The 52,743-nt window shown below is 70.5% G+C and carries 57 protein-coding genes, 1 tRNA gene and 1 rRNA gene (1 of these 59 only partly in view); 33 read left to right on the top strand and 26 right to left on the bottom strand.

Annotation, left to right across the window (positions count from 1 at the left end):
• Together polA and BLT43_RS04035 are read right to left on the bottom strand one after the other, a co-directional pair.
• Nucleotides 1-2,515, bottom strand: partial view of a DNA polymerase I gene (gene polA / locus BLT43_RS04040; protein ID WP_090110337.1) — the 5' portion only. The gene continues 281 nt to the left of window position 1, outside the view; the window shows 2,515 of its 2,796 coding nt (coding positions 1-2,515); it begins with the start codon at nucleotides 2,513-2,515; its stop codon lies off the left edge, out of view.
• Nucleotides 2,516-2,620: 105 nt separating this feature from the next.
• Complete coding sequence (locus BLT43_RS04035) at nucleotides 2,621-2,866, bottom strand: zinc-finger domain-containing protein (protein ID WP_090110335.1); 246 nt, start codon at nucleotides 2,864-2,866, stop codon at nucleotides 2,621-2,623.
• 107 nt (nucleotides 2,867-2,973) lie between these two features.
• Here BLT43_RS04035 and BLT43_RS04030 point away from each other — a divergent pair, with 107 nt between their 5' ends.
• Nucleotides 2,974-3,930 carry an ABC transporter ATP-binding protein gene (locus tag BLT43_RS04030; RefSeq protein WP_090110334.1) on the top strand — a complete coding sequence of 319 codons (957 nt, stop codon included), beginning with the start codon at nucleotides 2,974-2,976 and terminating at the stop codon, nucleotides 3,928-3,930.
• Nucleotides 3,931-3,951: 21 nt separating this feature from the next.
• On the opposite strand, the gene BLT43_RS04025 is transcribed toward BLT43_RS04030, so the two are convergent.
• Both BLT43_RS04025 and BLT43_RS04020 read right to left on the bottom strand, forming a co-directional pair.
• Nucleotides 3,952-4,317, bottom strand: a complete 366-nt coding sequence (locus BLT43_RS04025) for an HIT domain-containing protein (RefSeq protein WP_090110332.1) — start codon at nucleotides 4,315-4,317, stop codon at nucleotides 3,952-3,954.
• A 12-nt stretch (nucleotides 4,318-4,329) separates the two neighbouring features.
• The gene (locus BLT43_RS04020) at nucleotides 4,330-5,916 is read right to left on the bottom strand and encodes a DUF5928 domain-containing protein (RefSeq protein WP_090110330.1); all 1,587 of its coding nucleotides are present in this window, start codon (nucleotides 5,914-5,916) and stop codon (nucleotides 4,330-4,332) included.
• A 133-nt stretch (nucleotides 5,917-6,049) separates the two neighbouring features.
• On the opposite strand from BLT43_RS04020, the gene BLT43_RS04015 reads away from it, so the two are divergent.
• Both BLT43_RS04015 and BLT43_RS04010 read left to right on the top strand, forming a co-directional pair.
• Nucleotides 6,050-6,865, top strand: a complete 816-nt coding sequence (locus BLT43_RS04015; protein ID WP_090110328.1) for a sulfotransferase family protein — start codon at nucleotides 6,050-6,052, stop codon at nucleotides 6,863-6,865.
• 40 nt (nucleotides 6,866-6,905) lie between these two features.
• On the top strand, nucleotides 6,906-7,631 hold the full coding sequence (locus BLT43_RS04010) for a phosphatase PAP2 family protein (RefSeq protein WP_090110326.1): 726 nt from the start codon (nucleotides 6,906-6,908) through the stop codon (nucleotides 7,629-7,631).
• Here the strand turns inward: BLT43_RS04010 and BLT43_RS04005 are convergent.
• A complete protein-coding gene (locus tag BLT43_RS04005) occupies nucleotides 7,628-8,611 on the bottom strand; it encodes an adenosine kinase (protein WP_090110325.1) in 984 nt (327 codons plus the stop codon). The two genes, BLT43_RS04010 and BLT43_RS04005, sit on opposite strands and share 4 nt — an antisense overlap.
• Nucleotides 8,608-9,252, bottom strand: coding sequence for an endonuclease III (nth, locus tag BLT43_RS04000; RefSeq protein ID WP_090110323.1), 645 nt, complete (start codon nucleotides 9,250-9,252; stop codon nucleotides 8,608-8,610). Before nth ends, BLT43_RS04005 begins: the two co-directional genes overlap by 4 nt.
• Nucleotides 9,253-9,473: 221 nt before the next feature.
• Here nth and BLT43_RS03995 point away from each other — a divergent pair, with 221 nt between their 5' ends.
• From BLT43_RS03995 to BLT43_RS03985, 3 genes are all read left to right on the top strand, one after another.
• Nucleotides 9,474-10,316 carry a methylated-DNA--[protein]-cysteine S-methyltransferase gene (locus tag BLT43_RS03995; protein ID WP_090110321.1) on the top strand — a complete coding sequence of 281 codons (843 nt, stop codon included), beginning with the start codon at nucleotides 9,474-9,476 and terminating at the stop codon, nucleotides 10,314-10,316.
• 151 nt (nucleotides 10,317-10,467) lie between these two features.
• Nucleotides 10,468-11,127 carry a YiaD family glycine zipper/OmpA-like lipoprotein gene (locus BLT43_RS03990; protein ID WP_090110319.1) on the top strand — a complete coding sequence of 220 codons (660 nt, stop codon included), beginning with the start codon at nucleotides 10,468-10,470 and terminating at the stop codon, nucleotides 11,125-11,127.
• A 106-nt stretch (nucleotides 11,128-11,233) separates the two neighbouring features.
• On the top strand, nucleotides 11,234-12,007 hold the full coding sequence (locus tag BLT43_RS03985) for a FadR/GntR family transcriptional regulator (RefSeq protein ID WP_090110317.1): 774 nt from the start codon (nucleotides 11,234-11,236) through the stop codon (nucleotides 12,005-12,007).
• A 9-nt stretch (nucleotides 12,008-12,016) separates the two neighbouring features.
• Here BLT43_RS03985 and BLT43_RS03980 read toward each other — a convergent pair whose 3' ends face one another.
• The 7 genes from BLT43_RS03980 to BLT43_RS03950 form a co-directional block, all read right to left on the bottom strand.
• Nucleotides 12,017-12,454, bottom strand: coding sequence for a YybH family protein (locus BLT43_RS03980; protein ID WP_090110315.1), 438 nt, complete (start codon nucleotides 12,452-12,454; stop codon nucleotides 12,017-12,019).
• 165 nt (nucleotides 12,455-12,619) lie between these two features.
• Nucleotides 12,620-13,054: a GNAT family N-acetyltransferase gene (locus tag BLT43_RS03975; RefSeq protein WP_090110313.1), complete on the bottom strand. Its 435-nt coding sequence runs from the start codon at nucleotides 13,052-13,054 to the stop codon at nucleotides 12,620-12,622.
• 82 nt (nucleotides 13,055-13,136) lie between these two features.
• Nucleotides 13,137-13,697: a F0F1 ATP synthase subunit B gene (locus BLT43_RS03970; RefSeq protein ID WP_090110312.1), complete on the bottom strand. Its 561-nt coding sequence runs from the start codon at nucleotides 13,695-13,697 to the stop codon at nucleotides 13,137-13,139.
• Nucleotides 13,694-14,242, bottom strand: a complete 549-nt coding sequence (locus BLT43_RS03965; RefSeq protein WP_090110310.1) for a F0F1 ATP synthase subunit B' — start codon at nucleotides 14,240-14,242, stop codon at nucleotides 13,694-13,696. Before BLT43_RS03965 ends, BLT43_RS03970 begins: the two co-directional genes overlap by 4 nt.
• A 75-nt stretch (nucleotides 14,243-14,317) precedes the next feature.
• On the bottom strand, nucleotides 14,318-14,554 hold the full coding sequence (locus BLT43_RS03960; RefSeq protein ID WP_090110308.1) for a F0F1 ATP synthase subunit C: 237 nt from the start codon (nucleotides 14,552-14,554) through the stop codon (nucleotides 14,318-14,320).
• Between the two features lie 70 nt (nucleotides 14,555-14,624).
• Nucleotides 14,625-15,392: a F0F1 ATP synthase subunit A gene (locus BLT43_RS03955; protein ID WP_090110306.1), complete on the bottom strand. Its 768-nt coding sequence runs from the start codon at nucleotides 15,390-15,392 to the stop codon at nucleotides 14,625-14,627.
• A 5-nt stretch (nucleotides 15,393-15,397) separates the two neighbouring features.
• Nucleotides 15,398-15,736 (bottom strand): AtpZ/AtpI family protein, encoded by a 339-nt coding sequence (locus tag BLT43_RS03950; RefSeq protein WP_242652212.1) that lies wholly within the window; start codon nucleotides 15,734-15,736, stop codon nucleotides 15,398-15,400.
• A gap of 219 nt (nucleotides 15,737-15,955) precedes the next feature.
• On the opposite strand from BLT43_RS03950, the gene BLT43_RS03945 reads away from it, so the two are divergent.
• The gene (locus BLT43_RS03945) at nucleotides 15,956-16,318 is read left to right on the top strand and encodes an ArsR/SmtB family transcription factor (RefSeq protein WP_090110305.1); all 363 of its coding nucleotides are present in this window, start codon (nucleotides 15,956-15,958) and stop codon (nucleotides 16,316-16,318) included.
• Nucleotides 16,319-16,456: 138 nt separating this feature from the next.
• Here BLT43_RS03945 and BLT43_RS03940 read toward each other — a convergent pair whose 3' ends face one another.
• On the bottom strand, nucleotides 16,457-17,332 hold the full coding sequence (locus BLT43_RS03940; RefSeq protein ID WP_090110302.1) for a LysR family transcriptional regulator: 876 nt from the start codon (nucleotides 17,330-17,332) through the stop codon (nucleotides 16,457-16,459).
• Between the two features lie 268 nt (nucleotides 17,333-17,600).
• Here BLT43_RS03940 and ffh point away from each other — a divergent pair, with 268 nt between their 5' ends.
• From ffh to BLT43_RS03885, 11 genes are all read left to right on the top strand, one after another.
• Complete coding sequence (ffh, locus tag BLT43_RS03935; RefSeq protein WP_090110301.1) at nucleotides 17,601-19,094, top strand: signal recognition particle protein; 1,494 nt, start codon at nucleotides 17,601-17,603, stop codon at nucleotides 19,092-19,094.
• Nucleotides 19,091-19,612 carry a GNAT family N-acetyltransferase gene (locus tag BLT43_RS03930; RefSeq protein WP_090110299.1) on the top strand — a complete coding sequence of 174 codons (522 nt, stop codon included), beginning with the start codon at nucleotides 19,091-19,093 and terminating at the stop codon, nucleotides 19,610-19,612. Before ffh ends, BLT43_RS03930 begins: the two co-directional genes overlap by 4 nt.
• Nucleotides 19,609-19,905, top strand: a complete 297-nt coding sequence (locus BLT43_RS03925) for a chorismate mutase (RefSeq protein WP_090110297.1) — start codon at nucleotides 19,609-19,611, stop codon at nucleotides 19,903-19,905. Before BLT43_RS03930 ends, BLT43_RS03925 begins: the two co-directional genes overlap by 4 nt.
• A 48-nt stretch (nucleotides 19,906-19,953) precedes the next feature.
• The gene (gene rpsP / locus BLT43_RS03920; RefSeq protein WP_090110296.1) at nucleotides 19,954-20,316 is read left to right on the top strand and encodes a 30S ribosomal protein S16; all 363 of its coding nucleotides are present in this window, start codon (nucleotides 19,954-19,956) and stop codon (nucleotides 20,314-20,316) included.
• Nucleotides 20,313-20,966: a 5,6-dimethylbenzimidazole synthase gene (gene bluB, locus BLT43_RS03915; protein WP_090110294.1), complete on the top strand. Its 654-nt coding sequence runs from the start codon at nucleotides 20,313-20,315 to the stop codon at nucleotides 20,964-20,966. The genes rpsP and bluB overlap by 4 nt, the downstream gene beginning before the upstream one ends.
• A gap of 60 nt (nucleotides 20,967-21,026) precedes the next feature.
• The gene (gene rimM / locus BLT43_RS03910; protein ID WP_090110292.1) at nucleotides 21,027-21,536 is read left to right on the top strand and encodes a ribosome maturation factor RimM; all 510 of its coding nucleotides are present in this window, start codon (nucleotides 21,027-21,029) and stop codon (nucleotides 21,534-21,536) included.
• A gap of 127 nt (nucleotides 21,537-21,663) precedes the next feature.
• A complete protein-coding gene (locus BLT43_RS03905) occupies nucleotides 21,664-21,828 on the top strand; it encodes a DUF1328 family protein (protein ID WP_090110290.1) in 165 nt (54 codons plus the stop codon).
• 73 nt (nucleotides 21,829-21,901) lie between these two features.
• Entirely contained in the window at nucleotides 21,902-22,732 is an 831-nt protein-coding gene (trmD, locus tag BLT43_RS03900; protein WP_090110289.1) for a tRNA (guanosine(37)-N1)-methyltransferase TrmD, read from the top strand.
• A 51-nt stretch (nucleotides 22,733-22,783) separates the two neighbouring features.
• Nucleotides 22,784-23,176 (top strand): 50S ribosomal protein L19, encoded by a 393-nt coding sequence (gene rplS, locus BLT43_RS03895; RefSeq protein ID WP_090110287.1) that lies wholly within the window; start codon nucleotides 22,784-22,786, stop codon nucleotides 23,174-23,176.
• Nucleotides 23,177-23,187: 11 nt separating this feature from the next.
• Nucleotides 23,188-23,409 (top strand): 50S ribosomal protein L31, encoded by a 222-nt coding sequence (rpmE, locus tag BLT43_RS03890; protein WP_090110285.1) that lies wholly within the window; start codon nucleotides 23,188-23,190, stop codon nucleotides 23,407-23,409.
• A 311-nt stretch (nucleotides 23,410-23,720) separates the two neighbouring features.
• A complete protein-coding gene (locus BLT43_RS03885; RefSeq protein WP_090110283.1) occupies nucleotides 23,721-24,254 on the top strand; it encodes a hypothetical protein in 534 nt (177 codons plus the stop codon).
• Between the two features lie 75 nt (nucleotides 24,255-24,329).
• On the opposite strand, the gene BLT43_RS03880 is transcribed toward BLT43_RS03885, so the two are convergent.
• The gene (locus BLT43_RS03880; RefSeq protein ID WP_090110282.1) at nucleotides 24,330-25,595 is read right to left on the bottom strand and encodes a DEAD/DEAH box helicase; all 1,266 of its coding nucleotides are present in this window, start codon (nucleotides 25,593-25,595) and stop codon (nucleotides 24,330-24,332) included.
• A 378-nt stretch (nucleotides 25,596-25,973) separates the two neighbouring features.
• Between BLT43_RS03880 and BLT43_RS03875 the strand changes: the two genes are divergently transcribed.
• From BLT43_RS03875 to BLT43_RS03865, 3 genes are read left to right on the top strand one after another with little or no spacing between them, the layout of a single operon-like run.
• Complete coding sequence (locus BLT43_RS03875) at nucleotides 25,974-26,783, top strand: division plane positioning ATPase MipZ (RefSeq protein ID WP_090110281.1); 810 nt, start codon at nucleotides 25,974-25,976, stop codon at nucleotides 26,781-26,783.
• A 2-nt stretch (nucleotides 26,784-26,785) separates the two neighbouring features.
• On the top strand, nucleotides 26,786-27,277 hold the full coding sequence (locus BLT43_RS03870) for a GNAT family N-acetyltransferase (RefSeq protein WP_090110280.1): 492 nt from the start codon (nucleotides 26,786-26,788) through the stop codon (nucleotides 27,275-27,277).
• A 28-nt stretch (nucleotides 27,278-27,305) separates the two neighbouring features.
• Nucleotides 27,306-27,791 (top strand): YbaK/EbsC family protein, encoded by a 486-nt coding sequence (locus BLT43_RS03865; RefSeq protein WP_090110279.1) that lies wholly within the window; start codon nucleotides 27,306-27,308, stop codon nucleotides 27,789-27,791.
• Between the two features lie 29 nt (nucleotides 27,792-27,820).
• Here BLT43_RS03865 and BLT43_RS03860 read toward each other — a convergent pair whose 3' ends face one another.
• Nucleotides 27,821-28,675 carry an SDR family oxidoreductase gene (locus tag BLT43_RS03860; protein WP_090110278.1) on the bottom strand — a complete coding sequence of 285 codons (855 nt, stop codon included), beginning with the start codon at nucleotides 28,673-28,675 and terminating at the stop codon, nucleotides 27,821-27,823.
• A 177-nt stretch (nucleotides 28,676-28,852) separates the two neighbouring features.
• Here BLT43_RS03860 and BLT43_RS03855 point away from each other — a divergent pair, with 177 nt between their 5' ends.
• Nucleotides 28,853-30,157, top strand: a complete 1,305-nt coding sequence (locus BLT43_RS03855) for a dihydrolipoyl dehydrogenase family protein (protein WP_090110277.1) — start codon at nucleotides 28,853-28,855, stop codon at nucleotides 30,155-30,157.
• An 81-nt stretch (nucleotides 30,158-30,238) separates the two neighbouring features.
• On the opposite strand, the gene glgX is transcribed toward BLT43_RS03855, so the two are convergent.
• The 3 genes from glgX to treZ all read right to left on the bottom strand — a co-directional run bounded on the left by glgX (nucleotide 30,239) and on the right by treZ (nucleotide 36,762).
• On the bottom strand, nucleotides 30,239-32,428 hold the full coding sequence (gene glgX / locus BLT43_RS03850) for a glycogen debranching protein GlgX (protein ID WP_090110276.1): 2,190 nt from the start codon (nucleotides 32,426-32,428) through the stop codon (nucleotides 30,239-30,241).
• A gap of 180 nt (nucleotides 32,429-32,608) precedes the next feature.
• Nucleotides 32,609-35,005 (bottom strand): malto-oligosyltrehalose synthase, encoded by a 2,397-nt coding sequence (treY, locus tag BLT43_RS03845; RefSeq protein ID WP_242652211.1) that lies wholly within the window; start codon nucleotides 35,003-35,005, stop codon nucleotides 32,609-32,611.
• Nucleotides 35,005-36,762: a malto-oligosyltrehalose trehalohydrolase gene (treZ, locus tag BLT43_RS03840; RefSeq protein ID WP_090111476.1), complete on the bottom strand. Its 1,758-nt coding sequence runs from the start codon at nucleotides 36,760-36,762 to the stop codon at nucleotides 35,005-35,007. The genes treY and treZ overlap by 1 nt, the downstream gene beginning before the upstream one ends.
• A 150-nt stretch (nucleotides 36,763-36,912) precedes the next feature.
• On the opposite strand from treZ, the gene BLT43_RS03835 reads away from it, so the two are divergent.
• Entirely contained in the window at nucleotides 36,913-37,707 is a 795-nt protein-coding gene (locus tag BLT43_RS03835; RefSeq protein WP_090110275.1) for an SDR family NAD(P)-dependent oxidoreductase, read from the top strand.
• Between the two features lie 67 nt (nucleotides 37,708-37,774).
• On the opposite strand, the gene BLT43_RS03830 is transcribed toward BLT43_RS03835, so the two are convergent.
• A complete protein-coding gene (locus BLT43_RS03830; protein ID WP_090110274.1) occupies nucleotides 37,775-38,146 on the bottom strand; it encodes a rhodanese-like domain-containing protein in 372 nt (123 codons plus the stop codon).
• 156 nt (nucleotides 38,147-38,302) lie between these two features.
• Between BLT43_RS03830 and BLT43_RS03825 the strand changes: the two genes are divergently transcribed.
• The gene (locus BLT43_RS03825) at nucleotides 38,303-39,418 is read left to right on the top strand and encodes a THUMP domain-containing class I SAM-dependent RNA methyltransferase (protein ID WP_090111474.1); all 1,116 of its coding nucleotides are present in this window, start codon (nucleotides 38,303-38,305) and stop codon (nucleotides 39,416-39,418) included.
• Nucleotides 39,419-39,538: 120 nt separating this feature from the next.
• On the opposite strand, the gene BLT43_RS03820 is transcribed toward BLT43_RS03825, so the two are convergent.
• The gene (locus BLT43_RS03820) at nucleotides 39,539-40,402 is read right to left on the bottom strand and encodes a MurR/RpiR family transcriptional regulator (protein ID WP_090110273.1); all 864 of its coding nucleotides are present in this window, start codon (nucleotides 40,400-40,402) and stop codon (nucleotides 39,539-39,541) included.
• A gap of 173 nt (nucleotides 40,403-40,575) precedes the next feature.
• On the opposite strand from BLT43_RS03820, the gene BLT43_RS03815 reads away from it, so the two are divergent.
• From BLT43_RS03815 to BLT43_RS03790, 6 genes are all read left to right on the top strand, one after another.
• Nucleotides 40,576-41,130: a TRAP transporter small permease gene (locus BLT43_RS03815; RefSeq protein ID WP_090110272.1), complete on the top strand. Its 555-nt coding sequence runs from the start codon at nucleotides 40,576-40,578 to the stop codon at nucleotides 41,128-41,130.
• Nucleotides 41,131-41,133: 3 nt separating this feature from the next.
• Nucleotides 41,134-42,408, top strand: coding sequence for a TRAP transporter large permease (locus BLT43_RS03810; RefSeq protein WP_090110271.1), 1,275 nt, complete (start codon nucleotides 41,134-41,136; stop codon nucleotides 42,406-42,408).
• 58 nt (nucleotides 42,409-42,466) lie between these two features.
• Complete coding sequence (locus BLT43_RS03805; protein ID WP_090110270.1) at nucleotides 42,467-43,498, top strand: TRAP transporter substrate-binding protein; 1,032 nt, start codon at nucleotides 42,467-42,469, stop codon at nucleotides 43,496-43,498.
• 76 nt (nucleotides 43,499-43,574) lie between these two features.
• Nucleotides 43,575-44,810 carry a diaminopropionate ammonia-lyase gene (locus BLT43_RS03800; RefSeq protein WP_242652210.1) on the top strand — a complete coding sequence of 412 codons (1,236 nt, stop codon included), beginning with the start codon at nucleotides 43,575-43,577 and terminating at the stop codon, nucleotides 44,808-44,810.
• A complete protein-coding gene (locus BLT43_RS03795) occupies nucleotides 44,810-46,066 on the top strand; it encodes a Zn-dependent hydrolase (RefSeq protein WP_090110268.1) in 1,257 nt (418 codons plus the stop codon). The genes BLT43_RS03800 and BLT43_RS03795 overlap by 1 nt, the downstream gene beginning before the upstream one ends.
• Nucleotides 46,063-47,019, top strand: a complete 957-nt coding sequence (locus tag BLT43_RS03790) for an N-carbamoyl-D-amino-acid hydrolase (RefSeq protein WP_090110267.1) — start codon at nucleotides 46,063-46,065, stop codon at nucleotides 47,017-47,019. Before BLT43_RS03795 ends, BLT43_RS03790 begins: the two co-directional genes overlap by 4 nt.
• 59 nt (nucleotides 47,020-47,078) lie before the next feature.
• Here BLT43_RS03790 and BLT43_RS03785 read toward each other — a convergent pair whose 3' ends face one another.
• Together BLT43_RS03785 and BLT43_RS03780 are read right to left on the bottom strand one after the other, a co-directional pair.
• Entirely contained in the window at nucleotides 47,079-47,780 is a 702-nt protein-coding gene (locus BLT43_RS03785) for an SDR family oxidoreductase (protein WP_090110266.1), read from the bottom strand.
• Nucleotides 47,781-47,845: 65 nt separating this feature from the next.
• Nucleotides 47,846-48,529 (bottom strand): type 1 glutamine amidotransferase domain-containing protein, encoded by a 684-nt coding sequence (locus BLT43_RS03780; protein ID WP_090110265.1) that lies wholly within the window; start codon nucleotides 48,527-48,529, stop codon nucleotides 47,846-47,848.
• A gap of 140 nt (nucleotides 48,530-48,669) precedes the next feature.
• On the opposite strand from BLT43_RS03780, the gene BLT43_RS03775 reads away from it, so the two are divergent.
• Nucleotides 48,670-49,578, top strand: a complete 909-nt coding sequence (locus BLT43_RS03775; protein ID WP_090110264.1) for a LysR family transcriptional regulator — start codon at nucleotides 48,670-48,672, stop codon at nucleotides 49,576-49,578.
• On the opposite strand, the gene BLT43_RS03770 is transcribed toward BLT43_RS03775, so the two are convergent.
• A complete protein-coding gene (locus tag BLT43_RS03770) occupies nucleotides 49,567-50,487 on the bottom strand; it encodes a LysR family transcriptional regulator (protein WP_090110263.1) in 921 nt (306 codons plus the stop codon). The two genes, BLT43_RS03775 and BLT43_RS03770, sit on opposite strands and share 12 nt — an antisense overlap.
• A gap of 86 nt (nucleotides 50,488-50,573) precedes the next feature.
• On the opposite strand from BLT43_RS03770, the gene BLT43_RS03765 reads away from it, so the two are divergent.
• Nucleotides 50,574-51,458: an SDR family oxidoreductase gene (locus BLT43_RS03765; protein WP_090110262.1), complete on the top strand. Its 885-nt coding sequence runs from the start codon at nucleotides 50,574-50,576 to the stop codon at nucleotides 51,456-51,458.
• Between the two features lie 56 nt (nucleotides 51,459-51,514).
• Complete coding sequence (locus BLT43_RS03760) at nucleotides 51,515-52,168, top strand: NADPH-dependent F420 reductase (RefSeq protein WP_090110261.1); 654 nt, start codon at nucleotides 51,515-51,517, stop codon at nucleotides 52,166-52,168.
• Nucleotides 52,169-52,432: 264 nt separating this feature from the next.
• Here the strand turns inward: BLT43_RS03760 and BLT43_RS03755 are convergent.
• Nucleotides 52,433-52,509: transfer RNA gene (locus BLT43_RS03755), tRNA-Met, on the bottom strand.
• A gap of 90 nt (nucleotides 52,510-52,599) precedes the next feature.
• A 5S ribosomal RNA gene (gene rrf, locus BLT43_RS03750) occupies nucleotides 52,600-52,714 on the bottom strand.
• Nucleotides 52,715-52,743: the final 29 nt, after the last annotated feature.

The following is a 52,743-nucleotide window of genomic DNA, read 5'->3' as shown; positions in this document are numbered from 1 at the left end:
CGAAGCCCGCGCCGGGGCCCTTGGCGTTGATCTCGGGCGTGTTGATGCGGCGGCCGAACAGGGTCTGCACGTAGCCGTTCGCCTTCGCGAAGGCGGTGGTCTCGTCCATGTAGGTGCGGATGCCGGGGAAACGCTCGAAATAACGGTCGATGAAGCCTTGCGCCTGGTCGCGCGGGATGCGCAGGTTGCGCGCCAGCCCGAAGCCGGAGATGCCGTAGATCACGCCGAAGTTGATAGCCTTGGCCTGCCGGCGGATCTCGGGCGTCATCTCGTCGAGCGGCACGTTGAACATCTCGGACGCGGTGGCGGCGTGGATGTCCTGCCCCTCGCGGAACGCCTGCTTCAGCGCCTCGATGTCGGCCATGTGGGCGAGAATGCGCAGCTCGATCTGGCTGTAGTCGAGCGACACGAGCACGCGCCCCTTCGGCGCGACGAAGGCCTCGCGGATGCGCCGGCCCTCCTCGGTGCGGATCGGGATGTTCTGCAGGTTCGGGTCGGTCGAGGCGAGGCGGCCAGTGTTGGCGCCGGCGATGGAGTACGAGGTGTGCACCCGCCCGGTCTCGGGGTGGATGTGCTCCTGCAGGCTGTCGGTGTAGGTCGATTTCAGCTTGGAGATCTGCCGCCAGTCCAGCACGAGGCGCGGCAGCTCGTGCTCGGTGGCGAGGTCCTCAAGGATGTCGGCGCCGGTGGCATAGGCGCCGGTCTTGCCCTTCTTGCCGCCCGGCAGGCCGAGATCGTCGAACAGGATCTCGCCCAGCTGCTTGGGCGATCCGACGTTGAACGGCCGCCCGGCCTTTTCGTGGATCTCCGCCTCCAGCCCCGCCATCTTCTGCGCGAAGGCGTTGGACATGCGGCTCAGCACCTCGCGATCGACCTCGACGCCCGAACGCTCCATCCGCGCCAGCACCGGCACCAGAGGGCGCTCCAGCGTCTCGTAGACGGTGGTGACGTGCGAGCGGTGCAGGTCGGGCCGGAAGCGCCGCCACAGCCGCAGCGTGATGTCGGCGTCCTCGGCGGCGTATTTCACCGCCTCGTCCACGCCGACCTTGTCGAAGGTCACGGCCGACTTGCCGGTGCCGATCACCTGCTTGATCGGGATCGGCGCGTGGCCGAGATAGCGCTCGCTGAGCGTGTCCATGCCGTGCCCGTGCAGACCCGCATGCATCGCGTAGCTTAGCAGCATCGTGTCGTCGAAGGGCGCGATGTCGATCCCGAGACCGGCGAGGATCTTCAGGTCGTATTTCATGTTCTGGCCGATCTTGAGGATCGAGGCATCCTCCAGCACCGGCTTCAGCATCTCCAGCGCCCGGTCCACCGGCATCTGCCCCTCGACCAGCGCGTCGGAGCCGAACAGCCCCTCCTCGCCCGAGCGGTGCGCAAGCGGGATGTAACAGGCGCGGCCCGGATCGAGCGCCAGCGAGATGCCCACGAGTTCGGCGCGCATCTCGTCGAGGCTGGTGGTCTCGGTGTCGATGGCGACGCGGCCCAGCTCGCGGATCGCGTCGATCCAGACCTGCAGCTCTTCGGCGGTCGAGACCTTCTCGTAGGCGGCGTGGTCGAAGGGCGCCTCGGGCTCGGGCTCCACGGCCTCCGCGGCGGGCACCTCGGGCACCACCGGCGCCTCGGCCCCGAGCTTCTCGGCCACGCGCTTGGTGATGGTGCGGAACTCCATCTCGGCGAGGAAGCCCAAGAGAGCCTCCGGGTCCGGCTCGCGGATCTCGAGGTCGTCGAGCGTGAAGTCGAGAGCCATGTCGCAGTCGAGCGCCACGAGACGCTTCGACAGGCGGATCTGCTCGGCATGCTCGATCAGGGTCTGGCGGCGCTTGGGCTGCTTGATCTCCTCGGCGCGCTCCAAGAGCGTCTCGAGGTCGCCGTACTCGTTGATCAGGAGCGCCGCGGTCTTGATGCCGATGCCGGGCGCGCCGGGCACGTTGTCGACCGAGTCGCCGGCCAGCGCCTGCACGTCGACCACGCGCTCGGGCGCGACGCCGAACTTCTCGAACACGCCGTCGCGGTCGATGCGGCGGTTCTTCATCGGGTCGAGCATCTCGACCCCGTCGCCCACCAGCTGCATCAGGTCCTTGTCCGACGAGATGATCGTCACCCGGCCGCCGGCGTCGCGCGCCTGGCACGACAGCGCCGCGATGATGTCGTCGGCCTCGAAGCCTTCCTTCTCCTTGCAGGCGATGTTGAAGGCCTCGGTGGCGCGGCGGGTCAGCGGGATCTGCGGGCGCAGATCCTCGGGCATCGCCTCGCGGTTGGCCTTGTACTGGTCGTAGAGATCGTTGCGGAAGGTGTGGCTGCCCTTGTCGAAGATCACCGCGACATGGGTGGCGGCGTCCGAGCCCGAGTTGTTCTCGATGTAGCGCTGCAGCATGTTGACGAAGCCCGACACCGCGCCCACGGGCAGGCCGTCGGACTTGCGGGTGAGCGGCGGCAGCGCGTGGTAGGCGCGGAAGATGAAGGCCGAGCCGTCGATCAGGTGCAGGTGGCAGCCCTTGCCGAATTGCGTCATGTCCGCGTCCCTTGCTGCGATGCCATGCGATCTCCCGCCCGAAGCCCTAACCGGTTTCGGGGCGAAACGCGCCTGTTGATTTGCGATGGGTGGAAAGGCCCCGCCTCAGCGGTTGGCCTCGTCCTCCTGCCCCGAGCGGTCCTGGCCGCGGGTGATCTCCACGAGCCCGTCCTTGCCTTCCTCGGCGAAGTCGCGATGCACGTAGCGCGCGTCGCAGTACTTGCACTCGACCCAGCCGGTGTCGTGCGGGATCATCATCCAGACCCGCGGATGGCCCAGCGCCGTCGTGCCGCCGTCGCAGGCGACCCGCCAGGTGTCGACGATCTTGGTCTCGGGCGCGGGAAGTGTCATGAGAGGCCTTGCCTTGCAAACGGGAGCGGCCGGGAATGGACCCGGCCTCGATCGGGCTACATTCTAACCGCCGCGCCCGCAGGGACAAGACGCGAAAGGACGCCCACATGCCGCAGACCGGAGCCGCCATCGAGATCGAGGGCCTGAAGAAGACCTACGCCCCGAGCGCCAAGTCGCCGGCCAAGGTGGCGCTGCAGGGCGTCGACCTGTCGATCCCGGCGGGCTCGATCTTCGGGCTTCTGGGCCCCAACGGCGCGGGCAAGTCGACCATGATCAACATCATGGCCGGTCTGGTGATGAAATCGGCCGGACGGGTCAGCATCTGGGGCTTCGATCAGGACGTGAACCCGCGCCAGTCGCGCGCAGCGATCGGCGTGATGCCGCAGGAGCTGGTGCTCGACCCGTTCTTCACGCCGCGCGGCGCGCTCGACGTGCAGGCCGGTCTCTGGGGCGTGCCGAAATCGCAGCGCCGCACCATGGAGCTTCTCGACATGGTCGGTCTCGCGGACAAGGCCGATGCCTATGCCCGCTCGCTCTCGGGCGGCATGCGGCGGCGGCTGCTGCTCGCGAAGGCGCTGGTGCACAGCCCTCGCGTGCTGGTGCTCGACGAGCCGACCGCAGGCGTCGACATCGAGCTCAGGAACATGCTGTGGCGCAACGTGCGCAAACTCAACGAGCAGGGCACGACGATCATCCTGACGACGCACTACCTCGAGGAGGCGCAGGAGATGTGCGACGAGATCGCGATCATCGACCAGGGCCAGGTGATCACCCGTGACACGACCCAGAACCTCGTCGGCCGAGTCAGCGGCAAGACGCTGGTGGTGACCCCGGACGGCCCCGCTGCGATTCCCGAGCTGCCCGAGGGCGTGACCTGCGCCGAGCGTCCCGGCGGCGCGCTGGCCTTCACCTATGACAGCTCGAAGATGGGCGCGGGCACCGTGCTCGACGCGATCCGCGCCGGCGGCATGCGGCTGTCGGACGTGAAGACCGAGGAGGCCGATCTCGAGGACGTGTTCCTGCAGCTCACCTCCAAGGCGCAGGCGGCGGGCTCCGCCGCCTGAGCGCGCCCGGCCCGCGGCCGGTCAGGCCGGAGCGAGCATCCGCCCCAGCGGCCGGCCGCCGAGGATGTGCATGTGGAAATGCGGCACCTCCTGCACGCCATGGCCGCGGGCGTTGGAGATGGTGCGGAAGCCCTCCTCCACGCCGATCGTCTCGCAGAGCTTCGCCACCGTGCGGTTGAAGTCGAGGATCTCGGCATCCGTGGCGTCGCGCGCGAAATGGTCCTGGCTGACATAGGCGCCCTTGGGGATCACCAGCACATGCACCGGCGCCTGCGGGCGGATGTCCTCGAAGGCGAGGGTATGCTCGGTCTCGAGCACGGTCTTGTTGGGGATCTCGCCGCGCAGGATCTTGGCGAAGATGTTCTCGGGGTCGTAGTCGAAGCGCACGCGCCACCTCCTTCAGTCGTCGAACAGGCCCGGCGGGTCGAGGATCGCCTCGGCCGCCGGCAGGGGCACGCCCAGCGCGCCCGTCACTGCCGCCAAGTTGTCGGCCCGCGCGGCGGTTTCGGCAAGCCGGTAATGCCGCGGCAGTCCGAGCCCGCGCAGCGCCGCGTCCTCGGCCGCCATGTCGCGCCGCATCGCGGCCAGCATCTCGGCCGCGACGCCGGGCGGGGTGGCCGGGCCCAGAAGGCCCAGACGCCGCGCATGGGCGGCAAGGCGCGCCTCGCCCATGCGGCCGTCGATCTCCAGAAGCCGCATCCCGCAATCGGCGCCCGCCAGGTCGCCCAGCACGTCGAGACGCTTGGGGTCGACGCAGACCGCCAGCCGCCGCGTGCCCAGCACCTCGAACAGCAGCCGCAGGAAGTTGCGCCGGTGCAGCTGCCGCTTGTCGAGGCTCGACTCGATCCCGCCGAGATCGGGCAGCGGGCAGGCCGCCTCGTCGAAGGCGTAGTCGATTACCGGCCAGTCGCAGTGCCGCTTGAGCCGCCCGGCCAGCCGCTTGCCGAGGTCGAACCGGCGGCAGGCGATCACCGTGAGCTCGCGCCCGGCGCCGATCTCGCCGCCCGCCTCCCAGGCCCGCGGCGCGTGGCGCTGCCCTACCCGGCCGCGCCGGGCAAGATAGGCCAGCTGTGCCCGCCCCTCCGTCCCGCGCGGGCCGCCCGGGCCGCCCGGCCCGCCCGCGCTCCAGATCCGGCCGAGATCGGCGCGCAGCCCCGCCGCGCCGGCGGCCGCCTTGCGCGCGAAGAACGCGTCCTGCCCCAGCAGGAAATCGCGCTGATCGTCATGGAAAACCGCCGGCAGGCCGTAATCGGAGAAGGCGTGGAAGGTCGGGCTGCGGTTCTCGATCTCTGCCGCCGGCACCAGCCGCCGCACCAGCGTCTGCACGAAGCTTTCGTCGGGGATCCAGCTGTGCCGGAACAGCCGGACCACGTCGGGCCGCCGGTCGGCGAAGTCGAGCACCGCCGCGAGCGTGGCGCGGCGCAGGCACCACCACTGCGCGCCGATCATCGGCCGGATGTCGGCCGGGATGGTGCGCGCGATCCCGAGCCGGCGCTGCGCGCCCAGAAGGGCGTAGAACAGCCGCTTGCGGCGGCGCTCGTTGACGAGGTGCCAGCGCGTCAGACGCTCTTCCCCCAGCCCGATCCGCACCCAGCCGCCGTCGCGCAGATCGGTGCTCTCGATCCGGTCGCGCGGCGCGGCGTCGAGCAGCGCGTGCACATCGCGCGCCGGGCGGACCGGCAGGCAGTCCCCCGACAGGGTGTAGAGATGCGTGGCGTCGGGAAAGCGCGCCAGCGCCAGCCGCGCCGCGCGCAGCGTCGCGGCGACGAGGCTCCATTCGCCCCAGCCGCAGCGCAGCCGGTCCGGCACCAGCGCCACGTCCGCGGCGCCACGGAACGCGTCCCGCAGCCGCGCCCATTCGGCGCGCGGGGCGCGCGCGTCGAGATGGATCGCCACCGCGTCGCCCGATGCGACGAGTGCGCGCGCCTGCGCGATCACCGGCGCGGCCTGCCCATGGCACAACAGGATGAAGGCGATGCGCGCCAAGCGGCCCTCCCCGGCCCGGTTCCGGCGCCACACCGCGCCGCCGCCCCTCTTGATAGCCCCCGCGGACGTTGATTACACCGCGCCGAGCGGTTTTCTTGGCAGCCGTGGCAGGGCGGCGGCAGGAGCGCGACACATGGGGTTTCCCGGCATCTGGATGACCGAGAGCGAGCGGCTGGTCTACCGCGTCGTGCCGAAATGCGCCTGCTCGACCATCGGCCAGATCCTCTACCACGCCGATCACGGCCGCTGGTTCGACGGCGACATCCACGACGCGCGCGAGGGCCTGCACAAATGGGGCCTCGATCACAGCCGCGCCCCGATCGAGGCGGCGGTGGCGGCCGGGCGCGGCCTTGCCTTCACCTGCGTGCGCAACCCCTATGACCGGATCCTGTCGGCCTTCTTCGACAAGATCTGCGGCATCCAGCGCAACGGCCGGCGCTACCGCGGCAACCTCGTGCCGAAGATCATGCGCGACTACGGCGTCGAGCCCGGCGATCCGGAGACCGGCTTCGATTTCGACCAGATCGCCAGCTTCCGCCGCTTCCTGCTCTTCGCGCGCGACACGATCCGCTTCCGCCAGCCGATGGAGCCCGACATCCACTGGTCGTCGATCTCGGGCCATGTCTCGACCTTCATCCGGGGCGGCGGCCGCTATGATCGCATCCTGCGCACCGAGGATCTCGCCACCGGGCTGCGCGGCGTGCTGCGCGACGCCGAGGTCGCCCACCCGGTCGACCCCGACGACATGCCGCGCTTCAACGAGAGCGCGGGCCACGGGCCCGAGCGCGCGCACCCGGTCGCGGCCTATTTCGACGACCTCGCGACCCATCTCGTGCACGAGATCTACGGCCGCGACTTCGCGCTGTTCGGCTACGGCCCGGACCCCGCCGACCGCGCGGCCAAGCGCGAGATCGACCTCGAGGCGGTGCATGTGGAGCTGGGCCGGTGAGCGCCCGGAACCCGCGCCGCAGCTTGCCGGTTGGCCCGGCATGAGCGACCCGCGTCACACCGACCTGCCCGAGCAGCTGCGCCGGACGCCCGAGCTGGGCTTCGGCCTCATCTTCCTGCTGGCGCTCGCGGGGCTTCTCTTCTTCCTACTCGCCGGCGAGGTGGTCGAGGGCGACACCAAGGCCTTCGACGAATGGCTGTTGCTGCTGCTGCGCAACCCGGCCGACCTGTCGGACCCGGTCGGGCCGCTCTGGTTCGAGGAGATCGCGCGCGACATGACCGCGCTGGGCGGGGTGTTCTGGCTGACGCTGCTGACGCTGTGGGTGGCGGGCTATCTCGCACTGTCGCGGCATTTCGGCACGATGTGGTTCATGCTGCTGGCGATCGGCGGCGGCACGCTGCTGTCGCGGGGGGCCAAGCTGTTCTTCGACCGGCCCCGCCCCGACCTCGTGCCGCATGAATCGATCGTCTACACGGCGAGCTTCCCCTCCGGCCACTCGATGCTATCGGCGGTGGTCTACTTCACGCTGGCGGTGATGCTGTCGCGGCTCGAGGCGCGGCGCCTGATGAAGATCTACATCCTGACCGCGGCGATCCTGCTCACGGGCGTGGTCGGCATGAGCCGGGTCTATCTCGGCGTGCACTGGCCGACCGACGTGCTGGCCGGCTGGAGCGCCGGCGCGGCCTGGGCCACCGCCTGCTTCCTCGTGGCGCGCTGGTTGCAGGGCCGCGGCCGGATCGAGCCGGGCGAGGAGGCGCGGGACTAGAGCAGCCCGGCTTCCGCGAAAAGCGCCCCGAGATCGGCCGCGGGTCGCGCCCCGAAATGCGAGATCACCTCGGCCGCGGCGACGCAGCCCATGCGGCCGGCGGTCTCGAGGTCGCGCCCGGTGACGAGACCGTAGAGGAAGCCCGCGGCGAAGAGGTCGCCCGCGCCGGTCGCGTCCACCGGCGTCACCTTGCGCACCGGCACCACCACCCGCTCCGTGCCGCGGATGAGCACCACGTCGGCGCCCGAACGGGTGCAGACCACCAGCCGGCCCTCTGACGCGGCGCGGGTCAGCGCCTGGTCGAGCCGGCACTGGTAGAGGCTTTCCCATTCGTGCTCGTTGCCGATCACGAAGTCGAGCTCGCGCACGAGGCGCTGGAAATCGGCGCGGTGCCGGTCGGCGCAGAACGGGTCCGACAGCGCGATCCCGGCCATGCCGCCGCCCCTCTGGGTCAGCTCGGCCGCGCGCTCGAAGGCCTGCTTGCCCTTGGGCTTGTCGTAGAGATAGCCCTCGAGGAACAGAAGCCCCGCCCCGCCGGCCACGGCATCGGGCACGTCGTCGGGGCCCAGCTCGGCCGAGATGCCGAGATAGGTGTTCATCGAGCGCTCGCCGTCGGGGCCGACGAAGATCATCGACCGCGAGGTCGGCAGCTCGCCCCCCGCGACCGGCGGGTTGACGAAGCGGGTGCCGCCCGCCTCGAGGCTCTCGGCGTAGAACCGGCCCAGCGCGTCGTCGCGCACCCGCCCGATGAAGGCGGTCTCGAGCCCGAGATTGCCCAGGCCCGCCAGGGTGTTCGCGACCGAACCGCCGGGCGCCTGCCGGCGCTCCTCCATCGCGGCGTAGAGCGTCTCGCCGCGCTCGCGCTCCACCAGCTGCATGATCCCCTTCTCGATCCCCATCAGGTCGAGAAAGCTGTCATCGGCCTCGCAGAACACGTCGACGATGGCGTTGCCGATGCCGAGGATGGTGGGCGTGCTCATGCGGTCTTCTCCTCGTAGAGGCACAGGTCGCGGATCTGGCAGGCCTGGCATTTCGGCTTGCGCGCCACGCAGATGTAGCGGCCGTGCAGGATCAGCCAGTGATGCGCGTGGCCCTGCCAGCGCGCCGGCACGTGGTCCTCGATGCCGCGCTCGACGGCATCCACGTCCTTGCCCGGCGCGATGCCGGTGCGGTTGCAGACCCGGAAGATATGCGTGTCGACCGCCTGCGCGGGGTGCTTCCACCACATGTTCAGCACGACGTTGGCGGTCTTGCGCCCGACGCCCGGGAGCGAGACGAGCGCGGCGCGCGACGAGGGCACCTCGCCGCCGAAACGCGCGACCAGGATCTCGCTCATGCGGATCACGTTTCGGGCCTTGTTGCGGTAGAGCCCGATCGTCTTGATGTGCTCGATCAGCCCCTCTTCGCCCAGGGCCAGCATCTTCTGCGGCGTGTCGGCGATCTCGAACAGCCGCTTGGTGGCCTTGTTCACCCCGGCATCGGTGGCCTGCGCCGAAAGCGCCACCGCCACCAAGAGCGTGTAGGCGTTGACGTGGTCGAGCTCGCCCTTCGGCTCGGGCTCGGTCGCGTGCAGGCGGGCGAAGATCTGGTCGATCTCGTGGTAGTCGAGCTGTCGGGTCATCCGGTCTCTATGCCCGGCCCGGCCCGGCCTCACAAGACCGGCGGCGCGCGGGCCCCGAGCGGTCGCCGTGAGTATTTGAAGAGTGAAGTGGGCGGCAGGCGCGTCATGGCTCACTTCACTCCACAAATACTCGGATCCCGCCGTGTCGGCCGGCGCACGGCCCGGGCGGGATGCGCAGCTTCCGGGTCGCGCCCGCGCGCGGCGCGCCGTAATCTCGGGGCATGGACCAGTCATCGGCATATCATTACGGGGTCATGCGCCGCGCCATCGCGGAGATCGACGCCGCGCCCGCGCCCCTCGCGCTCGAGGATCTCGCCGCGCGCATGGCGATGTCGCCCGCGCATTTCCAGCGCGTCTTCTCGGCCTGGGTCGGGGTCTCGCCCAAGCGCTACCAGCAATACCTGACGCTCGGCCACGCCAAGGCGCTTCTGCGCGAACGGCACACCACGCTCGACACCGCGCAGGCGGTGGGGCTGTCGGGCGGCGGGCGGCTGCACGACCTGTTTTTGCGCTGGGAGGCGATGAGCCCCGGCGATTACGGCGCGGGCGGCGCCGGGCTGACGATCCGGCACGGGACGTTCGACAGCCCCTTCGGCCCGGCGGTGGCGATGGGCACCGCGCGAGGGCTCTGCGGGCTGGGCTTCGCCGCCGAGACCGGGGTGGAGGCGACGCTCGACGACCTGCGCGCCCGCTGGCCCCGCGCCGATCATGTCGAGGACCCGGCCGCCATCGCGCCCTGGGTCGAGGCGGCCTTCTCGGGCCGGGGCGAGGCGCGGCTGCAGCTGATCGGCGCGCCCTTCGCGATCAAGGTCTGGCAGGCGCTGCTCGAGGTGCCCTCGGGCCACGTCACCACCTATTCCGACATCGCCGCCCGGATCGGCGCGCCGCGCGCGGTGCGCGCCGCCGCAAGCGCGGTCGGGCGCAACCCGGTGTCGTGGCTGATCCCCTGCCACCGGGCGCTGCGCAAGTCGGGCGAGCTGGGCGGCTATCACTGGGGGCTGCCGGTTAAGCGCGCGATGCTGGCCTTCGAGAGTGCCCGCGACGAGGAGCGCGCCGCGAGCTGAGGCGAAAATGCCACGCCGCGTTTGGTTCCCGCGCCTCGCGGAACTGCGATTTCAAGCGAGCGTTATTGCATAGCAGCCGCCCGCGGCGCCAATCACACCGGGACAGGCGCGGGCCCCGGCCCGCCCGACTCGACAGGAAATGGAAAGACCTATGCTCACCAAGCTTCCCCTCGCGCTCGTCACCGTGTCGGCCCTCGCCGTGGCCGCCTGCCAGCCGGTCACCCCGAACAACCCCGATCCGAACGCCAACACCCGCCAGGGCGCGCTGATCGGCGCCGGGCTCGGCGCCGCCGTCGGCGCGCTGACCGGCGATGACGGCGACGAGCGGCTGCGCCGCGCCGCCGCGGGCGCCGCGATCGGCGCGGGCGTGGGGGCCGGCACCGGCGCCCTGCTCGACCGCCAGGAAGCGGAGCTGCGCAACCAGCTCGGCGCCAATGTCGGCATCGTCAACACCGGCGAGCAGCTGGTCGTGACCATGCCGCAGGACATCCTCTTCGCGACCGACAGCGCCCAGCTGACCGGCGCGCTGCAGTCCGACCTGCGGACCGTGGCGGCCTCGATCAACAACTACCCGAACACCACCGTGAACGTGGTGGGCCACGCCGACAACACCGGCTCGGCCGCCTACAACCAGCAGCTCTCCGAGCGGCGCGCCCAGGCGGTGGCCTCGGTGCTGACCTCGGCCGGCGTCTCGCCCGCCCGCGTCCGCGCCATCGGCCGCGGCGAGGACCAGCCGATCGCCTCGAACCTCAACGCCGAGGGCCGCGCGCAGAACCGCCGGGTCGAGATTGTGATCACCCCGAACGCCTGATCCGCGCCATCGCGCGATGCGGGGCCGCCTCCTTGGGGAGGCGGCCCTTTTTTGTTGAGCCCGGCCGGGGGCGGTCATATCTATTGACCACTCCCGGAGATGCCAGATGCCGTTCCAGCCGATCCATCCCGAAAAGCTCTCGCAAGGCGTGGTGCGCCAGATCGAGGAGCTGGTGCTGCGCGGCATCCTGCGCCCCGGCGACCGGCTGCCGCCCGAGCGCGAACTGGCCGAGCGGCTGGGCGTGTCGCGCCCGAGCCTGCGCGAGGCGCTGGCCGAGCTGCAGACCCGCGGCCTGGTCGAGACCCGCGCCGGGGCCGGCGTCTTCGTCTCCGACGTGATCGGCTCGGCCTTCTCGCCCGCCCTCGTGCGGCTCTTCGCGAGCCACGACGAGGCCGTCTCGGACATGGTGGCGTTCCGGCGCGACATCGAGGGCCTCGCCGCCGAGCGCGCGGCGCGGCTGGGCTCGGAGAGCGACCTCGCGGTGATCGACGCGGTGTTCCGCAAGATGGAGGCGGCGCAGGCCAAGCCCGCCGGCGACGCCGAGGCCGAGGCGCGGCTCGACGCCGAGTTCCACCTCGCCATCGTCGAGGCCGGGCACAACGTCGTCATGCTGCACATGATGCGCTCGATCTACGACCTGCTGCGCGAGGGCGTGTTCTACAACCGGCAGGTCATGTTCCGCCAGCGCACCACCCGCGCCTCGCTGATCGAGCAGCACCGCGCGATCAACGACGCGCTGCAGGCGCGCGACGCCGAGGCCGCCCGCGCCGCGGTGGCCGCGCATCTCGACTACGTGCAGGCGGCGCTGTCCGACCAGCGCCAGGCCGACCGCAACGAGGAGATCGCCCGGCGCCGGCTCAGCCGCGAGACCGGCCGCTAGGACCCCGCCTCAGCCGCCGGCGGGGCGCCGCGCCTCTTCCACGATCTGCAGAAGCGCCGGCGAGATGTCGGTGTGGTGATGCACCATCCGCCACCCCTCGGCGCTGCGGTGGTAGATGTTGGTCACCCGGTGATCGACCCGCAGCTCGCGCCCGGCCATGGTCAGCCGCCCGCTTTCCGTGCCTGTCTCGTAGGCGAGATCGCCCTCGGTGCGGACCTCGCGGCCCAGCATCTCGATCCGGCCTTCCGAGCACATGCCGGCCACCGCGGCGAAGGAGCCCGCCACCGCGTCCCAGCCCTCTTCGCGCCCACCCACCGGGTGCAGCGCGGTGACGCCTGCGGTGTGCTCCCAGGCCTCGGACATGCTGTCGGCGCTGCCCTGCGCCATCCGGCTCAGCGCGGCGTAGAACCGCTCGGAGGCGGCCGTCACGTCATCAGTATCGGACATCGCTTACCCTCCCGATCCGATCGGCAGGTCGCGGGGGCAAGGGCGGCGCCCCGCCCCGCGGTCTGCGTTCCGGCCCGGCGTCCGGACCGGCTCGCCCTTGCGAGGCCTGAATCATAGCATGGCGGCGCGCCGGGCCCTATGCCGGAGCGCGCCCAAGGCCCGGGCTCAGGCGTCGAGCGCGCCGTCCCAGTCGTAGATCACGATCCCGCCCGTCTCGCGCCCGCCGGCATGGCGGTAGAGCGCGCGGGCGGCGTGGTTCTCCCCTTCCGTCGCGAGCCAGACGCCGCGGCAGCCCCGTGCCCGGGCCAGGTCGAGCATCCGGGCGACGAGCTGCGCACCGATGCCGCGCCGCCGCCGATGCTCGGCCACGCCCAGCTCGTTGACGAAGAAGATGGGTGGCTTGTCGGGATGCAGCAGCACCACGCCCGAGACCAGCCCCACGGGCCGCCCCGCCTCGAGCGCGAGGATCAGCTCATGCGCCGGATCGGAGACGAAGGCCGCGAGCTGGCCGGGATCGACCGGGTGGTCGAAGATGTCGGCCCGCGCGACGAGCGCGGCGTCGTCCGGGCCGATCCGGCGGTAGGTGATGGCGTCCCCCATGCCGCAGCATAGCGCGGCGGCACGAAAAAGGCCCGGGGCGTTTGCACGCGCCCCGGGCCTCCTGGTGTCGCTGCCGCGCCGCTCAGTGCAGCTTGGCGCTCACGGTCTCGATCGAGTCGTCGATCATCTTGTCGGCGCGCGGCTTGGTCATCTTCTCGATGATCACCTCGCGGGCCGCGGCCACGGCCACGGCGATCGCCTGGTCGCGGACTTCCTTGACGGCCTTGTCCTGAGCCGACTGGATCTGCTCCTCGGCGGCCGTCATGCGGCGCTGGATCGAGGCGGCGATGTCCTTCTTGGCCTGCTCGGCGCTGCGCTGCGCCTCGTCGCGGGCATTGGTGACGATGCGGTCGGCCTGCGCCTGCACGTCCTTCTGCTTGCGCTCGTAGGAGGCCAGCAGCGACTGCGCCTCCTCGCGAAGCCCGCGGGCCTCGTCGAGCTCGGCGCGGATGCCGTCGGCGCGCTTGTCGAGCATCTTGCCCACCTCGCGCGGCACGCGGAAGTAGAGCAGAACGCCGACGAAGAGCAGGAACGCCAGCAGCACGATGAAGTCGGTGTTGCGCAGCGAGAAGAACGGCCCCGAGGCGGCCATCGCCGGGGCGGCGGGCAGCACCAGGGCGGCGGCGGTCAGAAGACGGATCATGCGCGCTCTCCCAGCTTGGCGTCGACCGCGGAATCGACGGTCTTGGCGTCGGCCTCGGTGCCGAAGGCGGCGACGATCTCGCGCGCGACGTCGCGGGCGACCTCGCTCACGTTGCGGGCGGCGCCTTCGCGGATCTCGTCGATCGCCTTCTGGCTCTCGGCGGTCTTCTCCGCGATCTGCGCGTCGGCCTTCTCCATCTCGGCGTCGAGATCGGCCTGGATCTGCGCCTTGGTGTCGGCGACGATCTTGTTCGCTTCCGCGCGGGCGTCGGCGAGCGCCTTGTCGTAGGCGGCCTCGGCTTCGCGGGCGCGGTGCCGCAGCTCTTCGGCGGCGGCGATGTCATTGGTGATCGTGCCCGCGCGCTCGGCCAGCACCGCGCCGATGCGCGGCAGGGCGAAGCGGGACAGGACGAAATAGATCACGACCAGCGTGACCAGGAGCCAGAAGATCTGGTTGGGGAAGCTGGAGACGTCGAGCTGGGGCATGCCCGGCCCAGCGGCTCCGTGGTCCGCCAGTTCACCGGCGGCAATGGTTTCGGTCGCCACGGCGTCCTCCGTCGAGCCCTAAGGAAATGGCGGCGCGGGGATCCCGCGCCGCCGGTCAGGAGATCGAGGTCCGGATCAGACCGCGAACATCAGCAGCAGGGCGACCAGGAACGAGAAGATCCCGAGCGCTTCCGCGAAGGCCAGACCGATGAAGAGGGTGGCGGTCTGCGACGCGGCAGCCGACGGGTTGCGCAGCGCGCCGCCCAGGTAGTTCGCGGCGACCGAGCCGACACCGATGGCGGCAAGGCCCGAGCCGATTGCCGCGAGGCCGGCGCCGATGAACTGACCGAGTTGAGCGATATCGCCTTCCATGGGGGTATCTCCTGATTTGGAATTGCGTTGGGTGAAGGGTGAACCGACCTCGAAGGGCCGCGCCCCGGCGTCAGTGCGACGGGTGCAGCGCGTCCTTGAGGTAGATGCAGGTGAGGATGGTGAACACGTAGGCCTGGATGCCGGCGACCAGCACCTCGAGGCCGTAGATCGCGGTGATCGCCACGACCGAGAGCGGCGACAGCGCGGCGACGGCGGCGAAGCCCGCGAACACCTTGATCATCGCGTGGCCGGCGACGAGGTTGCCGGCAAGACGGATCGAGTGGCTGACGGGGCGCACGAAGTACGAGATCACCTCGATGATCGCGATGATCGGGCGCAGGAAAAGCGGCGCTTCCTTCATCCAGAACAGGCCGAGGAAGGCCATGCCGTTCTTGACGAAGCCGAGCACGGTGACGCCGATGAACACGCCCAACGCCAGCACGGCGGTGACCGCGATGTGCGAGGTCGGCGTGAAGGCCAGCGGCAGCAGGCCGAGATAGTTCGAGAACAGGATGAACAGGAACAGCGTCATGATCCAGGGGAAGTACTTCAGCCCTTCCTTGCCGGTGACGTCCTCGACCATCTTGTAGACGAAGCCGTAGACCAGCTCGGCGGCCGACTGGACGCGGCTCGGGATCACGGCGCGACCGCGGGTGCCGACCACCAGCAGCAGCACCACGCAGACGGCGGCGAGCGCCATCCAGAAGGTGGCGTTGGTGATGGTGTACCAGGAAACCGGGTCGCCGATCTCGCCGAACAGCGGCTTGATCTCGAACTGGTCGAAGGGGTGGAACTCGAGCCCGCCTTCGCCTTCGGCCGCAACCGTCTCTGTCGCCATCTCTCTCAGCCCTCGTCGTCGCCCGACGGCTCGTCGGGCTGTTTAACCTGCAGCTCCTTGGCCGTCTGCAGCATCGTCTTCACGCCCGCCGCCAGGCCCAGGAATATGAACGGGATCAGGAAGATCGGCATGGTCCCGAAGAGGGTGTCCAGGCCGTACCCGATCCCGAAGCCGATCGCGAGACCGGCCACAAGCTCGATCACCATCCGCCAGGCCACCTGCGCCTGGCTGTAATGGCTCTCCTGATGCGGGGCCTCCTCGGGCTTGCCCTTCAGCTTGGCGAGACGTTCGTCGAGCGCGCGCATCCGCGCCGCATGGTCGTCATCGTCATGGCTGTCGGACACGCGCGGCCGGCCCCTTCATCGGTCGGGAGGGTGCTATAGCGCGGGGGCGGATTGGTCAAGCGCGGGAAATTTCCCGCGCCACGCGGCCTTGCACGTTGTATTTGAACCGAAAATCGAGGGCGCCGGCCGGCGCGACCCCGATGATGCCGCGGCCACGGCGCCTGCGTCATATTCAACCGCGCGGTTGACGTTTCGCCCGGCGCGGGATCAGGTCGCGGCATGGCCGCCTCTCTCGATCTGGTGTTTTCCGCCCTCGCCGACCCGACCCGGCGCGCGATCCTCGCGCTGTTGCTGGAGGACGACATGGCGGTCACGGATGTCGCGGCGCCCTTCGCGATGTCGCTCGCGGCGATCTCCAAGCATCTCGCCGTGCTGGCGGAGGCGGGGCTGATCTCTCAGGAGAAGAGGGGGCGCGTGAAATGGTGCCAGCTCGAACCGGACGGCCTGCGCGAGGCCTCGGTCTGGATGCAGGGCTTCGGCCAGATGGACGGCATCGACCTCGACGCCTTCGAGCGCTTCCTGCAGGCGGAGCTGGACCAGCCCCCGGCCCCGCCCGACGAGGGGGCGGCGCCGGGGGGCTGACCTCAGATGATGCCGGCCAGCGACAGCACGGCCACGACGACGACCACGAGACCGATGATGTAGATGATGTTGCGCATGTCTGTCCCTCAGGAATGAAACTGCCAGCCCAACGCGGCGCTCACGAAAACGTTCCCCCCGTCAGCACCAGGTTTTTGCGCGCTCCTTCAGCACCTTGAGGAAGGCCTGCACCTTGGCCGTGCGGTGCAGGTCGACATGGGTGAGCACCCAGATCGGCACCTCCCATTCCGACAGCGGGCCGTGCACGATCTCGACGTCGTCGCGGGTCTGCGCCTCGTGCAGCGGCAGGAAGCCGAGCCCCGCCCCCATCAGCACCGCGTCGCGCTGGTTGCGCTCGCCATGGGCGCGGAAGGCGAGGGTCTCGACCGGCACCTGCTCGCGCAGCCACTTGTAGAAGGGCGCGCGGCTCTCGAGGTCGTCCGAGACGACGAAGATGTGCTCGCCGAAGCTGTCGATGCCGTCGGGCCGGCCGCGCCGCGCGATGTAGCTTCGCGCCGCGACCAGCGCGAATTGCAGCTGGCACAGCGGCTGTACCACGTTGTCGGGCTGGTCGGGCGCGCGGCCGGCGCGGATCGCGACATGCGCCTCGCCGTATTCCAGCCGGAACAGCCGCGTGCCGGTCAGGAGCCGCACCACCACCTCGGGGTGCTCGGCCTGGAAGTCGATCAGAAGCGGCGTCAGCAGGTCGGCCATGGTGTCGAGCGAGGTGACGGCGAGCTCGCCCTCGACCCCGTCGCCATGGCCCTTGAGCCGGCTGACCAGCTGCGCGAACTGGTCGTCGGTGGCCTGCGCCACCTGCAGGAGGTCGCGCCCGGCCTCGGTGGCGGTGTAGCCGCGCGGATGGCGCTGGAACAGCTTGACCCCGAGCCGCCCCTCCAGCGCGTCGACATGCCGGATCACCGTGGCGTGGTGCACACCGAGCACCTCGGCCGCGCCCGACACCGTACCCATGCGCGCGACATGATAGGCGGTGCGGATCTCGTCCCAATTGTCCATCGCGGCCCCCGTTGGCTCTTCACGTACCTTCTACGCCGCATCGCGGCGGGGACCAAGACCGGGCGGCCCGGCTCCCGCCCTCTTGAGCGCCGGGCCGCGGGGCCTTGACCCGGCGGCCCCGAGATCGTACTTGCGCCTGCAAACCCGGAAGCTTTGGCTTTCCGGTCCCCGGCCCGTTGCGGGGGATCGCCGTCCGTCAGCGCGTTGCGCCCACGGGCGCCATCCCGCATTGTGCCGGTCCAAGACGCAACGGTCGGAAAGGACCGCCATGTTCGAATCGCTCTCAGACCGCCTCTCCGGGGTCTTCGACAGGCTCACCAAGCAAGGCGCGCTCTCGGACGAGGACGTCAAGACGGCGCTGCGCGAGGTGCGCGTGGCGCTGCTCGAGGCCGACGTCTCGCTGCCCGTGGCGCGCGACTTCGTCGCCGCGGTGCAGGAGAAGGCGACCGGTCAGGCGGTGACGAAGTCGATCACCCCGGGCCAGCAGGTCGTGAAGATCGTGCATGACGAGCTGGTCGCGGTGCTGACCGGCGACAGCGACCCGGGCAAGCTCAAGATCGACAGCGCCCCCGCGCCGGTACTGATGGTCGGCCTGCAGGGCTCGGGCAAGACCACAACCACCGCCAAGCTCGCCAAGCGCCTCAAGGAGCGCGACGGCAAGCGCGTGCTGATGGCCTCGCTCGACGTCAACCGCCCCGCCGCGATGGAGCAGCTCGAGATCCTCGGCCGCCAGATCGGCGTCGACACACTGCCGATCGTCAAGGGCGAGGACCCCGTCGCCATCGCCAAGCGCGCCAAGACGCAGGCGTCGCTCGGCGGCTACGACGTCTACATGCTCGACACCGCCGGCCGGCTGCACATCGACCAGGAACTGATCGCCCAGGCCGCCGCCGTGCGCGACGCGGTCAACCCGCGCGAGACGCTCCTCGTGGTCGACGGCCTCACCGGCCAGGACGCGGTCAACGTCGCGACCGAGTTCGACGACAAGATCGGCGTCTCGGGCGTGGTGCTGACCCGGATGGACGGCGACGGCCGCGGCGGTGCCGCGCTGTCGATGCGCAAGGTCACCGGCAAGCCGATCCGCTTCGTCGGCCTCGGCGAGAAGATGGACGCGATCGAGACCTTCGAGGCCGAGCGCATCGCGGGCCGCATCCTCGGCATGGGCGACATCGTCGCCCTCGTCGAGAAGGCGCAGCAGACCATCGAGGCCGAGCAGGCCGAGAAGATGATGAAGCGGTTCCAGAAGGGCCGCTTCAACATGAACGACCTGAAGATGCAGCTCGAGCAGATGCTCAAGATGGGCGGCATGGAAAGCCTGATGGGCATGCTGCCCGGCATGGGCAAGATGGCCAAGCAGGCGGGCTCGGCGGGCTTCGACGACAAGATGCTGACGCGCCAGATCGCGCTGATCAACTCGATGACCAAGAAGGAGCGGGCCAACCCCGAGCTCCTGCAGGCCAGCCGCAAGAAGCGCATCGCCAAGGGCGCGGGCCTCGAGGTGTCGGAGCTGAACAAGCTTCTCAAGCAGCAGCGCCAGATGGCCGACGTGATGAAGAAGATGGGCAAGGGCGGCATGCTGAAACAGGCCATGAAGGGCATGTTCGGCAAGGGCGGCGGCATGCCCGACATGAACGACCCCGCGGCGATGGAGAAGGCCGCGAAGATGCTCGGCAAGCAGCTTCCCCCCGGCATGGGCAAGATGCCCGGCATGGGTGGCGGCGGCCTGCCCGGCAACCTCTCGGGCTTCGGGAAGAAGAAATGATCCCGACGCTCGCCACCCGGCGGCTGCACCTCGTGCCGCCCTCGCTCGCCCATCTGCCGGCGGAGCGCGAGTTCCTCGCCTCCGACCGCTCGGCCTTCGTCGGCGGGCCGGCGCCGCGCCACAAGGCGTGGCGCGTCTTCGCGCTGCATCTCGGGCACTGGCAGATCCTCGGCTACGGCATGTGGGCCGCGCTCGAGCGCGACAGCGGCGCGCCGGTGGGGCTGGTCGGCCTCTGGGGCCCCGAGCCCTGGCCGATGCCGGAGCTGGCCTATCACCTCTACGAGGGCGCCGAGGGCAAGGGCTACGCCACCGAGGCCGGCCGCGCCGTGCTCGACTTCGCGCGCGACCGGCTGGGGATGGCCGAACTGGCCTCGATGATCGACCCGAAGAACGCCGCGAGCCAGGCCGTGGCCCGCCGGCTCGGGGCCGAGAACACGCATCGCGAATTCCGCGCCGACCCCGACGGCCCCGCCGTCGAGATCTGGCGCCACGACCTGACGAAGGGAACGCGCGCATGAGCGACGCCAGCACCCGCGCCGCGCAGCTTCTCAAGGAGCACCGCGAGAGCATCGACCGGCTCGACGCGATCCTCGTCTACACGCTGGGCGAACGCTTCAAGCACACCCAGGCGGTGGGGCGGCTCAAGGCCGAGAACGACCTGCCTCCGGCCGACCCCGTGCGCGAGGAGGCGCAGATCGCCCGGCTCACCGAATTGGCGGAGGCGGCCGATCTCGACCCCGAATTCGCCAAGAAATTCCTGGCCTTCATCATCCAGGAAGTCATCAAGCACCACGAACGTCACCACGCGTAGGACGGGGCCCTCCCCCTCCTGCCACGCCATTCCAAAGGAGATTCCGAAATGGCCATGAAGATCCGGCTCGCCCGCGGCGGTTCCAAGAAGCGCCCGCACTACTCGATCGTCGCCGCCGATTCGCGCATGCCGCGCGACGGCCGCTTCCTCGAGAAGCTCGGCACCTACAACCCGCTGCTTCCCAAGGACAGCGAGGACCGCGTGAAGATGAACGTCGAGCGCGTCCAGGAGTGGATCGCCAAGGGCGCCCAGCCGACCGACCGCGTCTCGCGCATGCTCGAGGCCGCCGGCGTGATCGAGAAGAAGACCCGCTCCAACCCGAAGAAGGGCGAGCCGGGCAAGGCCGCCAAGGAGCGCGCCGAGAAGAAGGCCGCCCGCGAGGCCGCCCCGGCCGACGAGTCGGCCGAGTGAACCCCTCCGGCCCGGAGCGGCCCGGCGCCTTCGCGCCCGGCTTCCGGGCCGATCTCGCACGGCTGATGGACGAGCGGCGCGACGTGCGCCGCTTCCGCACCGACGCGGTGGACGAGGCAGCGCTGACGCGCTGCCTCGACGCGTTTCTGACCGCCCCTTCCGTGGGGCTGTCGGAGCCCTGGCGGGTGATCCGGGTGGAAAGCCCCGCCGCCCGCGCCGCGGCCCTCGCCAATTTCGAGGACGCCAACGCCGCCGCGCTCGCAGACCAGTCGGACGACCGCGCGGCGCTCTATGCCCGGCTCAAGCTCTCGGGGATGCGCGACGCGCCGGTACAGCTTGCCGTCTGGTGCGACGAGAGCACCGAGAAGGGCCACGGCCTCGGCGCCGCGACCATGCCCGAGATGCGCCGCTACTCCGTCGTCGCCGCCATCGTGCAGTTCTGGCTGACCGCGCGGGCCGAGGGGCTGGGCGCGGGCTGGGTGTCGATCCTCGACCCCGAGCGGCTGGCGCGCGATCTCGACGTGCCGGAGGGCTGGGCGCTGGTCGGCTATCTCTGCGTCGGCTGGCCCGAGCGGCTCGACCGCCGGCCCGAGCTGGAGATCGAGGGCTGGGAGAGCCGCCGCGGCCACCTGCCGGTCGAGACCCGCTAGCCCCTTGCCAAGCCCGCGCGCCCGGTGTTCCAAGACAGGCGCAAACGAGGAGGTCACGCCATGGGCGACAGCATCATCGTCGGACGTCTCGCCGGGGCCTTCGGGGTCCGCGGCGAAGTGCGGCTCAAGAGCTTCTGCGCCGAGCCGGAGGCGATCGCCGACTACGTGCCGCTGACCACCGCCGAGGGCCGCGAGTTCCGGCAGGTAGTGATCACCGGCCAGACCTCTGGCGCGCTGACCGCGCGGATCGACGGCATCACCTCCAAGGAGGAGGCCGACGCGCTGAAGAACACCGACCTGCTGGCGCCGCGCGACCGCCTGCCCGCCCTGCCCGACGACGAGTTCTACCACGCCGACCTGATCGGCCTGCCGGTCTTCGACACCGGCGGCGCGGCGCTGGGGCGGGTGAAGTCGGTGCTCAATCACGGCGCGGGGGACCTGCTGGAGGTGCTGCCGCCCCGCGCCTCGGCCACGGTGCTTCTGCCCTTCACCCGCGAGGCGGTGCCGACGGTCGACATCGCGGCCGGCCGCATCGTCGCCGACCCGCCCGAGGGGCTGTTCCCGGGCTGAGGCGCCACCGCGGCGGGAAAGCCACGCCCCCGGCACCGCCGCAGGCGGTGTCGGAACTGCCCTTTCGGCAAGGTGTTGGGTCGGCAAGAGGCCGGAGCGGTCCGGCCGCAACCGAAAGGCCCGACCCATGATCGAATGGATTCTCATCCTTCTCGCCATCGCCGCCGTTGCCGGTCTGCTCGGCATGAACCGGATCTCCGGCGCCGCGCTGACCGGGGCGAAATGGCTCGCCATCATCGCGCTGGTGCTGTTCCTGCTGGTGCTGTTCGGGGTGATCGCCATCGCGGCGTGACGCCGCGCGCCATGCGCCGATGCGGGCCGCCGGTTCTTCCCCGGCGGCCCGCTTTGCTTTAAGGCCCCTCGCCATGAGCGACACCCCTTCCCCGTCCCGCGCCGCCGGCCGCCTCAGCGCCCGCCCCTCGGCGCAGCCGCGCGAGTTGATGACCGACGCGCCCGACCTCGCCGGCGTCTGGACCGCGCAGGTCATCACCCTGTTCCCGCAGGCCTTCCCCGGCGTGCTGGGCGAAAGCCTGACCGGACGCGCGCTGAAGGACGGGCTGTGGCAGCTGCAGCCGATCGATCTGCGCCCTTATGGCGAGGGCCGGCACCGCAATGTCGACGACACGCCCGCGGGCGGCGGCGCCGGCATGGTGCTGCGCGCCGACATCGTCGGCCGCGCCATCGAGGACGCCAAGGCGCGTGCCAAGGGCGTGACGCCGGTGATCTACCTCTCGCCTCGCGGCCGCCGGCTCGACCAGCCGCTGGCGCGCGAGCTGGCGCAGGCCGACGGGGTGATCCTGCTCTGCGGCCGCTTCGAGGGCGTGGACGAGCGGGTGCTCGAGGAGCACGAGGTGCTCGAGGTCTCGCTGGGGGATTTCGTCCTGACCGGCGGCGAGATCGCCGCGCAGGCCTTGATCGACGCCACGGTGCGCCTTATACCGCGCGTGCTCGGGAATCAGGCTTCGACCGAGGAGGAGTCGTTCTCCGACGGTCTGCTCGAACACCCGCAGTACACCAAGCCCGCGGTCTGGAAGGGTCGCGCGATCCCCGAGGTTCTTCTCTCGGGTCATCACGCGAAGATCACCGGCTGGCGGCGGGAGATGGCCGAAAGGCTGACGAAGGAACGGCGACCTGATCTCTGGCGGGCGTATCGCGCAAGGCACGATGCGGACCCGGATGAAGACCGAGAGCTCTGAGGCGCAACCAAACTTCGCGGAACAACCGCGAGCAATCAAGGAGTGACAGGCATGGACCTGATCGCACAGCTCGAGGCGGAACAGATCGCCTCGCTGGGAAAGACCATTCCCGACTTCAAGGCCGGTGACACCGTGCGCGTCGGCTACAAGGTGACCGAGGGCACCCGCACCCGCGTGCAGATGTACGAAGGCGTCTGCATCAGCCGCAAGAACGGCCAGGGCATCGCCGGCTCGTTCACCGTGCGCAAGATCTCGTTCGGCGAGGGCGTCGAGCGCGTCTTCCCGCTGTATTCGACCAACATCGATTCGATCGAGGTGGTGCGTCGCGGCCGCGTCCGTCGCGCGAAGCTCTACTACCTGCGTTCGCGCCGCGGCAAGTCGGCCCGGATCGCCGAGGACAGCAACTACAAGCCCAAGGCCGACACGGCCGCGGCCAAGGCCTGAGGAGCGCCGACATGAAAGCGGACATCCATCCCGACTACCACTTCATCGACGTCAAGCTGACCGACGGCACCGTGGTCAAGATGAAGTCGACCTGGGGCAAGGAAGGCGAGCAGCTCTCGCTCGACATCGACCCCTCCGTGCACCCGGCCTGGACCGGCGGCTCGTCCCGCCTGATGGACACCGGCGGCCGCGTGTCGAAGTTCAAGAACAAGTACGCCGGCCTCGGCTTCTGAGCCAAGCGCCGCGCGACGACAGAAACGCCGCCCCTCGGGGCGGCGTTTTTCGTTCCGGGCCCTGCGACTCGCGGCGCCGGACCCGGACAGGCCCTGCCGCAATCGCGCGGTTTCGCCCCGATTTCGCCGCAATTGGCCCCGTGGCGTCAGGATGGCCCGCCCCCTGCCCCCCGGTTTTCGTGCACACCGTGCGACAATCCCGCGACACCGGAGAATTTGTCGTGACGTTGCCGACAGTCCGCACCTTTTTCTTCCCAGAGGCGTTTGTCGTCGGTACGAAGGATCAAATGTGTCATTTCGGAGGCTTTTTGATGCACGGGGCGGACAAGGCGGCTTTCGACAACTCGGCGCATCTCATCGACCACACCGAGATGATGCGGATCCTCGGGCGCATCCCGCCGGTGGAGACCGGCGCGGGGCGCCCCGAAAATGCCACATTCGGCCGCGGCGCCTACAGCCGCCACCAGAGCGCGCCGCGGGCGCGGGTGGTGCGCGACGCCGACGCGGTGGGCTTCGACTTCGCCGCGCGCCGGCCCAAGACGCAGCGTCGGGTCTGGGCGCTCATTCCCAACGCCACGCTGATCGGCGAGGCCGTGACCGAGGGGCGCGGCCCGGAGCTGGTGGCGCAGTGGGACGAGCTGACCCGCACCGCGCCCTGGTCGACGCTGGCCGCCGCCTACGGCGCGGCGCACGAGGCCCGGCCCGGCGGCGCGGTCGAGGCGCATCACCGCGCCAAGGCCGCGAGCGGCGGCTTCGACATCGTGCCGGCCGACCGCGCGATCGAGCTGCGCGACAAGCTGCTGGCCGCCTCGACCCCCGGCGGCTGCGTCGATTTCGACCTCTGAACCCGTCCCGACGCCGGACATGAAAACGCCGCCCCCGAGGGGGCGGCGTTTCGCGTTCTTCGCAGCTCAGGCGGCTCAGGCGGCCTTGCGCGGCGCGCGGCGGCGCCGGTTCGGGCGGCCGGGCTTCGCGGCGCCCTCGGGCTTGCCGCCGCCCCCGCCGCCGCCACGGCGGTTGCCGCCGCCGCGGCCCGGCTTCTTCTCGGGCGCGACCGGGTCCCAGCGGGAACCCGACGCGACCGGGATCGCCGCCTTCATCACCTTCTCGATGTCCTTCAGCTCGCCCATCTCGTCGGGCGCGCACAGCGCCACCGCCCGGCCGTCGGCCCCGGCCCGCGCGGTGCGGCCGATGCGGTGCACGTAGTTCTCGGGCACGTTCGGCAGCTCGTAGTTGTAGACGTGGCGCACGTCGGGGATGTCGAGGCCGCGCGCGGCCACGTCGGTCGCCACCAGCACCCGCACCTTGCCTTCGCGGAACTCGCGGATCGCCCGCTCGCGCTGGCCCTGGCTCTTGTTGCCGTGGATCGCGGCGGCGGCGAAGCCCTTGGCCTGCAGCTGGCGCGACAGCTTTTCCATGCCGTGCTTGGTGCGGCCGAAGACCAGCGCCAGCTCGTCGCGATGCGCGTCGAGAAGCTCGGTCAGAAGGTCGGACTTGGCGGCCTTGGCGACGAAGTGGATCGACTGGTCGATCTTGTCGGCAGCCTTGCCCGGCGGGTTGACCTGCACGCGCACGGCGTCGGTGAGGAAGGCCTTGGAGAGCTCCTCCATCTGCTTCGGCATGGTAGCCGAGAACAGCATGGTCTGCCGGTCCTTGGGCAGCAGCGGCGCGATCCGGCGCAGCGCGTGGATGAAGCCCAGATCGAGCATCTGGTCGGCCTCGTCGAGCACCAGGAACTCGGTCTTCGACAGGTCGATCGCGCGGCGGTCGAGCAGGTCGATCAGCCGGCCCGGCGTGGCGACGAGCAGCGAGCAGCCGTTCTCCATGCGCTTGATCTGGCCGTTGATCCCGGCGCCGCCCACGACCAGCACGGTCTTGAGGTGGCTGCCCTGGGTGTAGGCGGTGAGGTTGTCGGCGATCTGCTTGGCGAGCTCGCGCGTGGGCGCGAGCACCAGCGCGCGCGCCGCGCGCGGCCCGGGCTTGCCGCCCGACTTCAGCAGCCGGTCGATCATCGGCAGGCCGAAGGCGGCGGTCTTGCCGGTGCCGGTCTGCGCGAGACCCATCACGTCGCGGCCGTTCATGGCGTGCGGGATCGCCTGGGTCTGGATCGGGGTCGGGTCGGTGATGCCCTGCTCGGCGAGGGCGGAAACGAGACGGGGCGCGAGCCCCAGCATGTCGAAATCCATGTGCATCCTTGTAAGCGGCGCGCGTGATCGCGGGCCGCGGCATGGGGCGCCTCGCCCGCGACAGCGGGCGGACGGTCGGGTTGCGCCCTTGCGCTCACGCGGGGCCGAATGCCCACGCGCCGACAGGACGCGGCCCCTTGCGTGAAATGGGAACCTCGGGATCCGAAGCGGTGCGGACGCCGGCGCGGGAAGGCGGGGGCGGCGCGGCTGCTCACGCGGGCCATGCGCATCCGGATCTCAGCCGCAGATGGACCCGAAAGCCGCATCTGTCAATGGGCGCGGCCCCGCAACCCGCGCGGGACTTGCACGGGGCTGCGCCATACCCTACCCCGAAGGGCAAGGCGGGAGCGGCCCGAAGCGGCCGGAGGGACGGAACACGTGGCGCATATCATCGTGGTCGGCAACGAGAAGGGCGGTGCGGGCAAGTCCACCGTGGCGATGCACATCGCCACCGCGCTGGCCCGGATGGGCCACAAGATCGGCACGCTCGACCTCGACCTGCGGCAGAAATCGCTGGCGCGCTACATCGAGAACCGCCGCCGCTACTGCGAACGGGCCGAGCTGAGCCTGCCGATCCCCGACCATGTCGACCTGCCCGAGATCGACGCCAGCGCCCTCTCTCCGGGCGAAAACGCCTCCGACCACCGGCTGTCGATGGCGGTGGCGGGGCTCGAGCCCGATTGCGACTTCATCCTGATCGACTGCCCCGGCAACCACACGCGGCTGAGCCAGGTCGCGCATTCGCTGGCCGACACGCTGGTGACGCCGCTCAACGACAGCTTCGTCGATTTCGACCTGCTGGCGCGGATCGACAATGACGGCGAGACGATCCTCGGCCCCTCGGTCTATTCCGAGATGGTCTGGAGCGCGCGCCAGCTCAGGGCGCAGGCCGGGCTGCCGCCGATCGACTGGATCGTGCTGCGCAACCGGCTCGGGGCGCAGCAGATGGTCAACAAGGCCAAGATGGAAAGCGCGCTGGCGCGGCTCTCGGAGCGGATCGGCTTCCGGCCCGCGCCGGGCTTCAACGAGCGGGTGATCTTCCGGGAGCTGTTCCCGCGCGGTCTGACGCTTCTGGATCTGCGCGACGTCGGCGTCGACAAGCTCAACATCTCCAACCTCGCGGCGCGGCAGGAGCTGCGCGAGCTGGTGAAGGCGCTACAGCTGCCCGGCGTCGAGGTGGAGTTCTGAGCGTGGAGATCCGCGACGCCCGGCCCGGCGACGCCAAGGCGCTCTGCGCCGTGATCAACCCGCATATCGCGGCCGGCGGCAGCACCGCGCATCGCCGCCCCTTCGACGCGGCGTGGATGCTCGAACACTACGTCGCGCCGCCGCAGATCGTCTGCTGCACCGTCGCCGAGGAGGCGGGCCGCGTGCTCGGCTTCCAGAGCCTCGTTCTGGCCGACGACCCCGACGACCCGCTGCCCGAGGGCTGGGCGGTGATCGCGAGCTTCGTGGCCGAGGGCCAGGGCGGGCGCGGCATCGGCCGGGCGATGTTCGAACATACCGGCGCGGCGGCCCGTGCCGCCGGCGTCACGGCGATCGACGCGACGATCCGCGCCGACAACGCGGCCGGGCTGCGCTACTACGCGGGCCTCGGCTTCACGGATTGGGACCGGCTGGTCGGCGTGCCGCTGGGCGACGGCCGGCCGGTGGACCGCATCCGCAAGAAGTTCGTTTTCTGAGACCACGCCACCGGGACAGGAGGACCGCATGTCGAAGAGCGTCGCGCGCGTGGAACGCGCCGCAAGCGAGGCCGGGGTCGAGATCGAGATCCTGCGCATGCCCGTCTCGGCCCGCAGCGCCGCGCAGGCGGCCGAGGCCTGCGATTGCGACGTGGCGCAGATCGCCAAGTCGATGATCTTCGAAGGCGTGGAGAGCGGCGCGCTGAAGCTGATCCTCGTCAACGGCGCGCAGGACGTGCCGCTCGACCGGGCCCAGGCGCTGTTCGGCGAGGAACTGCGCCGGGCCGACGCCAAGCGCGTGCGCGCCGAGACCGGCTTCGCCATCGGCGGCGTCGCCCCGATCGGGCATCTGAACCCGGTCGAGACATGGATGGATGCGCGGCTTCTGAGCTTCGGCCATGTCTGGGCCGCGGCGGGCGCGCCCGAAACGGTGTTCCGCATCGCGCCCGACCTGCTGCGCGAGACGACCCGAGCGCGGCTCTTCGAGATCCCGGGCGTCGCCGCCACCGGCTGAGCGGCCACGGCAGCGCCCGAAACCCGCGCTCAGGCGCCGACGATCTTGCCGCCGTTCGGGTGCAGCGTCTGGCCGGTGAAGTAGTTGCCGTCCGACGAGGCGAGGAACAGGTAGGCCGTCGCCACCTCCCAGGGCTGGCCGGGGCGGCCCAGCGGCGTGTTCTCGCCGAAGCCCTCGACCATGTCGTCGGGCATCGAGCCGGGGATGAAGGGCGTCCAGATCGGGCCGGGCGCCACCGCGTTCACGCGGATGCCCTTCTCGGCCAGCGCGTTCGCCATGGAGCGCGACAGCGCCAGCGTCGCGCCGCGTGTGGTCGAGTAGGTCACGAGACCGGCATTGCCTTTGAAGGCGTTGACCGAGGTGGTGTAGACGATGGCGTCGCCTTCCTTGAGATGCGGCAGCGCGGCCTGCGTGACGAACATCGGGTGCATCACGTTGCTGTCGACGGTGCGGCGCAGCCGCTCTTCCGAGATGTCCTCTAGCCCGTCGTCGAGCCATTGCTGCGCGGCGTTGACGATCAGCACGTCGAGCTTGCCGAAGCGCTCGACCGTCTTCGCGACCGCGCTCTCGCAATGCGCCTTCTGGCCGAGATCGCCGCGGATCAGCAGCGCCTCGGAGCCCTCCTCCTCGACCAGGCGCTTGGTTTCCTCGGCGTCCTTGTCCTCCTCGAGATAAGCGATGGCCACCTTCGCGCCCTCGCGCGCGAAGAGCACCGAGACGGCGCGGCCGATGCCGCTGTCGCCGCCGGTAACCAGCGCCACCTTGTCCTTGAGCTTGCCGACGCCGGGAAAGCGCGGGCGGTAGTCGGGGGCGGGGTGCATCTCGTGCTCGTCGCCGGGCATGTGGTCCTGCGACTGGCCGGGCACGTGCTTGGGTTCGCTCATGGCGGGTCTCCGTCGATTGGGGGGTCGCCGGGCCAACAAGGCCCCCGGCGGGCTTGTTCCGGCGCGGTGGCGCACAAAGCGGGCCCATGCCCCGCGCCCTTGCGCCGCAGCCCGGCAGGGAACCGCCCCGCCCGGCCCCCGTTCTTCTGCGACGGCCCAAGCAGCAGGAGACACGCCATGGATACGAGCTACGACGCCATCGTCATCGGGGGCGGCTCGGCGGGCCTGTCCTTCGCGCGTCACGCCGCAGGTCTCGGCGCCAAGGTGGCGCTGATCGAGCGCGGCAAGCTCGGCGGCACCTGCGTGAACCGGGGCTGCGTGCCCAAGAAGATGCTCTGGACCGTGGCCGACGCGCTGTGGCGCGCGGGCGGGCTGACCCGCTCGGGCCTGCTCGGCCCGACCCCGCAGGTCGACATGGAGCGGCTCTGCGCCGCACGGGCCGACAAGCTGCAATCGATCCGCGACAGCTACCGCGGGAAGCTGTCGGAAGCCGGGGTCACCGTGATCGAGGACGAGGCCGCGATGAGCGCGCCGGGCGAGGTGACGGTGCAGGGCGAGAAGCTGCACGCCCCGCGCATCGTGCTCGCGACCGGCGGCCACCCGATCCGGCCGAAGATGGAGGGCGCGGAGCTGGCCGAGACCAGCGACGACGTGCTGGAGTGGACCGCGCTGCCGGGCTCGATGGTGGTGATCGGCGGCGGCTATATCGGCTGCGAGATGGCCGCGATCCACGCGGCCCTTGGCGCGCGGGTCACGCTGGTCACCGACACCGACCGGGTGCTGACGGAGTTCTCGGAGAATGCCGCGAAGGTCGGCCAGCGCAACATGCAGGCGCAGGGCATCCGCATCATCGCCGGCTGCGCGCCCGCCGCGCTGCGCGCGGTCGAGGACGGACTCGAACTGGCGCTCGACAGCGACACCACGATCCGCGCCGAGAAGGTGGTCGCCGCCACCGGCCGCGCGCCGAACCTGGGCGTGCTGGGCGCGCTGCAGGAGCGGGTGAAGCTTTCGGACAAGGGCGTGATCGAGATCGACGAGTGCTTCGAGACCTCCCTGCCCGGCCTGCACGCGGTGGGCGACTGCGCCGACCGGCTGCCGCTGACCCCGGTGGCCGTGGCCGATGGCGAGACGCTGGCACGCCAGCTCTTCGGCGAACATCGCGATCCGGTGGCACTGCGCGACGTGGCGACGACGGCCTTCGTGCTGCCGCCGGTGGGCGAAGTGGGCCAGCCCGCGCAGGGGACGATCTTCGAGGAGGAGGAGAGCACGCCGCTCGCCGCCGGGGTGCGCGCGGACGGGCCGCAGGACTACTGGGGCTTGGGCGGCAGCGAGGCGGCCGTCACCTCGGTCTCGCTGGTCGGCGAAGGCGCGCAGGAGGCGGTGGCCTGGGCCGGGCAGATGTTGCTGCACCGCCCCGACCGGGCAAGGATGCTGCGGGCGCTGGGCGTGCATCCGACGCTGTCGGAGGCGCCGATGGGCTAGGCCCGGACAGCGCCGGTCAGACAGGCAAGGGCCGCCCCGGCATCACCGAGGCGGCCCTTCATTCGTATTGAGGATAGCCGGTCAGTCCTCGTCGGAGGATGTCTTCGTCTCGGGCGAAGCCGCATCCTCGGTCGCCTCGGCGTCCTGCGCGGCGGCCTCGTCCTCATCCTCCTGATCGACGACCTCGGCATCGGGGTCGGGTACCCAGACCGCGACGCTCTGCCAGCCGATGCCGACCACGCCCTGCTCGGCCGTGTCGCAGGCGACGGGGTCGAGCGTGGTGTCGATGGCGCGGGTCCAGCCGCCCTTGGGCAGCTTGAACTCGCAATTGTCGCCGGCGTTCAGCACCACCAGCACCTCGCGCCCCTCGGAATGCGGCACGAGCCGCATGCCGAAGCAGTCGAGATCGGGGTTCTCCCAGTCCTCGGGGCGCATCGCCCGGCCTTCCGGGTGGCGCCAAGTGACGGTCGGGGCCTCGCCGCCCGGGGCGGCGTCGGGGGCCACGGCGAATTGCAGTCGCGCCAGCCCGCCCTGCGCCTTGCGGAAGGCCATCAGGTCGGCCACGGCGCGGGTGATCTCCTCGCGGCCGTTCTCCCAGTCGAGCCAGGTGATCTCGTTGTCCTGGCAGTAGGCGTTGTTGTTGCCGCCCTGGGTCTGGCCGAACTCGTCGCCCGCCAGCAGCATCGGCACGCCCTGGCTCATCAGGAGCGTGCCGAGCATCGCCTTGACGCGCCGCACCCGGCTCGCGGTGACGGTCTCGTCGTCGGTCGGCCCCTCGATGCCCATGTTGTCGGAGAGGTTGTTGGAATGGCCGTCCTTGTTGTCCTCGCCATTCGCCTCGTTGTGCTTGTCGTTGTAGGAGACCGTGTCCCACAGCGTGAAGCCGTCATGCGCGGAGAGGAAGTTGATCGAGGAGGTCGCCGGGCGGTGCGAGTGGTTGAACTGCACCGGCGAGCCGGTCAGCCGCTCGGCCATCTTCGGCGCGAGCCCCTTGTCGCGGCGCCAGAAGGCGCGGGTGTCGTCGCGCGCCTTGTCGTTCCATTCGCGAAACGGCCAGGGGAAGCCGCCGACCTGGTAGCCGCCATCGCCCACGTCCCAGGGCTCGGCGATCAGCTTGACGGTCGAGAGCACCGGGTCCTGCCGGATCGCGGCGAAGAACGAGCCCTCGCGCTCGAAGCCCATCGCCTCGCGGCCCAGCGTCGAGGCAAGGTCGAAGCGGAAGCCGTCGACATGCATCACTTGCACCCAGTAGCGCAGCGAGTCGAGCACCATGCGCAGCACCATCGGATGCTCGACGTTGAGCGTGTTGCCGGTGCCGGTGGTGTCGAAGCTGTGGCGGCGGTTCTCGGGCGAGAGCAGGTAGTAGGACGCGTTGTCGATGCCGCGGAAGGACAGCGTCGGGCCCATCTCGTTGCCCTCGCAGGTGTGGTTATAGACCACGTCGAGGATCACCTCGATGCCCGCCGCGTGCAGCTTCTTCACGGTCTGCTTCACCTCGCGGTAGAAGCCCGTCTTCAGATAGGGCTTGTGCGGCGCGAAGAAGGACAGCGTGTTGTAGCCCCAGTAGTTCGACAGCCCCTTGTCCTGCAGGTGGCCGTCATTGGCGAAGGCGTGCACCGGCAGAAGTTCGATCGCGCTGACGCCGATCCGGGTGAGGTGGTCGATGAAGGCGTCCGAGGCGAGGCCCGTGAAGGTGCCGCGATCCTCCTCGGGCACGCCCGGATGGCGCATGGTCGCGCCCTTGGCGTGGGCCTCGTAGATCAGCCCGTTCTGCCAGCGCCGGCGCAGCGCGGCGTCGGCCTCCCAGTCGAACTCGGTGTCGACGACGACGCCCTTGGGCATGAAGGGCGCGCTGTCGCGCGGGTCGGGGCCCTGCAGGTCGTCGCCGGGCTGGGTGTAGCCGAAGATCGCCGGGTCCCAGACGAGGTCGCCCTTCAGCTCGCGCGCGTAGGGGTCGAGCAGCAGCTTGTTGGGGTTGAAGCGGTGCCCCTCCTCGGGCGCCCAGGGCCCGTAGACCCGGTAGCCGTAGACCTGGCCGGGGCCGATGTCGGGCAGGTAGCCGTGCCAGATGCCCCCCTCCATCTGCGGCATGTCGAGGCAGGCGGTCTGCACCTTGCCCTCGTCGTCGAAGAGGCACAGCTGCACCGCCGTGGCGTTGTCGGACCACAGCGCGAAATTGGTGCCGTAGCCGTCATATTGCGCGCCGAGCGAATCCGAGCGCGAGGCGGCGAGGTCGAATGTGGGCAGGTCGGGGTTCACGTCCTTGGCCATCAAGTGATCTGACTCCTGATCCGCCGCGCGGGGAGGCTGCGGCGATGAACCGGCCCAAGGCCGGGATGCGATTGGCGGAGCCCGCGGGCACAGGCGACGAACGGCCTTCGGCCACGCGGGAAGGTCCCTGCGGCAACGCCGCAGGGCCGCGCTTGTTCCGCCCCCGCCTCGGGCGCCGCCTCAGGGCGCGGCGGGGATCCAGTCGATCCGCACCGGAGCTTCGGTGTCGCGCGCATCGATCGGCCAGACCGGCTCAGTCCCCGCCGGCGCGGCGACCGGGTCGCCGATGCGGTCGATGCGCAGCTCGACCCGCCCGCCCGGCCCCTCGCGGGTCAGCAGCAGATGGTCCGGCTCGGGCGCTTCGATCCGGCAACCGGCGGCGGTGAAGAACTCGGGCCGCGCCCGGCGCAGCGCCAGCGCGGCGCAGATCAGCCGCGACTTGCGCCCGGCGAAGCTGTCGAGAGCTGGGGCGGTATCCGGCGCATCGGCCCCGGCCGCGGCGGGCAGCGTCGCTGGGTCGACCGGCTCGGGGAAGCAGTCGCGCGCGCCCGCCATGGCGAGCCCGGCGATGGCGCGGAAATCGACCGCCATGCGGTTGTCCGGGTCGGTCAGCTGGAACGCCCCGATCTCGGTGCCCTGGTAGATGTCGGGCACCCCCGGCATGACCAGCTTGAGCGCGGTCTGCGCCAGCGACAGCGCCTCGCCGCGCGCCATGATCTGCGCCGCACCGGGCGGCAGTTCGCGCGACCAGGCCGCCGCGAGGGCCGAGGCGAAGCGCTGCGCGGCAGCCTCGGCCTCGGCGTCGGGATGGGTCCAGGTGGTGACCTCCTTGGCTTCGCGCATCGCCTTCTCGACGTGCCGGCCGAGCCGGTCGGCGATGTCCTCGCGCCCCGCCTCCCACATCGCCAGCAGGGTCTGCAGGATGTACCAGCGCAGGTTCGGGTCGATCTCGGTCGCGCCCTCCACCTCCTCGCTGTGCTCCCACAGCGCGAGGAAGGCCTCGGGCAGATGGCTGATCGCCACCAGCCGCATCCGGGCGTCCTCGGAGCGCTTGGTGTCGTGGGTGGAGGTCAGCGTCATCTCGCTGGGCGCGCGGCGCGACAGCCAGCCCGACAGCTCCTCGGGGGTGATCGAGGGCTCGTCGGGGTCGGCGCCGACCTCGTTGGCGGCGATGTAGCGGTTCCAGCGGAAGCCCGCGGTGTCCTCATGCGCCTTGGCCAAGAGCGCGCCCGTCACCTGCTGGAAGCGGCACTGGAAGGCGCGGGCCACCTCGTCCTGCGGGTCGGTGATGAAACCCGAGACCAGCCGGACGGTGGCGTCGGTGCGCAGCCCCTCCCCCGCCCTTTCGGTCACGGCGCGCATCAGCTCCAGCTCGTCGCCGGCCGGCGTCGTGCCGGGCGCGAAATAGGTGCGGTAGCGCGGGAAGGCCACGAGCAGCGCGATGATCGCCTCGCGCAGCGCCTCGTCGCCGGTCTCGATCGCGCCGTCGGGCCCGAGCGCCTCGCGCGCCATGGCGATGAGCTGGTGCAGCTCGGCGGCCAGCTCCAGCCGGATCACCTCGTGCTTGGCGGCCTCGAGCACGTCGTGGAACCGGCCCTCGCGCCCGGTCTCGCGCCGCCAGGTCTCGTCGAGCCGCGCCAGGCCCGAGGCGTCGGTCAGGATGCGCGAGATCGCGCGCGCCGCCTCGTAGCCGGTGGTGCCCTCGATCGGCCAGTCGGCGGGCACGGTCTCGTCGCCGGTCAGGATCTTCTCGATCCAGACCGGGGTGTCGCCGACCCGGTCGCGCAGCCGCCGCAGATAGGCCGCCGGGTCGGCCAGCCCGTCGATGTGGTCGAGCCGGATGGCCTGCACCAGCCCCTCGTCCAGAAGCTCGAACAGCAGCGCGTGCATGTCGTCGAACACCGTCTCGTCCTCGACCCGCATGCCGATCAGCCCGGTGACGTTGAAGAAGCGGCGATGGGTGACGCCGTCGCGCTCGTATTCCCAATGCGTCAGCCGCCAGTGCTGCGCGGCATGGGCCTCGCGGATCGCGTCCGGGTCGCGGCGCCCGTCCTCGGGCGGCAGCGTGCCGGCGGCCATCGGCACGGCGAAATGCTCGGTCGCGAATTCCGGGCCGGTCTCGCCCTCGCGCAGCGTGAAGGCGCCCTGCTCCAGCATCTCCTCGAAGGGCGCGCCGAGGAAGGGCAGCACCAGCCGCCCCTTGGCCCAGTCGATGTCGAAATGCCGGGCGTAGCGGCTGTCGGGCCCGTGGCGCAGGACGTCGCGCAGCCACGGATTCTCGAGACCGAAGGCGGTGTGGTTCGGCACGATGTCGAGCACGATGCCGAGGCCGGCCTGCCTCGCCGCGCGGGCCAGCGCCTCGAAGCCCTCGCGCCCGCCCAGCGCCGGGTCGATCTCGGTCGGGTCGGTGACGTCGTAGCCATGGGTCGAGCCGGTGGTCGCGGTGAAGACCGGCGAGAGGTAGAGATGGCTGACCCCGAGACCGGCGAGATAGGGCAGCAGCCGCCGCGCTGTGTCGAAGTTCACGCCTTCGCGCAGCTGCAGGCGGTAGGTGGCGCGGGGAAGCTCGGTGCTCATCAGTGGCGGCTCACGATCACGGCGAAGGCGAAGGGATCGGCGGCGGGATCGCCGATGGCGAAGTCGTGCGGCTCGGCCGTGGGCGGCGTGTCGGGCGGCGAGCCGAGATTGATTCGTGCCACGACGTGGCCGTCCCGGAAAGGCCAAAGCGCGGAGAGCGCGCGCGGGCCGGTGCGGGCGACCCGCGCATCCCCGGCGCGGCCCGACTTCATCAGCGGCACGATCTTTTCGGCCCTGAGCGTCAGCAGGTCGCGCGTCAGCCCGCGCCAATGCGCCATGTGGTCGGCCTCGCCCCGGAAGGGGTGCGAACGCTCGAAGGTCTCGCGCGCGTTGGGGTCGGGCACCTCGCCCGAGAAGCCCGCGAAATGCTCGAACTCCCTCTGCCGCCCCTCGCGGGTGAGCCGCGCCAGCTCGCCCTCGTGGTCGCAGAAGAACAGGAAGGGCGCGGTCTCGCCCGCCTCCTCTCCCATGAACAGCATTGGCACGAAGGGCGAGGTGAGCAGCATCGCATGCGCCACCTCGACGCCGCGCGGATCGGCCAGCGAGAGCAGCCGCTCGCCCACGGCGCGGTTGCCGACCTGGTCGTGGGTCTGGTTGGAGTTGACGAAGCCGGTCCAGGGCAGGTGCGCGGCCGGGCGGCCGCGGCGGGTCTCGCGGCCGGGGCGGGGCTGGCCCTCCTCGACATGGCCGCGGCCCAGCGCCAGCACCAGATCGCCGATCGGGTCATGCGCGAAGGGCTTGTAGTAGCCCTCGCTCTCGCCGGTCAGCGCGACGTGGACCGCGTGGTGGTAGTCGTCGTTCCAGCTCGCGGCGTAGAGCTTGGTATCGCGCAGCTCGGGCTCGTTGCGCTCGTCCTCGGTGACGAGGTGAACGGGGCGGTCGAGGCCCGCGTCGCGCACCCGCTCGCCCAGCTCGACCAGCACGTGGTGCGGGCTCGGGTCCTGGATCTGGTGCACCGCGTCGAGCCTCAGCCCGTCCAGCCGGTAGTCGCGCAGCCAGTAGAGCGCGTTCTCGACGAAGAACTCGCGCACCGCCGGCTTGGTGAAGTCGATGGCGGCGCCCCACGGCGTGTGGCGCGCCTCCTCGAAGAACTCGGGCGCGTAGGCGTGCAGATAGGCGCCGTCGGGGCCGAAATGGTTGTAGACCACGTCGAGCAGCACCATCAGCCCGGCCGACTGCGCCGCCTCGACCAGATCCTGCAACTCCTCGGGCGTGCCGTAGGCCGGGTGCGGCGCGTAGGGCAGAACGCCGTCATAGCCCCAGCCGCGATCGCCCTGCCACTGGCCCACCGGCATGATCTCGATCGCGGTGATGCCGAGATCGGCCAGCTCCTGCATCCGTTTCGCGGCGGCCGCGAAGGTGCCTTCCTCGGTGAAGGTGCCGACATGCACCTCGTAGATGACGGCCTCTTCCCAGGCGCGGCCGACCCATTTCGACGTCCACTCGCGCGCACCGGGATCGGCCAGGACCGAGGCGCCGTGCACGTCGCCCGCCTGCCGCCGCGCCGCCGGGTCGGGGCGCGCCTCGCCGTCGATGACGAACATGTACTCCGTGCCGGTCTCAGCCGCGGCCTCGACCTGCCAGAATCCGTCCTCGCCGCGGGTCATCGGCGTCTCGGCCCCGCCGAGCTGCAGCGCGACCTTGTCGGCCGAGGGCGCCCAGAGGCCGAAGCGCCAGCGCCCTTCCCCGATGCGCTGCGCGCCCCAGCGCGACTGCGTTTGTGCGTCCGCGCGCTTCGACGACCTGTCCTGGCTCATGATGATCCTCTTTGCCCCTGCAACGCGAACGGGCCAGCGCCCCGGGCGGTTCCGCCCGCGCTGCGACATGCCGTCAAGGAACATAGGCGGCGCAGCGTCCTTTCTCCTGCGACCGGCCGCGAGGCCACCACGCAACAGACAGGACATGACATGGATCTGGGCATCAAGGGCAAGCGCGCGCTGATCACCGGCGGCTCGGGCGGCATGGGCGTCGAGGTGGCGCGGCTGCTGATCGCGGAAGGGGCGCTGCCCTTCCTGAGCGACGTGAGCGAGGACGACCTGAAGGCCGCGGCCGAGAAGCTCGACGGCATCGACGGCCACATGGCGGCCGACCTGACCGACACCGGCGACATCGCCCGTCTCGCCGACACGCTGAAGCAGAAGGGCGGCTGCGACATCCTCGTGCACGCCGCCGGCGTCACCGGCGCCAAGGGCGACCCGCTGGAGATGACCGACGAGGACTGGAACGAGGCCTGGGAGATCGACTTCATGTCCGCCGTCCGGCTCAGCCGGGCGCTGGTGCCGCAGATGGTCGAGAAGGGCTGGGGCCGGGTGGTCTTCGTGACCTCGGAGAACGCGGTGCAGCCCTACCCGGACGAGGCGGTCTACAACGCCGCCAAGGCGGCGCTGCTGAACTTCACCAAATGCGTCTCGATGCCCTATTCGCAGAAGGGCGTGCTGTTCAACGCGGTCGCGCCCGCCTTCATCGAGACGCCGATGACCGACGGCATGATGGAGAAGCGCTCGGAGGAGCTGGGCGTCAGCAAGGAGGAGGCGATCGAGAGCTTCCTCAAGGAGGAGCGCCCCTTCCTCAAGCTCGGCCGCCGCGGCAAGGTCGAGGAGGTCGCGCCGGTGATCGCGCTGCTCTGCTCGGACCGGGCGAGCTTCACCGTGGGCTCGGCCTACCGGGTGGATGGCGGCGCGGTCGGGGCGATGAACCTCTGATCCCTGCCGGCCTGAACGAAACAGGGCCGCCCCCGGGCGGCCCTGCCTTCTTCGCGATCCGAAGCGATCAGTCCTCCATCGGGCCGCCGGCCTCCTTCCACTGGGGGACGCCGCCGATATTGGTCACGTTCTGGAATCCCATCTCCTTGAGCGTCTTGCCGGCCAGCGCCGCCTGCCCGCCCGCACCGCAGACGAGGTAGATCTCGGCATCCTTGGCGAGCCTCGGCTCGTGGAACTGGCTCTCGGGGTCGGCCATGAACTCGATGAAGCCGCGCGGCGCGCGCAGCGCCCCCGCGATCGTGCCGGTCTTGGCGATGGCGGCCGAGTCGCGCACGTCGACGAAGAGCGCGCCGCTGCCGTGCTTCTTGATCGCCTCCTCCGCGGGGATGCGCTCCACCTGCGCGTTGGCTTCCTCGAGGTAGTCCTTGGCGGTCTTCATGCTGTGCTCCCTGACCTGAAACGGGCGCGGCCCCGCTGGACCGCACCTCCATGATGGTAGACCTCGCGCGGCGTCCCGCAAGACGGCGGCCCCGGGTCGGCAAACCGCGCGAGAATCCCGTCGCCGCGGCCGGGCGAAGCGGCTATGGACGCGGGCATGACCCAGACCGATGACATGGAACTGTTCCTCGCCGCCCCGCCGGGGCTCGAGGAGGCGCTGCGCGCCGAGGCGCTCGAAAAGGGCTTCCGCGACCCCGCCGCCCTGCCCGGCGGCGTGACGATCCGCGGCGGCTGGCCCGAAGTCTGGCGCGCCAATCTCGAGCTGCGCGGCGCGGGCCGGGTGCTGGTGCGGATCGGGTCCTTCATGGCTTTCCACCTCGCCCAGCTCGACAAGCGGGCGCGCAAGTTCCCCTGGGGCGAGACGCTGCGCCGCGACGTACCGCTCAGGGTCGAGGTGACGACGAAACGCTCGAAGATCTACCATGCCGGGGCCGCGGCCCAGCGGATCGAGACGGCGCTGACCGAGGAATTCGGCGCCACGCTCTCGCCCGAGGCCGAGCTGGTGCTGAAGGTGCGGATCGAGGACAACGCGGTGACCCTCAGCCTCGACAGCTCGGGCGAGCCGCTGCACCGGCGCGGCCACAAGGAAGCCGTCGGCAAGGCGCCGATGCGCGAGACGCTGGCGGCGCTGTTCCTGCGGCAATGCGGCTACGCGGGCGACGAGCCGGTGCTCGACCCGATGTGCGGCTCTGGCACCTTCCTGCTCGAGGCGGCCGAGATCGCGGCGGGCCTGGCACCGGGACGCGGCCGGGACTTCGCCTTCGAGCGGCTGGCGAGCTTCGACGCCGCCGCCTGGGCCGCGATGCGCGACCGCCCCGCCGGGCCGCGCCCCGCGCTGCGCTTTTTCGGCTCGGACCGCGACGCCGGCGCGATCCGCGGGGCCGAGGCCAATGCCGAACGCGCCGGGGTGGCCGACCTCGTCACCTTCCGCCAGCACGCGATCAGCGATCTCGAGCGCCCCGAGGGCGCGCCGGGCCTCGTCATGGTCAACCCGCCCTACGGCGCGCGGATCGGCAACAAGAAGCTGCTCTACGGCCTTTACGGCGCGCTGGGCGAGGTGCTGAAGACGCGGTTCTCCGGCTGGCGGGTCGGGCTGGTGACCAGCGAGACGGGCCTTGCCCGCGCCACCGGCCTGCCCTTCGTGCCGGCCGCGGCGCCGGTGCCGCTGGGCGGGCTCAGGGTGCAGCTCCACCGCACCGATCCGCTGCCCTGACGGCGGCCCCGCGTGAACGCGGTCCGGTCGCCATGGCCGGGAGGCCGGCAGCGGGCCGGGGCCGGAAGGACGCGGAGAGCGTCGGTGCCGGGCCATGCGCCCAAGGACCGCCGGGCGATGTCAGCTGAGTTCGTCCAGCCCTTCATGGACCGCCTCGATGCGGGCCAGATGGGCGCGGCCCTTGGCGCCGGAGCGCTGGAACGCCTCGAAGGCGATCAGCCGCAGCACCGCCATGGAGCCGGCATAGCTGTCGAAGACATGCGGGTTCTCCACCGGGCAGCTTATGGTCCATTCGGCATAGGTCGGCAGGATCCGCACCGAGGGATCCGTGACCAGCAGGATCCGCACGCCGGCCTTCTGAAGCGCCTCGACATAGCTGCGCATGGGGCGCACGGTGCGCCGCATCGCCACCACCACGGCGAGGTCGTCCTTGCCGAGATCGGCGATCCGCTCGGCGATGCTCTCGCCCGGGGAGGACGGGATCAGGCTGGTGCCGCTGCGGAACTGGAACACCAGCCTGCGGGCGTAGCTGGCCAGGAAGTGGCTGTTGCGAAAGCCCATGAAGGCCACCTGCCGCGCCCCGAGCAGGGCCGAGACGATCTCCTGCACCCGGTCATGCGACAGATCGGCGAGCGCGCCGCGCAGGCAGGCGGCCTCGGCATCGGCGAAGCGGTTGATGACGCCGTTCTCCGCGGCATCCGCGGCGTGGCTTTCGGTGAAGAGCGGCGATCCGGTCTGGCGCGCCTCGCGGGCGGCGAGGCGCATCTCCTCGTAGCTTTCGAACCCCACCCGCTTGACGAAGCGGGTGATGGTCGAGTTCGAGACGCCGACGCGGGCGGCCAGCTCGCTGCCGGGATACATGCTGATGTCGCCCGGGGCGGCGAGAACGTGATCGGCGACCTCCTTCTCGCGGGAACTGAGCCCCTCATAGGCGAGGTGAATCGCCCCGACGATGTCGGTCGGCTTGCTGATCGTGGCGTTCATCCTACCCGCTATCCTCACCTATCGCACAACTTCTGGGCCTTCCCCTAGAAAACCTGCCCATCTTTTCAGGTCAATAGAAAAAACTTTCCAAAAGATTTGACAGACTGGAAAACTGGTTCCAGTCTGCCCTCACGTCACGTAGCGCTGGGCCGTCGCGTTGTCAGGAGGATGGGATGCCGAGAGTTGCCGAAGCCGCGAGGTCCGCGAGCCTCAAGCTCAACAAGGTCGTGGAGGTCACCTGCGTCGCCCTGCTGGTGCTGCTGGTCCTCGACGTCTGGCTCGGGGTGCTGGTGCGCTACGTCATCCCGCTGCCGCTGACCTTCACCGAGGAGCTGGCCCGCTACCTGATGATCTGGATGGCGCTGCTCGCGGTCTCCTCGGGCATCGCCTACCGCGAGCATATCGGGGTCGAGTTCCTGTTCGCCAAGTTCCCGGCCACGGGGCGGCGCTACCTCGCGGTCGGCTTCGACCTGATCGCCTTCGCCTTCTTCGCGCTGCTGTTCTGGTACGGGCTCGAATTCGTCGAGCGCGGCTTCAAGCGCCAGACCATGATCTTCGACATGCCCAAGGCCTACCCCTTCATGGGCGTGCCGCTGGCCGCGGCGCTGGCCTGCATCCAGCTGCTGCTCACCGCCATTCACGATTTCCATGCCAGCGAGGCCCCGGAACGCACCGGCGACGCGCTGGCCGGTATGAACTCGGACGCGCTCGCGCCGACGGAGAACTAAGACATGCTCGTACTCGGTAGCTTCTTCGGCCTTCTGGTCATCGGCCTGCCCGTGGGCTTCACCATCGGGGTGGCGGGGATGATCGGCATCTTCAGCATGGGCCCGAGATTCATGGCGATGGCGCCGGACCGCCTGTTCGCCGGGCTCGACCTCTTCCCCTTCCTCGCGATGCCCTTCTTCATCCTCGCCGGTGAGATCATGAACCGCTCGGGCATCACGCTGGGCCTCGTCCGGCTGGCCGACGCGCTGGTCGGCTGGATGCGCGGCGGCATGGCGCATTCCAACATGGTGGCCTCGGTGATGTTCGCCGGGATCACCGGCTCGGCCACCGCCGACGCTGCCGCCTTCGGCAACACGCTGGTGCCGGCGATGGAGAAGGCCGGCTACACCCGCCGCTTCGCCTGCGCCGTGACCGCGGCCGGCTCGATCATCGGCCCGACCATCCCGCCCTCGACCCTGGCGATCATCTACGGCTCCCTGATGGGGGTCTCGATCGCCGGGCTGTTCGCGGCGGGCATCCTGCCGGGCCTGCTGATCTGCGCGATCTGCATGCTGGTGATCGCCCTGCTCGGCAAGCGGCTCAACCTGCCCAAGGGCACGCAGAAGCCGAGCGTCCGCTCGGTCTGGGCGGCGCTCAAGGACGCCTGGCTCGCCGCCATCCTGCCGATCTTCATCCTCGGCTCGATCCTGGGCGGCATCGCCACCCCGACCGAGGCCGCCGCCATCGCCGTCTTCTACGCGCTGGTCGTCGGCGGCATCGTCTACCGCGCGCTGAGCTGGACCGACCTCTACGAGATCGCGGTGCGCACCACCCGCATCACCGGGGTGATCTTCCTGATCATCGCCTCGGCCACGATCCTCGGCTGGTGGATGGCCTTCAACCAGATCCCGCAGGCGATCGCCGAGGCCGTGCTCTCGGTCTCCGAAAACCCGACCGTGGTGATCTCGCTCATCCTCGGGCTGCTGCTGGTGATCGGGCTGTTCATGGACATCAACGCGACGCTGATCATCCTCGCCCCGGTGCTGGCGCCGCTGACGCTGCAGATCGGGATGGACCCGGTGCATGCCGGCATCATGATCATCCTCGCGCTCAACATCTCGCTGATGACGCCGCCGGTCGGCGCCTGCCTCTTCGTCCTCGCCTCGGTGACCAAGGAGAAGGTCGAGGCGATCACCACGGCGCTGTGGCCCTTCATTCTCGCCGAATTCGCGGTGCTGCTCGTCGTCGCCTACTGGGCCGACCTGACGCTGTTCATCCCGCGCCTGCTCGGCCTGTGAGCCCGTTTCGACCCCGACGACAACCAAACCAAGAAACCTGCCAACTGGGAGCCTGACCATGAAACTGAAGACCCTCGCCCTCGGCGCGATCCTTGCCGGCAGCGTCGCCCTGCCCGCCCTGGCACAGGACGTGACGATGCGGCTCGCCCACCTGAACCCCGAAGATCCGCTCAAGAGCCATTCCGGCGCCATGGCCTCGGTCTTCAAGTCGCTGGTCGAGACCGCCTCGAACGGCGAGATCGAGGTGCAGCTCTTCCCGAACGGCCAGCTCGGCAAGGACAACGAGGTGATCGACCAGGTCAGCGCCGGCATCGTCGAATCGACGATCTCCTCGGCCGGCGGCGTGGCGCAGCACTACCCGCTGGTCGGCGTGTTCGACATCCCCTTCGCCTTCCCCAACATCGGCGTCGCCAGCCGGGTGATCGACAAGGACAGCGCCTTCGGCCAGGAATTCGTCGCCGATCTCGAGGCCGAGACCGGTCTCAAGGTGCTGGGCCTGCTCGACTCGGGCGGCTTCTTCGCCTTCACCAACAGCGAGCGCCCGATCAAGACGGTCGAGGACATGGAGGGCCTGCGCATCCGCACGATGACGCTGCCCACCCACGAGGCGCTGGTGACCTCGCTCGGCGGCAAGCCGACCCCGCTGCCCTGGGCCGAGGTCTACACCGCGCTGCAGACCGGCGTGGCCGACGGCCAGATGAACCCGGTCCCGGTCATCGCCTTCGCCAAGTTCGACGAGGTCCAGACCTACCTGTCGCTGACCAACCACATCATCACCCCCTATGTCTGGGCGATGAACCAGGACTTCTACGACGGGCTGAGCGACGAGCACCGCGAGATCGTCGACTGGGCCTCAGAGGTCGCCACCGATGCCGGCCGCTCGATGTCGCGCATCATCGAGGCCTCCGACGAGGGCCTCGCCAAGCTCTCCGAGACCATGGAGGTCAACGTCGTGACCCCCGAGGAGCAGGCGAAGTTCGCCGCGGCCACCCAGCCCGCCGTGCGCGCCCTGATCGAGGAGAAGTACGGCGAGAAGGGCCTGCAGATGCTCGAATCGATCCAGAGCTCGGTCGAGGCCGCGAAGTTCTGACTAAGGTTCCGCCCGGACCCGGACGACGCCGTCCGGGTCCGGCCCACCCCCAAGACAACACCCGAAGGAGATCGACGTGCAGACTGCAAGTCGCGTGACACTGTCCTGTGATGGCGAGATCATCCGCAATCCGCTGGCCGACCCGCAGGCGGCCTATGGCGAGGCCCAGGAGGCGATCCTGAGCGATGCCGGCCTCGCGCAGGCCCGCGCGGCCATCACCGCCTGGCCGGGCTACGCGACGACCCCGCTGCACCGGCTCGAGGGGCTGGCCCGCGAGGCCGGCGTCGCCGCGCTGCACTACAAGGACGAGGGCCCGCGCTTCGGGCTGGGCAGCTTCAAGGCGCTCGGCGGCGCCTATGCCGTGGCGCAGCTGCTGCGCCGCGAGATCGCCGCGCGCCGGGGCGGCGAGATGCCGGCGATGGAGGAGATCCTGCGCGGCGACCACCGCGACGTGGTGCGCGAGATCACCGTCTGCTGCGCCACCGACGGCAATCACGGCCGCTCGGTCGCCTGGGGCGCGCAGACCTTCGGCTGCAACTGCGTGATCTTCATCCACGCCACCGTCAGCGAGGGCCGCAAGACCGCGATCGAGGCCTATGGCGCCGAGGTGCGCCGCACCACCGGCAACTACGACGACTCGGTCCGCGAGGCGCAGCACACCGCCGAGCGCGAGGGCTGGTTCGTGGTCTCCGACACCTCCTATCCCGGCTACACCGAGATCCCCAAGGACGTGATGCAGGGCTACGAGCTGATGGCGGCCGAGGCCGACGCGGCGCTGGCCGAACCGCCGACCCACATCCTGCTGCAGACCGGCGTCGGCGGAATGGCCGCCGCCGTGGCGGCCTATTTCAAGCGCCGCTACGGCGCGGCGCGGCCGAAGATCATCCTCGCCGACCCGGTTAACTCGGCCTGCTGGGCCGAGACGATCCGCGCCGGCGTGCCGACGGCGGTGCATGGCGATCTCGACACGCTGATGGCCGGCCTCGCCTGCGGCGAGATCTCGATCAACGCCTGGGAGGTGCTGCGCGAGAGCTGCGACGCCGTGGTGACGGTGTCGGACGCCGACGCGATCGCGCTGATGACGGCGCTGGCGGCGCCGACCTCTGGCGACACGCCGATCGTCGCGGGCGAGTCGGCGGTGGCCGGGCTGGCCGCGCTGTTCACGCTGATGCGCTCCGAGGAGGATCGCGCCGCGCTGGAGCTCGGGCCCGATGCGCGGGTGCTGGTCTTCGGCACTGAGGCCGACACCGACCCGGCGCTCTACCAGCAGCTCGTCGGCCGCAGCGCCGCGCAAGTCCTGCAGGTGACGTGATGGCCACCGGACCCTGCATCGACCTCGACCGCCTGATGGGCCGGCTGCGCGCCCTGGGCGACGTCGGCGCCCTGCCCGGCGGCGGCGTCAAGCGGCTCGCGCTGAGCGACGAGGACAAGGCCGGCCGGGATCTGGTCTGCGGCTGGATGCGCGCGCTCGGCCTCGAGATCACGACCGACTGCATCGGCAATGTCTGGGGCGTGCGGCGCGGCCGCGAGGACACCGCCCCCGTCGTGATCGGCTCGCATATCGACACCGTCGCCACGGGCGGGCTCTATGACGGCAATCTCGGCGTCCTGGCCGGGCTCGAGATCGTAGAGACCCTGAACGACGCCGGGATCGAGACGCGCCGCCCTGTCGCGGTCGGCTTCTTCACCAACGAGGAAGGCGCCCGCTTCGCGCCGGACATGATGGGCTCCGGCGTGGCCCAGGGCGCGCTCGACCTGGCGCAGACGCTCGCGACCGTGGGCATCGACGGGCAGCGCGTCGGCGACGAGCTGCGGCGCATCGGCTATGCCGGCGACGCGCCCCCCCTCGCCCTGAAGCCCGACAGCTTCCTCGAGCTGCATGTCGAACAGGGCCCCGTACTCGAGCGCGAGGGCATCGCCATCGGCGCGGTGACCGGCGTGCAGGGCATCTCCTGGACCGAGTTCACGGTGACGGGCGTCTCCAACCATGCCGGCACGACGCCGATGGCGATGCGCCACGATGCCGGCGTGGTCGCGGCCCGGATCGCGCTCGAGGCGCGCACGATCGCCGATGCGTTCGGCCCGCCCCAGGTGGCGACGGTGGGCTCGTTCCGGCTCGAGCCGGACCTGGTCAACGTCGTGCCCCAGAAGGCGGTGCTGACCGTCGATCTGCGCAACACCGACAACGTCCGGCTGATCGAGGCCGAGACGCGGCTGCGCAGCGCGGCGCGCAAGGCCGCGGCCGAGGAAGGCTGCACGGTCGAGCTTCGCAGCCTGGCCCGGTTCGACCCGGTCGAGTTCGACGAGGGGCTGGTGGCCGCGATCGAGACCGCCGCGGCGGAGCTGGGCCACGGCGTGCGGCGCATGCCCTCCGGGGCCGGGCACGACGCGCAGATGTTCGCCCCGAACTGCCCGACGGCGATGGTCTTCGTCCCCTCGAAGAACGGCCTCAGCCACAACATCAACGAGTACACGGCGCCCGAGGAGATCCGGGCCGGCGTCGACGTGCTGTTCCGCGTGGCCCTGGCCCGCGCCGGAGCGGACATCCTTGCGGAGCAGGACCAATGAACAGACAATATGTTGTAGCCGCCGCCCAGCTCGGCCCGATCGCCCGCGACGAGTCGCGCGCCTCGACCGTGGCGCGGATGGTCGCGCTGATGCGCAAGGCCAAAAGCCGCGGCGCCGAGGTCGTCGTCTTCCCCGAGCTGGCGCTGACCACCTTCTTCCCGCGCTGGTATCTCGAGGACGAGGCCGAGCTCGACCGCTTCTACGAGACCGCCATGCCGAGCGACGAGACGCGGCCGCTGTTCGACGCGGCGGTCGAGCTCGGCCTGGGCTTCTATCTCGGCTATGCCGAGCTGGTGCAGGAGAACGGCCGCAAGCGGCGGTTCAACACCTCGATCCTGGTGGACAGCAGCGGCGAGATCGTCGGCAAGTACCGCAAGATCCACCTGCCGGGCCATTTCGAGCACGAGCCGTGGCGGCCGTTCCAGCATCTCGAGAAGCGCTATTTCGAGCACGGCGATCTCGGCTTTCCGGTGCACGAGGCCTTCGGCGGCACGATGGGCATGTGCCTGTGCAACGACCGCCGCTGGCCGGAGACCTTCCGCGTGCTGGGCCTGCGCGGCGCCGAGATGGTCATGCTGGGCTACAACACGCCGCTGCACTACCCGCTCGCGCCCGAGCACGACCACCTGCAGAACTTCCACAATCACCTGTGCATGCAGGCCGGCGCCTATGCGAACGGCTGCTGGGTGGTGGCGGTGGCCAAGGCCGGGCACGAGGAGGGCTGCGACCTGATCGGCGGCACCTGCATCATCGCGCCCACCGGCGAGATCGTGGCCCAGACGCAGGGCTTCGGCGACGAGCTGGCGCTGGCGGAGGTGGATCTCGATCGCTGCAAGGAGATCCGCGAGAACATCTTCAACTTCGCGCTGCACCGCGAACCCGAGGACTACGCGCCGATCTGCGCGCCGAAGGCGCCGCAGGCGGCCCGCTCCCCCGAGATGTCCGACGCCTGAGGCGCGCCGACGCGCGCAGGACGACGGCGCGGGCCGCAGACCGGCCCGCGCCAGCCCCGTCAGTGATGCGGGTCGTAATAGGGCTTCTTCGGCTTCGGGTAGACCGGCAGATGCGGCAGCAGCACGTGCTCGGGCTGCTCGATCGCGAACATGAAGGCGCGCGCGATGTCCTCGGGGCGCAGCGCGTCGGGCTTTTCCTCGTCGAAGAACGGCGTGTCGGTCATGCCCGGATGCAGGCATGTGACCCGGCCGCCGGCATCGCCCAGCTCGGCGCCGAGATTGTCGGCATAGCCGCGGATGAACCACTTGGTGGCCGAGTAGACCGAGCCCCAGACGGTGCCCTGCGCGGCCAGCGAGCCGATCAGCACCATGTGCCCCTTCGACGCGCGCAGATGCGGCAGCGCGTATTTCGCGGTGTAGGTCACGGCGAGGCAGTTCACCTCGATCATCTCGCGGAAGCTCTCGACCGAGCCGGCCTCGGTGCCCCGCGCCGAGGCCCCGAGCCCGGCATTGGGCACCACCACGTCGAGCCGGCCGAAATGATCGACGGCGCGCGCAACCATGCGCTCCTGCGCCGCCGGGTCGGTGACGTCGGTGGGCAGCGCGATGGCGTTCTCGGCCCCGAACTCCTCGACCAGCGCGTCGAGCCTGTCGGCCGAACGGGCGGCGAGCGCCACCTTGTGGCCGGCGGCGACGGCGTGGCGGGCGCAGATCTCGCCGATGCCCGAAGAGGCGCCGGTGATCAGGATGACCTTGGACATGTCATCTCCTTCCTGTGTCGTGGAACGGCAAATGGCGCCGCCCTCTCGGGGCGGCGCCACGGGGCTCACTTGAGCAGCGCCAGCACCTTTTCGGCCGCGCCGTCCGAGGAGGCCGGGTTCTGGCCGGTCACGAGGCGGCCATCGGCGACCGAGTGCGGCTGCCAGTCCGCGACGCCCTCGAACGCGGCGCCCAGCTCGCGCAACGTCGTTTCCAGCAGGAACGGCATGGCGTCGGCGAGGCCCACCGCCCGCTCCTCGCTGTCGGTGAAGGCCGAGACCTTGCGGCCCTTGACGATCGGGTCGCCATTGGCGTCGACCGCCTTCCTGAACGCCGCGGGGCCGTGGCAGACCGAGGCGACGACCTTGCCCTGGTCCCAGGCCTTGCCGATCACCGCGGCCACGAGATCGCTCTCGGCCAGGTCGTACATCGCGCCGTGGCCGCCGGGGATGTAGAGCGCGTCGTACCCGGCGATGTCCTCGTCCTCGAGCCGGGCCGGGGCGGCCAGCAGCGCCGTCGCGGCGGCGTCGTCGCGGAAGCGGGCGACCGAGGTCGGGGCGTCTTCGCCGGTGGCGTCGGAGTTCGGGTCGATCGGCACCGCGCGGCCGCCGAGCGTGGCCAGCGTCACCTCGTGGCCGGCGTCGCGGAAGGCGTAGTAGGGCGTCGCCAGTTCCTCGTACCAGACGCCGGTGGGCTTGCCGGTCTCGCCGAGAACGTCGGAGGCGGTCGAAAGAATGAGAATGCGTGCCATGGGTCCTGTCTCCTTGTTGCTCCGTGGTGCGGCGCGCGGTCCCGTCACGGGCCGCGCCGCCCCTCGAGACCCCAGATAGGGCCGTGGCACGCCATCGAGAAATTGATGCAGGCAAGATCAGAAATCGATATTCCGGAGACATGACACCCGATCTCTCGCTTCTGCGCGTGTTCCATGCGGTCATGGAGGAGCGCAACGTCACCGCCGCCGCCGAGCGGCTCGGCCAGTCGCAGAGCACCGTCAGCGCGGCGCTGTCGCGGCTGCGCGAGGCGCTGGGCGACGAGCTGTTCCTGCGCGCCCGCTACGGGGTCGAGCCGACCGAGAGGGCGCTGGAGATCGCGCCCGACATCGCCGCCGGGCTGGAGCGGCTGGAGCAGGCCTTCCGCGCGGCCGAGCCCTTCGACCCCGCCCGCACCACCCGCCGCTTCCGGCTGCTGCTGGGACCCTATGTCGAGGTGGCGCTGCTGCCCGAGCTGGCCGCCGCCCTGGCCGAGCGGGCGCCGAGGGCGGCGCTGGAGATCGCGCCGCTGGGCCCCGACCTCGACTCGCGCAGCCTTGCCGGCCGGGCCTTCGACCTGGCGATCGGCCGCTTCCACAACCGGACGGACGACCTCGTGGTCTCGCAGCTCTTCGAGGACGGCTTCCGCTGCCTCGTCGCGCCGCAGGCGCTGCCGGAGGGCGCATCGCTCGACCGCGCGCTGTTCGAGCGGCTGCCGCATGTGGTGGTCGCGCCGCCCGGCAAGTGGCACTCCGGGCTGCACAAGCGGATGGAGGACACGGGGCTGCGCCGCAACACGGCGGTGGTGGTGTCGCATTTCCTGTCGGCGCCGCCGGCGGTGGCGCGGCTCGGCGGCATCGCCACGGTGCCCACGCGGGTCGCGGCGATGACGGCCGCACCCTTCGGGCTGCACGACCTGCCCGTGCCGGTCGAGCTCGGCACCTTTCCCAGCCAGGTCGCCTGGCACCCGCGCCTGCGCCGCGACGCGGGCCACCGGTGGCTGCGCGGGCTGATCGGCGAGATCGTGGCGGGCTTCACCTCAGGCGGCTGACAGGCCCGGCAGAACCGCCTCGGCCAGCTCCAGCACGGCCGCGACCCGCGCGATGTTGCGCGAGCCGGGACGGAAGGTGAGGTAGACCGGTGCCTCGGGCGAGGTCCAGCCGGGCAGGCAGCGCACCAGTTCGCCGCGTGCCAGCGGCTCGGCCAGCATGAAGGCGGGCAGGAAGCCGAAGCCCTGCCCGGCGCGGGCCAGCTCCAGCAGCACGCCGAAATTGCGCACCGCGATCGGGCCGGTGACGTCCACCGCGACCTTCTCGGGGCCTCTCTCGAAGCGCCATGTCGCGCCGGGCCGGTCGCCGCGGAAGGTGAGGCAGGGCCGCGTCGCGAGATCGGCGGGCCGCCGCAGCGGCGCGGCTTCGGCCAGCTCAGGCGCGGCGACGAGCCAGCGGCAGAACCCGCCCATCGGCTTGGCCACCAGCCGCTCGTCATGCACGCGGCCGACCCGGATCGCGAGATCGGTGCCGGGGTCCTGCATGTCCTCGAAGGCGTAATCCGCCCGCATCACGAGGCTCAGCTCCGGATGACGGCGGCGCAGCTCGGGAAAGAGGCGGGCCGCGACCAGCGCGCCGAATTCCGGCGTCGCGGCGATGGTGACCTGTCCGGTCACGCCGGCGCGCTCCTCCGCCACGATGTCGCCCAGCACGTCGATCTCGGCCAGGATCGAGCGGATGCGGTCGTCGAGCCGCCGCCCCACCGGCGTCAGCCGCACCGAGCGCGCGCCGCGCTCGAGCAGCCGCACGCCGAGATGATCCTCGAGCTGCGCCACGTGGCGGCTGACGCCGGACTTGGCGATACCGAGCTGCGCCGCGGCGGCGCTGATCCCGCCGAGCCGCGCCACGGTGCGGAAGCTGACCAGGGCCGGCAGGCCTATCGTTCTAATACCCAGAACCATGGGTTCCATCTTATCCGTCTGTTGCGAAGTGTGAAGCGTCCGTATCTCCGACCCGTCACCGCGCCGAAGGGCGCCAGAGCAGATCGGAGATCGACATGAACATCCTCATCACGGGCGCCGGCAGCGGCTTCGGCCAGCTCATCACCGCCGACCTCCTGAAGGCGGGCCACCGGGTCGCGGGCTCGATGCGCGACGTCTCGGGCCGCAACGCCGAGACCGCCGCGAAGCTGCGCGCGCTCGGCGCCGAGATCGTCGAGATCGACGTGACCAACGACGCCTCGGTCGAGGCGGGCGTGGCCGCGGCGCGCGCGCGGCTCGGCCGGATCGACGCGCTGGTCAACAATGCCGGCGTCGGCGCGCATGGGCTGCAGGAGAACTTCTCGGCCGACGATTTCCGCCGCCTGTTCGAGATCAACCTCTTCGGCGTGCAGCGGATGATCCGCGCCGTGCTGCCCGAGATGCGCGAGCGCGGCGAGGGGCTGATCCTCAACGTCTCGAGCCTTCTGGGCCGCGTCGCCCTGCCCTTCTACGGGCCCTACAACGCGACGAAATGGGCGCTCGAGGCGCTGTCGGAGAACTACCGCGCCGAGCTGTCGGCCTTCGGCGTCGAGCTGGCGCTGGTCGAGCCGGGCGGCTTTCCCACGGGCTTCATGGCCAACCTGATGCAGCCCGCCAGCCGCGACCGCGACGCGGGCTACGGCGAGATGGCCGGCGCGCCCGAGGCCTCGCTCGCGGGCTTCGAGGGCTTCCTTGCCCAGAACCCGCAGCAAAACCCGCAGCTCGTCTCGGATGCGGTGGTCGCGGTGATCGGTGCGGCCCATGGCACCCGCCCCTTCCGCACCGAGGTCGACCGCATCGGCATGGCCGAGCCGCTCAAGGCATATAACGACCATCTCGGACAAGTGACCGAAGGGATCTATGCCAGCCTCGGCATCGCCGGGATGCTGTCTTTGCCGGGCAAGGCCCCGGACGCGGCCTGAAGATCACCGACCGGCCGGACCGTCCGGCCGGTCCCCGGCCCACAAGGAGTGACGCCATGAAATACGCAGTTCTCGGCACCGGCATGGTCGGCCACACGCTCGCCACCCGCCTGCACGAGCTGGGCCACGAGGTCCGCATGGGCGCCCGCGTGGCGGCCAACGAAACGGCCGTGGCCTGGGCGGAGGCGCGCGGCGCGCGCGCCGGTCACGGCAGCTTCGCCGAAGCCGCCGCCTGGGCCGATCGGGTGATCGTCGCGGTGAACGGCGCGCAGATCGAGGCCTTCGCCGAGGCGCTCGGCAACGACGCCGCCGCCGGCAAGACGGTGATCGACGTGACCAACCCGCTCGATTTCTCGCAGGGCATGCCGCCGATCCTGGTGCCCGAGCTTTCGAACACCACCTCGGCCGGCGAGGCGCTGCAAGCGCGCCTGTCCGGCGCGCGCGTGGTCAAGACGCTGAACACCATGAACCACGAGGTGATGGTCGACCCGGCCCGGGTGCCGGGGCAGAGCGACGCCTTCCTCTGCGGCGATGACGAGGTCGCCAAGGCCGAGGTGCGCGAGTTTCTGGCCGAGCTCGGCTGGCCGGAGCCGATCGACATGGGCCCCCTCTCGGCCGCCCGCGGCCTCGAAGGGCTGATGCCTTTCTGGCTCAGGATGTGGGGCGTGGTGGGCAGTGCGGACTTCAACTACCGCATCGTGCGGAAGTGATCTGCCGGGTGCCAAGGTCGGGGTCGTTCGAGAGGTTTTCACGGAATCGGCGGCCCGCCGGGCTGCCTAAGCTGCAGGCAACCGCATCATCACGGTGCGAGGCGGCCCTCAAGGACACCAAAGAACCAAGATGCGAGGACCGGCAGCGGCCGGTCCTACGTCGTACCAGTGCTTTGAATCGGTCGTGCGGAGCGTTTCCGAAACGGCTTCGACCCTGTCCGGTTCCGCGCCGTACGGGTGGGTGTGCCTGCTTTGGGGGGGTGTTGGTTGCGGGAGCAGGATTTGAACCTGCGACCTTCAGGTTATGAGCCTGACGAGCTACCGGGCTGCTCCATCCCGCGCCATGTCGCGTGGCCTCTGGCCCCTGTGGGGGTTTTGGAGGGCCGCGCCTTGTCATCGTATCAGAGAGAAGGGGCGATGTTTCTTTCTAGGTCTGGCGGTGACTTACTCTCCCACGTCTTGAGACGCAGTACCATCAGCGCAACGGCGCTTAACGGCCGAGTTCGGAATGGGATCGGGTGTTTCGCTCGTGCTATGGCCACCAGACCGAGGAAGAAACATCTGTTCGGTGGCCG

This window comes from Limimaricola pyoseonensis, assembly GCF_900102015.1.
In the GTDB taxonomy this organism is placed as follows: Bacteria; Pseudomonadota; Alphaproteobacteria; order Rhodobacterales; family Rhodobacteraceae; genus Limimaricola; species Limimaricola pyoseonensis.
This window is presented reverse-complemented; position numbering and strand designations above follow the sequence as displayed.

What these genes read in the sequence shown, in the direction of transcription:
- BLT43_RS04035 (WP_090110335.1), bottom strand. Translation starts at nt 2,866, where the DNA reads ATGACACTTCCCGCGCCCGAGACCAAGATCGTCGACACCTGGCGGGTC.
- BLT43_RS04030 (WP_090110334.1), top strand. Translation starts at nt 2,974, where the DNA reads ATGCCGCAGACCGGAGCCGCCATCGAGATCGAGGGCCTGAAGAAGACC.
- BLT43_RS04015 (WP_090110328.1), top strand. Translation starts at nt 6,050, where the DNA reads ATGGGGTTTCCCGGCATCTGGATGACCGAGAGCGAGCGGCTGGTCTAC.
- BLT43_RS04010 (WP_090110326.1), top strand. Translation starts at nt 6,906, where the DNA reads ATGAGCGACCCGCGTCACACCGACCTGCCCGAGCAGCTGCGCCGGACG.
- BLT43_RS04005 (WP_090110325.1), bottom strand. Translation starts at nt 8,611, where the DNA reads ATGAGCACGCCCACCATCCTCGGCATCGGCAACGCCATCGTCGACGTG.
- nth (WP_090110323.1), bottom strand. Translation starts at nt 9,252, where the DNA reads ATGACCCGACAGCTCGACTACCACGAGATCGACCAGATCTTCGCCCGC.
- BLT43_RS03995 (WP_090110321.1), top strand. Translation starts at nt 9,474, where the DNA reads ATGGACCAGTCATCGGCATATCATTACGGGGTCATGCGCCGCGCCATC.
- BLT43_RS03990 (WP_090110319.1), top strand. Translation starts at nt 10,468, where the DNA reads ATGCTCACCAAGCTTCCCCTCGCGCTCGTCACCGTGTCGGCCCTCGCC.
- BLT43_RS03985 (WP_090110317.1), top strand. Translation starts at nt 11,234, where the DNA reads ATGCCGTTCCAGCCGATCCATCCCGAAAAGCTCTCGCAAGGCGTGGTG.
- BLT43_RS03980 (WP_090110315.1), bottom strand. Translation starts at nt 12,454, where the DNA reads ATGTCCGATACTGATGACGTGACGGCCGCCTCCGAGCGGTTCTACGCC.
- BLT43_RS03975 (WP_090110313.1), bottom strand. Translation starts at nt 13,054, where the DNA reads ATGGGGGACGCCATCACCTACCGCCGGATCGGCCCGGACGACGCCGCG.
- BLT43_RS03970 (WP_090110312.1), bottom strand. Translation starts at nt 13,697, where the DNA reads ATGATCCGTCTTCTGACCGCCGCCGCCCTGGTGCTGCCCGCCGCCCCG.
- BLT43_RS03960 (WP_090110308.1), bottom strand. Translation starts at nt 14,554, where the DNA reads ATGGAAGGCGATATCGCTCAACTCGGTCAGTTCATCGGCGCCGGCCTC.
- BLT43_RS03955 (WP_090110306.1), bottom strand. Translation starts at nt 15,392, where the DNA reads ATGGCGACAGAGACGGTTGCGGCCGAAGGCGAAGGCGGGCTCGAGTTC.
- BLT43_RS03945 (WP_090110305.1), top strand. Translation starts at nt 15,956, where the DNA reads ATGGCCGCCTCTCTCGATCTGGTGTTTTCCGCCCTCGCCGACCCGACC.
- BLT43_RS03940 (WP_090110302.1), bottom strand. Translation starts at nt 17,332, where the DNA reads ATGGACAATTGGGACGAGATCCGCACCGCCTATCATGTCGCGCGCATG.
- ffh (WP_090110301.1), top strand. Translation starts at nt 17,601, where the DNA reads ATGTTCGAATCGCTCTCAGACCGCCTCTCCGGGGTCTTCGACAGGCTC.
- BLT43_RS03930 (WP_090110299.1), top strand. Translation starts at nt 19,091, where the DNA reads ATGATCCCGACGCTCGCCACCCGGCGGCTGCACCTCGTGCCGCCCTCG.
- BLT43_RS03925 (WP_090110297.1), top strand. Translation starts at nt 19,609, where the DNA reads ATGAGCGACGCCAGCACCCGCGCCGCGCAGCTTCTCAAGGAGCACCGC.
- rpsP (WP_090110296.1), top strand. Translation starts at nt 19,954, where the DNA reads ATGGCCATGAAGATCCGGCTCGCCCGCGGCGGTTCCAAGAAGCGCCCG.
- rimM (WP_090110292.1), top strand. Translation starts at nt 21,027, where the DNA reads ATGGGCGACAGCATCATCGTCGGACGTCTCGCCGGGGCCTTCGGGGTC.
- BLT43_RS03905 (WP_090110290.1), top strand. Translation starts at nt 21,664, where the DNA reads ATGATCGAATGGATTCTCATCCTTCTCGCCATCGCCGCCGTTGCCGGT.
- trmD (WP_090110289.1), top strand. Translation starts at nt 21,902, where the DNA reads ATGAGCGACACCCCTTCCCCGTCCCGCGCCGCCGGCCGCCTCAGCGCC.
- rplS (WP_090110287.1), top strand. Translation starts at nt 22,784, where the DNA reads ATGGACCTGATCGCACAGCTCGAGGCGGAACAGATCGCCTCGCTGGGA.
- rpmE (WP_090110285.1), top strand. Translation starts at nt 23,188, where the DNA reads ATGAAAGCGGACATCCATCCCGACTACCACTTCATCGACGTCAAGCTG.
- BLT43_RS03885 (WP_090110283.1), top strand. Translation starts at nt 23,721, where the DNA reads ATGCACGGGGCGGACAAGGCGGCTTTCGACAACTCGGCGCATCTCATC.
- BLT43_RS03880 (WP_090110282.1), bottom strand. Translation starts at nt 25,595, where the DNA reads ATGGATTTCGACATGCTGGGGCTCGCGCCCCGTCTCGTTTCCGCCCTC.
- BLT43_RS03865 (WP_090110279.1), top strand. Translation starts at nt 27,306, where the DNA reads ATGTCGAAGAGCGTCGCGCGCGTGGAACGCGCCGCAAGCGAGGCCGGG.
- BLT43_RS03860 (WP_090110278.1), bottom strand. Translation starts at nt 28,675, where the DNA reads ATGAGCGAACCCAAGCACGTGCCCGGCCAGTCGCAGGACCACATGCCC.
- BLT43_RS03855 (WP_090110277.1), top strand. Translation starts at nt 28,853, where the DNA reads ATGGATACGAGCTACGACGCCATCGTCATCGGGGGCGGCTCGGCGGGC.
- glgX (WP_090110276.1), bottom strand. Translation starts at nt 32,428, where the DNA reads ATGGCCAAGGACGTGAACCCCGACCTGCCCACATTCGACCTCGCCGCC.
- treY (WP_242652211.1), bottom strand. Translation starts at nt 35,005, where the DNA reads ATGAGCACCGAGCTTCCCCGCGCCACCTACCGCCTGCAGCTGCGCGAA.
- treZ (WP_090111476.1), bottom strand. Translation starts at nt 36,762, where the DNA reads ATGAGCCAGGACAGGTCGTCGAAGCGCGCGGACGCACAAACGCAGTCG.
- BLT43_RS03835 (WP_090110275.1), top strand. Translation starts at nt 36,913, where the DNA reads ATGGATCTGGGCATCAAGGGCAAGCGCGCGCTGATCACCGGCGGCTCG.
- BLT43_RS03830 (WP_090110274.1), bottom strand. Translation starts at nt 38,146, where the DNA reads ATGAAGACCGCCAAGGACTACCTCGAGGAAGCCAACGCGCAGGTGGAG.
- BLT43_RS03825 (WP_090111474.1), top strand. Translation starts at nt 38,303, where the DNA reads ATGACCCAGACCGATGACATGGAACTGTTCCTCGCCGCCCCGCCGGGG.
- BLT43_RS03820 (WP_090110273.1), bottom strand. Translation starts at nt 40,402, where the DNA reads ATGAACGCCACGATCAGCAAGCCGACCGACATCGTCGGGGCGATTCAC.
- BLT43_RS03815 (WP_090110272.1), top strand. Translation starts at nt 40,576, where the DNA reads ATGCCGAGAGTTGCCGAAGCCGCGAGGTCCGCGAGCCTCAAGCTCAAC.
- BLT43_RS03810 (WP_090110271.1), top strand. Translation starts at nt 41,134, where the DNA reads ATGCTCGTACTCGGTAGCTTCTTCGGCCTTCTGGTCATCGGCCTGCCC.
- BLT43_RS03805 (WP_090110270.1), top strand. Translation starts at nt 42,467, where the DNA reads ATGAAACTGAAGACCCTCGCCCTCGGCGCGATCCTTGCCGGCAGCGTC.
- BLT43_RS03795 (WP_090110268.1), top strand. Translation starts at nt 44,810, where the DNA reads ATGGCCACCGGACCCTGCATCGACCTCGACCGCCTGATGGGCCGGCTG.
- BLT43_RS03790 (WP_090110267.1), top strand. Translation starts at nt 46,063, where the DNA reads ATGAACAGACAATATGTTGTAGCCGCCGCCCAGCTCGGCCCGATCGCC.
- BLT43_RS03785 (WP_090110266.1), bottom strand. Translation starts at nt 47,780, where the DNA reads ATGTCCAAGGTCATCCTGATCACCGGCGCCTCTTCGGGCATCGGCGAG.
- BLT43_RS03780 (WP_090110265.1), bottom strand. Translation starts at nt 48,529, where the DNA reads ATGGCACGCATTCTCATTCTTTCGACCGCCTCCGACGTTCTCGGCGAG.
- BLT43_RS03775 (WP_090110264.1), top strand. Translation starts at nt 48,670, where the DNA reads ATGACACCCGATCTCTCGCTTCTGCGCGTGTTCCATGCGGTCATGGAG.
- BLT43_RS03770 (WP_090110263.1), bottom strand. Translation starts at nt 50,487, where the DNA reads ATGGAACCCATGGTTCTGGGTATTAGAACGATAGGCCTGCCGGCCCTG.
- BLT43_RS03765 (WP_090110262.1), top strand. Translation starts at nt 50,574, where the DNA reads ATGAACATCCTCATCACGGGCGCCGGCAGCGGCTTCGGCCAGCTCATC.
- BLT43_RS03760 (WP_090110261.1), top strand. Translation starts at nt 51,515, where the DNA reads ATGAAATACGCAGTTCTCGGCACCGGCATGGTCGGCCACACGCTCGCC.